The sequence below is a fragment of the Thermotoga sp. 2812B genome (assembly GCF_000789335.1).
GTDB classification, from domain to species: Bacteria; Thermotogota; Thermotogae; order Thermotogales; family Thermotogaceae; genus Thermotoga; species Thermotoga maritima.
This window is the reverse complement of sequence record NZ_CP003408.1, coordinates 457,998-515,668: the sequence shown is the minus strand read 5'-3', so window position 1 is coordinate 515,668 and position 57,671 is coordinate 457,998. Positions and strand designations below refer to the sequence as shown.

General features: G+C 46.0%; 46 protein-coding genes, 5 tRNA genes and 1 pseudogene (2 of these 52 cut by a window edge). 27 read left to right on the top strand and 25 right to left on the bottom strand.

Features of this window, described 5'->3' with window-relative positions; translation table 11 throughout:
• Nucleotides 1–532, bottom strand: the 5' end (the start) of a protein-coding gene (locus tag T2812B_RS02635) for an ABC transporter substrate-binding protein (protein ID WP_008192027.1). 740 nt of this gene lie to the left of the window's left edge; only the first 532 of its 1,272 coding nucleotides appear in the window; it begins with the start codon at nucleotides 530–532; its stop codon lies beyond the left edge, outside the window.
• A gap of 239 nt (nucleotides 533–771) precedes the next feature.
• Here T2812B_RS02635 and pelA point away from each other — a divergent pair, with 239 nt between their 5' ends.
• From pelA to T2812B_RS02610, 5 genes are all read left to right on the top strand, one after another.
• Complete coding sequence (pelA, locus tag T2812B_RS02630; RefSeq protein WP_081501857.1) at nucleotides 772–1,875, top strand: pectate trisaccharide-lyase; 1,104 nt, start codon at nucleotides 772–774, stop codon at nucleotides 1,873–1,875.
• Nucleotides 1,876–1,964: 89 nt separating this feature from the next.
• A complete protein-coding gene (gene aglA / locus T2812B_RS02625) occupies nucleotides 1,965–3,377 on the top strand; it encodes an alpha-glucosidase AglA (protein WP_008192030.1) in 1,413 nt (470 codons plus the stop codon).
• 1 nt (nucleotide 3,378) lies between these two features.
• Nucleotides 3,379–4,368 (top strand): acetylxylan esterase, encoded by a 990-nt coding sequence (locus tag T2812B_RS02620; RefSeq protein ID WP_008192031.1) that lies wholly within the window; start codon nucleotides 3,379–3,381, stop codon nucleotides 4,366–4,368.
• Nucleotides 4,365–5,441: a dienelactone hydrolase family protein gene (locus T2812B_RS02615; protein ID WP_008192033.1), complete on the top strand. Its 1,077-nt coding sequence runs from the start codon at nucleotides 4,365–4,367 to the stop codon at nucleotides 5,439–5,441. The genes T2812B_RS02620 and T2812B_RS02615 overlap by 4 nt, the downstream gene beginning before the upstream one ends.
• A 49-nt stretch (nucleotides 5,442–5,490) precedes the next feature.
• Nucleotides 5,491–7,797, top strand: a complete 2,307-nt coding sequence (locus tag T2812B_RS02610; protein WP_008192035.1) for a glycoside hydrolase family 3 N-terminal domain-containing protein — start codon at nucleotides 5,491–5,493, stop codon at nucleotides 7,795–7,797.
• Between the two features lie 60 nt (nucleotides 7,798–7,857).
• Here the strand turns inward: T2812B_RS02610 and T2812B_RS02605 are convergent, their stop codons facing one another.
• The 9 genes from T2812B_RS02605 to T2812B_RS02570 form a co-directional block, all read right to left on the bottom strand.
• Nucleotides 7,858–9,822: an ABC transporter substrate-binding protein gene (locus T2812B_RS02605; protein ID WP_008192036.1), complete on the bottom strand. Its 1,965-nt coding sequence runs from the start codon at nucleotides 9,820–9,822 to the stop codon at nucleotides 7,858–7,860.
• 51 nt (nucleotides 9,823–9,873) lie between these two features.
• Entirely contained in the window at nucleotides 9,874–10,971 is a 1,098-nt protein-coding gene (locus T2812B_RS02600) for a polysaccharide lyase family 1 protein (RefSeq protein WP_008192037.1), read from the bottom strand.
• Nucleotides 10,972–11,014: 43 nt separating this feature from the next.
• Nucleotides 11,015–12,031: an ABC transporter ATP-binding protein gene (locus tag T2812B_RS02595; protein WP_008192040.1), complete on the bottom strand. Its 1,017-nt coding sequence runs from the start codon at nucleotides 12,029–12,031 to the stop codon at nucleotides 11,015–11,017.
• The gene (locus T2812B_RS02590; protein ID WP_008192041.1) at nucleotides 12,018–13,016 is read right to left on the bottom strand and encodes an ABC transporter ATP-binding protein; all 999 of its coding nucleotides are present in this window, start codon (nucleotides 13,014–13,016) and stop codon (nucleotides 12,018–12,020) included. The genes T2812B_RS02595 and T2812B_RS02590 overlap by 14 nt, the downstream gene beginning before the upstream one ends.
• Before the next feature lie 11 nt (nucleotides 13,017–13,027).
• Entirely contained in the window at nucleotides 13,028–14,125 is a 1,098-nt protein-coding gene (locus T2812B_RS02585; RefSeq protein WP_051001661.1) for an ABC transporter permease, read from the bottom strand.
• 31 nt (nucleotides 14,126–14,156) lie between these two features.
• A complete protein-coding gene (locus T2812B_RS02580) occupies nucleotides 14,157–15,140 on the bottom strand; it encodes an ABC transporter permease (RefSeq protein WP_008192045.1) in 984 nt (327 codons plus the stop codon).
• Nucleotides 15,141–15,229: 89 nt separating this feature from the next.
• Nucleotides 15,230–17,197 carry an ABC transporter substrate-binding protein gene (locus T2812B_RS02575; RefSeq protein ID WP_038050680.1) on the bottom strand — a complete coding sequence of 656 codons (1,968 nt, stop codon included), beginning with the start codon at nucleotides 17,195–17,197 and terminating at the stop codon, nucleotides 15,230–15,232.
• Nucleotides 17,198–17,292: 95 nt separating this feature from the next.
• Nucleotides 17,293–17,697, bottom strand: coding sequence for a DUF5605 domain-containing protein (locus tag T2812B_RS09805; RefSeq protein ID WP_231556594.1), 405 nt, complete (start codon nucleotides 17,695–17,697; stop codon nucleotides 17,293–17,295).
• Between the two features lie 118 nt (nucleotides 17,698–17,815).
• Nucleotides 17,816–18,802 (bottom strand): DUF5060 domain-containing protein, encoded by a 987-nt coding sequence (locus T2812B_RS02570; RefSeq protein WP_231556593.1) that lies wholly within the window; start codon nucleotides 18,800–18,802, stop codon nucleotides 17,816–17,818.
• A 452-nt stretch (nucleotides 18,803–19,254) separates the two neighbouring features.
• Here T2812B_RS02570 and T2812B_RS02565 point away from each other — a divergent pair, with 452 nt between their 5' ends.
• The 8 genes from T2812B_RS02565 to T2812B_RS02530 are packed head-to-tail and all read left to right on the top strand — an operon-like array spanning nucleotide 19,255 to nucleotide 28,709.
• Entirely contained in the window at nucleotides 19,255–20,358 is a 1,104-nt protein-coding gene (locus T2812B_RS02565) for a zinc-binding dehydrogenase (RefSeq protein WP_038050746.1), read from the top strand.
• Nucleotides 20,355–21,701: an exopolygalacturonase PelB gene (gene pelB, locus T2812B_RS02560; RefSeq protein ID WP_081501860.1), complete on the top strand. Its 1,347-nt coding sequence runs from the start codon at nucleotides 20,355–20,357 to the stop codon at nucleotides 21,699–21,701. Before T2812B_RS02565 ends, pelB begins: the two co-directional genes overlap by 4 nt.
• 18 nt (nucleotides 21,702–21,719) lie before the next feature.
• Complete coding sequence (gene gndA, locus T2812B_RS02555; protein WP_008192055.1) at nucleotides 21,720–23,129, top strand: NADP-dependent phosphogluconate dehydrogenase; 1,410 nt, start codon at nucleotides 21,720–21,722, stop codon at nucleotides 23,127–23,129.
• Nucleotides 23,126–23,770, top strand: coding sequence for a GntR family transcriptional regulator (locus tag T2812B_RS02550; protein ID WP_008192061.1), 645 nt, complete (start codon nucleotides 23,126–23,128; stop codon nucleotides 23,768–23,770). Before gndA ends, T2812B_RS02550 begins: the two co-directional genes overlap by 4 nt.
• Nucleotides 23,771–23,776: 6 nt before the next feature.
• Nucleotides 23,777–25,222 carry a D-tagaturonate epimerase UxaE gene (gene uxaE, locus T2812B_RS02545; RefSeq protein WP_008192064.1) on the top strand — a complete coding sequence of 482 codons (1,446 nt, stop codon included), beginning with the start codon at nucleotides 23,777–23,779 and terminating at the stop codon, nucleotides 25,220–25,222.
• A 5-nt stretch (nucleotides 25,223–25,227) separates the two neighbouring features.
• On the top strand, nucleotides 25,228–25,986 hold the full coding sequence (locus T2812B_RS02540) for an SDR family oxidoreductase (RefSeq protein WP_008192065.1): 759 nt from the start codon (nucleotides 25,228–25,230) through the stop codon (nucleotides 25,984–25,986).
• A gap of 12 nt (nucleotides 25,987–25,998) precedes the next feature.
• Complete coding sequence (locus T2812B_RS02535) at nucleotides 25,999–27,282, top strand: lactate racemase domain-containing protein (protein WP_008192071.1); 1,284 nt, start codon at nucleotides 25,999–26,001, stop codon at nucleotides 27,280–27,282.
• Nucleotides 27,279–28,709 (top strand): gluconokinase, encoded by a 1,431-nt coding sequence (locus tag T2812B_RS02530; RefSeq protein WP_008192074.1) that lies wholly within the window; start codon nucleotides 27,279–27,281, stop codon nucleotides 28,707–28,709. The genes T2812B_RS02535 and T2812B_RS02530 overlap by 4 nt, the downstream gene beginning before the upstream one ends.
• Here the strand turns inward: T2812B_RS02530 and T2812B_RS02525 are convergent.
• The 7 genes from T2812B_RS02525 to T2812B_RS09675 all read right to left on the bottom strand — a co-directional run bounded on the left by T2812B_RS02525 (nucleotide 28,697) and on the right by T2812B_RS09675 (nucleotide 36,100).
• On the bottom strand, nucleotides 28,697–30,073 hold the full coding sequence (locus tag T2812B_RS02525; protein WP_008192077.1) for an aspartate ammonia-lyase: 1,377 nt from the start codon (nucleotides 30,071–30,073) through the stop codon (nucleotides 28,697–28,699). The two genes, T2812B_RS02530 and T2812B_RS02525, sit on opposite strands and share 13 nt — an antisense overlap.
• On the bottom strand, nucleotides 30,070–31,284 hold the full coding sequence (hydF, locus tag T2812B_RS02520; protein WP_008192079.1) for a [FeFe] hydrogenase H-cluster maturation GTPase HydF: 1,215 nt from the start codon (nucleotides 31,282–31,284) through the stop codon (nucleotides 30,070–30,072). Before hydF ends, T2812B_RS02525 begins: the two co-directional genes overlap by 4 nt.
• A 120-nt stretch (nucleotides 31,285–31,404) precedes the next feature.
• Nucleotides 31,405–31,920 (bottom strand): 5-(carboxyamino)imidazole ribonucleotide mutase, encoded by a 516-nt coding sequence (gene purE, locus T2812B_RS02515; protein ID WP_008192081.1) that lies wholly within the window; start codon nucleotides 31,918–31,920, stop codon nucleotides 31,405–31,407.
• Nucleotides 31,908–33,050 (bottom strand): 5-(carboxyamino)imidazole ribonucleotide synthase, encoded by a 1,143-nt coding sequence (gene purK, locus T2812B_RS02510; RefSeq protein ID WP_008192084.1) that lies wholly within the window; start codon nucleotides 33,048–33,050, stop codon nucleotides 31,908–31,910. The genes purE and purK overlap by 13 nt, the downstream gene beginning before the upstream one ends.
• Nucleotides 33,051–33,062: 12 nt before the next feature.
• Nucleotides 33,063–35,198 (bottom strand): outer membrane protein assembly factor, encoded by a 2,136-nt coding sequence (locus T2812B_RS02505; protein WP_008192085.1) that lies wholly within the window; start codon nucleotides 35,196–35,198, stop codon nucleotides 33,063–33,065.
• On the bottom strand, nucleotides 35,195–35,857 hold the full coding sequence (gene thyX, locus T2812B_RS02500) for an FAD-dependent thymidylate synthase (RefSeq protein ID WP_004081517.1): 663 nt from the start codon (nucleotides 35,855–35,857) through the stop codon (nucleotides 35,195–35,197). Before thyX ends, T2812B_RS02505 begins: the two co-directional genes overlap by 4 nt.
• Before the next feature lie 90 nt (nucleotides 35,858–35,947).
• Nucleotides 35,948–36,100, bottom strand: a complete 153-nt coding sequence (locus tag T2812B_RS09675) for a hypothetical protein (RefSeq protein WP_004081516.1) — start codon at nucleotides 36,098–36,100, stop codon at nucleotides 35,948–35,950.
• A gap of 56 nt (nucleotides 36,101–36,156) precedes the next feature.
• On the opposite strand from T2812B_RS09675, the gene T2812B_RS02495 reads away from it, so the two are divergent.
• The 14 genes from T2812B_RS02495 to rpoC all read left to right on the top strand — a co-directional run bounded on the left by T2812B_RS02495 (nucleotide 36,157) and on the right by rpoC (nucleotide 49,509).
• Nucleotides 36,157–36,232: transfer RNA gene (locus tag T2812B_RS02495), tRNA-Met, on the top strand.
• Nucleotides 36,233–36,338: 106 nt separating this feature from the next.
• A tRNA-Met gene (locus T2812B_RS02490) sits at nucleotides 36,339–36,411 on the top strand.
• 23 nt (nucleotides 36,412–36,434) lie between these two features.
• Nucleotides 36,435–36,510: transfer RNA gene (locus tag T2812B_RS02485), tRNA-Thr, on the top strand.
• A 9-nt stretch (nucleotides 36,511–36,519) separates the two neighbouring features.
• A tRNA-Tyr gene (locus tag T2812B_RS02480) sits at nucleotides 36,520–36,606 on the top strand.
• Between the two features lie 25 nt (nucleotides 36,607–36,631).
• Nucleotides 36,632–36,781, top strand: a complete 150-nt coding sequence (gene rpmG / locus T2812B_RS02475) for a 50S ribosomal protein L33 (RefSeq protein ID WP_004081515.1) — start codon at nucleotides 36,632–36,634, stop codon at nucleotides 36,779–36,781.
• Nucleotides 36,782–36,785: 4 nt separating this feature from the next.
• Nucleotides 36,786–36,861: transfer RNA gene (locus T2812B_RS02470), tRNA-Trp, on the top strand.
• Nucleotides 36,862–36,887: 26 nt separating this feature from the next.
• The gene (gene secE / locus T2812B_RS02465; RefSeq protein WP_004081514.1) at nucleotides 36,888–37,085 is read left to right on the top strand and encodes a preprotein translocase subunit SecE; all 198 of its coding nucleotides are present in this window, start codon (nucleotides 36,888–36,890) and stop codon (nucleotides 37,083–37,085) included.
• 11 nt (nucleotides 37,086–37,096) lie between these two features.
• Nucleotides 37,097–38,158 carry a transcription termination/antitermination protein NusG gene (gene nusG / locus T2812B_RS02460; RefSeq protein ID WP_004081513.1) on the top strand — a complete coding sequence of 354 codons (1,062 nt, stop codon included), beginning with the start codon at nucleotides 37,097–37,099 and terminating at the stop codon, nucleotides 38,156–38,158.
• 47 nt (nucleotides 38,159–38,205) lie between these two features.
• A complete protein-coding gene (gene rplK / locus T2812B_RS02455) occupies nucleotides 38,206–38,631 on the top strand; it encodes a 50S ribosomal protein L11 (protein ID WP_004081512.1) in 426 nt (141 codons plus the stop codon).
• A gap of 23 nt (nucleotides 38,632–38,654) precedes the next feature.
• A complete protein-coding gene (gene rplA / locus T2812B_RS02450; protein WP_004081511.1) occupies nucleotides 38,655–39,356 on the top strand; it encodes a 50S ribosomal protein L1 in 702 nt (233 codons plus the stop codon).
• Between the two features lie 140 nt (nucleotides 39,357–39,496).
• Nucleotides 39,497–40,036, top strand: a complete 540-nt coding sequence (gene rplJ / locus T2812B_RS02445; protein ID WP_004081510.1) for a 50S ribosomal protein L10 — start codon at nucleotides 39,497–39,499, stop codon at nucleotides 40,034–40,036.
• A gap of 15 nt (nucleotides 40,037–40,051) precedes the next feature.
• On the top strand, nucleotides 40,052–40,438 hold the full coding sequence (rplL, locus tag T2812B_RS02440) for a 50S ribosomal protein L7/L12 (protein WP_004081509.1): 387 nt from the start codon (nucleotides 40,052–40,054) through the stop codon (nucleotides 40,436–40,438).
• A gap of 190 nt (nucleotides 40,439–40,628) precedes the next feature.
• On the top strand, nucleotides 40,629–44,420 hold the full coding sequence (locus tag T2812B_RS02435; protein WP_008192102.1) for a DNA-directed RNA polymerase subunit beta: 3,792 nt from the start codon (nucleotides 40,629–40,631) through the stop codon (nucleotides 44,418–44,420).
• Between the two features lie 16 nt (nucleotides 44,421–44,436).
• A complete protein-coding gene (gene rpoC, locus T2812B_RS02430; RefSeq protein ID WP_004081507.1) occupies nucleotides 44,437–49,509 on the top strand; it encodes a DNA-directed RNA polymerase subunit beta' in 5,073 nt (1,690 codons plus the stop codon).
• Between the two features lie 50 nt (nucleotides 49,510–49,559).
• Here rpoC and T2812B_RS02425 read toward each other — a convergent pair.
• The 8 genes and pseudogenes from T2812B_RS02425 to T2812B_RS02395 form a co-directional block, all read right to left on the bottom strand.
• Nucleotides 49,560–51,417: pseudogene (locus T2812B_RS02425) on the bottom strand (ABC transporter substrate-binding protein).
• Between the two features lie 64 nt (nucleotides 51,418–51,481).
• On the bottom strand, nucleotides 51,482–54,010 hold the full coding sequence (locus T2812B_RS02420; protein WP_004081505.1) for a DNA polymerase III subunit alpha: 2,529 nt from the start codon (nucleotides 54,008–54,010) through the stop codon (nucleotides 51,482–51,484).
• Nucleotides 54,007–54,888, bottom strand: a complete 882-nt coding sequence (locus tag T2812B_RS02415; RefSeq protein WP_231556608.1) for an RluA family pseudouridine synthase — start codon at nucleotides 54,886–54,888, stop codon at nucleotides 54,007–54,009. The genes T2812B_RS02420 and T2812B_RS02415 overlap by 4 nt, the downstream gene beginning before the upstream one ends.
• Nucleotides 54,800–55,360: a signal peptidase II gene (lspA, locus tag T2812B_RS09800; protein ID WP_004081503.1), complete on the bottom strand. Its 561-nt coding sequence runs from the start codon at nucleotides 55,358–55,360 to the stop codon at nucleotides 54,800–54,802. The genes T2812B_RS02415 and lspA overlap by 89 nt, the downstream gene beginning before the upstream one ends.
• On the bottom strand, nucleotides 55,361–56,209 hold the full coding sequence (locus tag T2812B_RS02410; protein WP_004081502.1) for a protein-glutamate O-methyltransferase CheR: 849 nt from the start codon (nucleotides 56,207–56,209) through the stop codon (nucleotides 55,361–55,363). It lies immediately after the preceding gene.
• Nucleotides 56,151–56,867, bottom strand: coding sequence for a hypothetical protein (locus T2812B_RS02405; RefSeq protein WP_004081501.1), 717 nt, complete (start codon nucleotides 56,865–56,867; stop codon nucleotides 56,151–56,153). The genes T2812B_RS02410 and T2812B_RS02405 overlap by 59 nt, the downstream gene beginning before the upstream one ends.
• Before the next feature lie 8 nt (nucleotides 56,868–56,875).
• On the bottom strand, nucleotides 56,876–57,637 hold the full coding sequence (locus T2812B_RS02400) for a YebC/PmpR family DNA-binding transcriptional regulator (protein WP_004081500.1): 762 nt from the start codon (nucleotides 57,635–57,637) through the stop codon (nucleotides 56,876–56,878).
• A protein-coding gene (locus T2812B_RS02395; protein WP_008192110.1) for a PP2C family protein-serine/threonine phosphatase crosses the window boundary here: on the bottom strand, nucleotides 57,637–57,671 show its 3' end. It continues 1,303 nt past the right edge of the window; 35 of the gene's 1,338 nt are visible here — the last part of the coding sequence; its start codon lies beyond the right edge, outside the window — the gene reads right to left on this strand; it ends in the stop codon at nucleotides 57,637–57,639. The genes T2812B_RS02400 and T2812B_RS02395 overlap by 1 nt, the downstream gene beginning before the upstream one ends.

Sequence of the window (57,671 nt, the reverse complement as noted above, 5' to 3'; positions counted from 1 at the left end):
TTTTCAAAGCCAAAATGAATTCTTCCCATGTCCAGGGTTCTTCTCTTCCTCCAAAAGGTGGATAGGGGACGCCTGCTTTTTCGAAATAATCTTTGTTTACCCAGAGACATTGTGCTGTGAAATGCAAAGGAACATATTTGATTTCTCCATCGTTTGTGGTTATACGATTTCTTACAACATTGTAGAGAGATTTTAGGAAATCATCAGGTGTGATTCCGAGATACTTTTGAATGTAAGGCCTCAGATCGAGCATGTATTGCATGTATCCAGGTGCATATGGATATGTAATCGTCACAAGGTCCGGGAGATCACCACTCAGTATTCCTAATCTTATTTTCTGCTCATAAGAACTGTAAGGAACATCCACAAGTTCGATCTCGACATCTGGATTCAATTTCTTGTATTCGGCAACTACTGCTTCAAGACCCTTTCTTTCGGTACCTCCTCCACACCATATGGTGAGTTTCACGGCATTGGCCAGTACCGGTAAAAGTATCAAAGAGATCAAAAGAACAAGCTTGAGTTTCCGCATAACTCTCCCCTCCTGACATAGGATTTGATGTCTGATACTTCAAAGGGATTTTATCACTGAGTTTTCACCTGTGTCAAGTTCAATTAACTTGAAACACAATCGATTATGAGAGGTTAGGAACAATTATGCCTAATTATTGTATATGTTCTTATGAAACCAAAATATTGACTCGAGTTGAAAAAATGTGGTAACATCACTGACGTGAAAATTTGAAACATCAGATATCTCAGTAGGGAGGGATGCTCATGAGGTTTTCTCGTGTGGTTTCTTTAGTATTGCTTCTTATTTTCACAGCTGTTCTAACTGGTGCTGTAAAAGCTTCTCTCAATGACAAACCTGTGGGATTTGCATCCGTGCCGACGGCGGATTTACCGGAGGGTACAGTTGGTGGACTAGGTGGTGAGATCGTTTTTGTCAGAACAGCGGAAGAACTGGAGAAATACACAACAGCAGAAGGAAAGTACATAATAGTCGTTGATGGAACGATCGTTTTTGAACCAAAGAGAGAAATTAAAGTTCTTTCAAACAAAACGATCGTGGGAATAAACGATGCAAAGATAGTCGGTGGTGGCCTTGTGATAAAGGATGCCCAGAATGTGATCATAAGAAATATTCATTTTGAGGGTTTTTACATGGAGGACGATCCTCAAGGTAAGAAGTATGATTTCGACTATATCAATGCAGAAAATTCTCATCATATTTGGATCGACCACTGTACCTTTGTCAATGGCAACGATGGTGCAGTGGATATTACAAAATACTCAAACTATATCACTGTTTCATGGTGTAAATTTGTGGATCACGACAAAGTCTCCCTCGTTGGTTCCTCCGACAAAGAAGATCCTGAACAGGCAGGGCAGGCTTACAAGGTCACGTACCACCACAACTACTTCAAGAACTGTATTCAGAGAATGCCCAGAATTAGATTTGGAATGGCACACGTGTTCAACAACTTCTACAGCATGGGCCTGAGAACAGGTGTCTCTGGAAACGTCTTCCCCATTTACGGTGTTGCTTCAGCGATGGGAGCGAAAGTCCACGTTGAAGGAAACTACTTCATGGGATACGGTGCTGTGATGGCAGAGGCGGGAATTGCGTTCCTTCCCACCAGAATCATGGGTCCCGTGGAAGGTTATCTGACGCTCGGTGAAGGAGATGCAAAGAATGAATTTTACTACTGTAAAGAACCTGAAGTGCGTCCTGTTGAGGAAGGAAAACCCGCTCTCGATCCACGCGAGTACTACGATTACACGCTTGATCCAGTTCAAGATGTTCCAAAAATCGTCGTGGATGGAGCAGGAGCAGGGAAACTGATGTTTGAAGAACTAAATACGGCTCAGTAATTATCATCAACCAATCCGTTAACATTTGGAGGGGGGAGACCCCCTCTTTGTATTTGAACCATTACCCGGAATTTAGAGGAGGTGCACACATGCCTACCATAGTATTTGTAGGAGCGGGGAGTGTGAGGTACACGATCAAGCTGGTAGGGGACCTGGCGAAGACACCGGATTTGTATGGGTCAAGACTGGTACTGATGGACATCGACGAAGAAAGGTTGAAAGCAACGTACATTCTCGTCACAAAGTACCTCAGAGAACTGAATGCAGAGTACACAGTGGAACAGACGACAAGCCTTGAGGAGGCACTTGAAGGGGCAGAGTTTGTCATCAACACAGCACTCTACAGGGCACCTGGACATGAAGACGGGTACGTGCACTACGAGATCATGAGGGAAGTAGGGGAAAGACACGGTTACTACAGGGGAATAGACAGCCAGGAGCTGAACATGGTATCGGACTACTACACTTTGAGCAACTACAACCACCTGAAGATGAGCCTTGATATAGCAAAGGCAGTGGAGAAGATAGCACCGAATGCGTGGATACTGCAGACGGCCAATCCTGTTTTTGAGATCACACAACTTGTGAAGAGGCTTACGAAGGCGAAGATAGTGGGTTTCTGCCACGGGTATGCGCACGTGTTCCACCTTGCGAAAGTACTCGGTGTGGAGCCAGAGGAATTAGACTGGCAGGTGGCAGGGGTGAACCATGCGATATGGATGAACAGGTTTAGATGCAGAGGGGAAGATCTCTATCCGAAGCTGGACGAATGGATAGAGGAGAACGCATCGCGATGGGAGCCGAAGAATCCATGGGATGTGGACTTTTCACCTGCAGCGATAGACATGTACAGGTTCTACGGGATGTACCCGATAGGGGATACAGTGAGGAGTGGGACATGGAAATACCACTACGATCTTGAGACGAAGAAGAGATGGTACGGGAAGTTTGGAGGGATAGACAACGAAGTGGAAAGGCCGAAGTTCTACGAGAGTTTGAGGGAGCAGAGGAAGAGGCTGATGGAACTTGCGAAAGAAGTAGAGAAAGATCCGACGATAGAGCTGACGAAGGTGTGGCCTGAGGTGTTCACAACAGGCAGTGAGAGTGTAGAACAGCACATACCTTTCATCAACGCGCTTGTGAACGACAAGAAAGCGAGACTTGTATTGAACATAGAGAACAGAGGGGTGATAAAGGGAATACCGGACGATGTAGTGGTGGAGGTGCCGGTGGTAGTTGATAAAGAGGGGATACATACGGAGAAGATAGAGCCTGATCTTACAGACAGGATCAAGAAGTTCTATCTTCTTCCAAGGATACTCAGGATGGAGTGGGCACTTGAGGCGTTCATATCTGGTGACAGGAGGGTTCTTGAGGAGATCCTCGTCAGGGATCCAAGAACCAGATCCTACGAACAGGCCGTTGCTGTCATTGACGATATTCTCAACCTCCCCTTCAACGAGGAAATGAAGAAACATTACTCAAAAGGAGGAAAGAATTGATATGGCACTGTTTGACATGCCTCTGGAGAAATTAAGGTCTTACCTTCCTGAAAGATACGAAGAGGAGGATTTTGACCAGTTCTGGAGAGAAACTCTTGAGGAATCAAAGAGGTTTCCTCTGGATCCTGTTTTTGAAAGAGTAGATTATTTACTTGAGAACGTGGAAGTGTACGATGTCACCTTCTCTGGTTACAAGGGGCAAAGGATAAAGGCGTGGTTAATTTTACCAGTTGTCAGGAAAGAAAAGAAGCTTCCATGTATTGTTCAGTTCATTGGGTACAGGGGAGGAAGGGGATTCCCGTTCGACTGGCTCTTCTGGAGTAGTGCGGGATATGCCAATTTTGTTATGGATACACGAGGCCAGGGAACGAGTAGAACAAAAGGTGACACACCAGATTATTGCGAAGAACCATTGAATCCCCAATTCCCAGGTTTTATGACTCGTGGTATACTGGATCCTAAAACGTATTATTATAGAAGAGTTTTTACAGATGCCGTAAGGGCTGTTGAAGCTGCAGCCAGTTTTCCAGAGATTGATCCTGAAAGAATAGCTGTTGTAGGGACAAGCCAGGGTGGTGGAATAGCACTCGCAGTCGCGGGGCTTTCCAATATTCCAAGGGCTCTCATTACAAACGTTCCCTTTTTGTGTCATTTTAGAAGAGCAGTTCAGATAACAGACAACGCTCCTTATAGTGAAATAGTAAATTATTTGAAAGTCCATAGAGACAAAGAAGAAATTGTGTTCAGGACACTTTCCTACTTTGACGGTGTAAATTTTGCGGTAAGGGCAAAAATACCAGCTCTCTTTTCTGTTGGGCTTATGGATAAAACTTGCCCGCCTTCTACAGTTTTTGCCGCCTACAATCATTATGCCGGTCCTAAGGAAATAAGGATATATTCATTCAACGAACATGAGGGAGGAGAGTCGTTCCAGAGAATGGAAGAACTTCGATTTTTGAGGAAAATTCTAAAGGGAGAAGTTTTAGAATGAAAGAGAAGTTCCTTAAATTTGTTGGAAAACACTATTTGAATCCTAAAAATAGTTTACCAGATAGAGATTTCATCAGAAGAATTCTTAGCTTACTTCTTCCCATCAACTCAAAATCCTGTTTCGTAGAGAAGGAAAGAAAATCAACAGAAAAGGACTTTTATTTCGAGGAACACATAAAGGCCCAGCTTGGTTCAATAGAATCTGAAAGTGTTCTTCTAAAACCAAAAGATGTGAAACCTCCTTTTCCTGTTGTGATAGCTTTTCATGATCACGGAGGATACTACTTTCATGGGAAGGGGCGTCTCTACATGGACGCTCCTCCTGGTTCATTCATGTTTGAATATCGAAAAAAAGGATACCAGGAAAGAAGATGGGTTCTAGATCTTGTGAAGAATGGATTTGCTGTTTTTTGTCCGGATGCTTTTTATTTTGGGAGCAGACGATTAAAAATGGAAATAGTCAAAGAATTTGTAGAAGATGAAGTTTACCAAGAACTCATCTCTTTAGACGAAGAGTCAGATGAGTATGTGAGACTTTTCAACAAAATTTCATCGAAACTGGAACCAGTTATCTGGAAGAATATAAATCTTCTTGGAACCAACTGGCCTGCTGTTCTTTTGAACGAAGATATCGCATGGATAAATTATCTATTAACCAGAGAGGATATCGACAGGAATGGAATGGGGAGTGTTGGTTTTTCACTTGGAGGTTTCAGATCTTTTCTAACGTCGGCCTTGAAACCAGAAATCAAGGCCTGTGTTGTGGTTTGTTTCATGGGTGAATTTGACGAAAATATGCTGGGAAAGTGTGCAGCACACACGTTTATGGTTCACATACCATCGCTTTCAAGGTATATGTCCTTTCCCGATATAGCAGGTCTAATATTTCCAAGAGATCTTTTAATCATGGTGGGGGAATATGATCATCTGTTTCCGAAGGAAAGGATTCCTGCTATAAAAGAAAATATCGAGAAGATTTATAATCAGTTACCTGAAAAACTTTCCTTCAAAGTATTCACCGAAGGACATGTTTTTTCTGTGAAGATGCAAGAATACGCGATTAAATTTTTTTGAGAAGGCTCTTTAATTTTGCTTACAATCATTGAAACAAGGAGGGATTATCATGGGTGATTTAGAGAAAAAGGTGAGTTCCCTTCTCTCGCAGATGAGTCTTGAGGAAAAGATTGCACAACTTGGGTCTGTACAGGGAAAAGACCTGATCGATGAGGATGGGAATTTCCAAGTAGAAAGAGCAAAAGAACTTCTCAAACATGGTATAGGAGAAGTAACAAGACCGGGAGGATCAACAAATCTTCCGCCAGAGAAAGTTGCAGAACTCGTAAACGAGATACAGCGATTCCTCGTAGAAGAAACACGACTCGGGATACCCGCCATAATGCATGAGGAGTGCCTTGCAGGATATATGGGACCTGGAGGGACCAGCTTTCCTCAGGCGATAGCAATGGCGAGTACATGGGATCCAGATCTCATAGAGAAGATGGCCTCTACCATCAGGGAAGATTTAAGGAAGATGGGTGTCCATCAGGGACTTGCTCCCGTTCTGGATGTTGCAAGAGATCCAAGATGGGGAAGAACGGAAGAGACGTTCGGAGAATCTCCTTACCTTGTTGCAAAAATGGGAGTTTCCTATGTAAAAGGACTCCAGGGTGATATTAAACACGGTGTGGCTGCTACTCTTAAACACTTTGCAGGTCACGGAGTACCGGAAGGGGGCAGGAACTGTAATCCAACGAACATACCGGAGAGAGAATTCAGAGAAATTTTTCTGCTTCCTTTTGAAGCAGCTATAAGGGAAGCAGAGGCTTTATCTGTTATGAATTCTTACAGTGAAATAGACGGTGTACCCTGTGCGATGAATAGAAGTCTTCTCACAGACATTTTAAGAAAAGAATGGGGATTCAAAGGCATTGTAGTAGCAGATTATGGAGCTGTGATGAGGTTAAAAGACCATCACAAAGTGGCAAAAGATGAGAAAGAAGCTGCCATGCTCTCTTTCACAGCGGGATTAGATTTGGAACTACCCTCCGCCAAGTGTTATGCATATTTGAAAGAACTCGTAGAAGAAGGCATTTTGTCAGAGTCTCTTATAGACGTGGCTGTTGCCAGGGTGTTGAAACTAAAGTTCATGCTTGGGCTCTTCGAGAATCCCTACGTTGAGGTGGAAAAAGCAAAGATAGAAAGCCACAGAGACATCGCGCTCGAGATAGCAAGAAAATCTATCATACTCCTCAAAAATGATAACATTCTTCCTCTTCAGAAAAACAAAAAAGTCGCTTTGATAGGTCCACATGCTTCTGACCCAAGACTCTTTTTCGGTGATTATACCTTCCTTGGACATATGAGAATCACTTCGGAGGGAACCTGGGATTCTGCAGTGATACTTCCTAAGGTTCAGAAAGAAAAGATGAAGCGTATTTTTGAAAAAGAACTCTCAAAAATACCATCCATTGTTGATATTCTCAAAGAAGAAGGGATCGAATTCGAATACGCAAAGGGTTGTGATGTGACAGGGGAAGACAGAAGCGGTTTCGAAGAGGCGATAGAAGTTGCAAAGAAATCCGACGTTGCCATCGTTGTCGTAGGGGACAAATCTGGACTCACCCTTGACTGCACAACCGGTGAGTCAAGAGACATGGCTAACCTCAAGCTTCCAGGTGTCCAGGAAGAACTCATCCTCGAAGTCGCAAAGACAGGAAAACCCATTGTTCTTGTCCTCATCACGGGAAGACCCTACTCACTCAAAAACGTCGCTGACAAGGTGAACGCGATCCTTCAGGTGTGGCTTCCTGGAGAAGCGGGAGGAAGAGCGATCGTTGACATCATCTACGGAAGGGTGAATCCCTCTGGAAAACTCCCGATCAGTTTCCCAAGAAGCGCTGGTCAGATTCCTGTCTTCCACTACGTCAAACCATCCGGGGGAAGGTCTCACTGGCACGGAGACTACGTGGACGAGAGCACAAAGCCTCTCTTCCCGTTTGGGCACGGTTTGTCTTACACGAAGTTCGAGTACAGCAACCTCCGGATCGAGCCGAAGGAAGTACCACCGGCCGGTGAGGTGGTGATAAAGGTGGACGTGGAAAACACCGGAGACAGAGACGGAGACGAGGTGGTGCAGCTTTATATCGGCCGTGAGTTTGCGAGTGTCACAAGGCCTGTGAAAGAACTTAAGGGTTTCAAGAGGGTCTCTTTGAAGGCAAAAGAGAAGAAGACTGTTGTGTTCAGGCTTCACATGGATGTACTCGCTTACTACGACAGAGACATGAAACTCGTGGTGGAGCCCGGTGAGTTCAAAGTGATGGTAGGAAGCTCTTCTGAAGACATCAGACTCACTGGTTCCTTCACTGTGGTCGGTGAAAAAAGAGAGGTGGTGGGAATGAGGAAATTCTTCACGGAAGTGGATGAAAAGTGAGAAAACAAATAAATAAAAAGGGAGGGGGATTCCCTCCCTTCTAATCCACCTTTAATGGTATTACTCTTCGTAGTAGAACTGTTCGGGCCTGAAGTTTCTCGGGGTTTTGAAAAGGTTGAAGTTCCACAGACAGTGTCTTGGAACGTTTTGCATTTTTTCGTTCACAACACCAGGTATTGGGACCTGTCCAACTGCTCCTATGAACCACAGATTTTCCTTAAAGATGTTCACGATCTCTTTTATAAGCATTTCTCTCCGCTCAGGATCAACTTCTGTGGTCACCTGATCCCAGAGTTCGTATAGTCTCCAGTAAACAGATCCTTCTTCAGGAGCTACACCTCCCTTTTTCCCGCCTGCGTACCACTGATAATACAATGGAGCCCACTTTCCTCCCTTGAGATCGATACAAAGGAAGAATGGCCCTCCAAACACCCATGCCACAACTTGAGGTTGACCGGAATTAAGCCTCGCGAAGTAAAGAGAGCGTTCCCTTGGCTGAAGAAGTACCTTAACTCCCACTTTTTCGATGTGGGATTTCATAAGCTCCAGTTCTTTGTCTGTTCCAGGTGGTACAAATTCTATGACGATCTCCACTCTCTTTCCATCCGGTCTGAGTCTCCAGCCTTCGGAGTCACGCTTGTCAAGTCCTATCTCATCGAGAAGTTTGTTTGCTCTATCTGGATCGTACTCAGCGTATGCCTTTTCCCATTCTGGATCGTAACCCTGAAGTCCTTCAACAAGAGAAGCTTGCCTGGGTTTTCCGAATCCACTGTAAACGAGTTGCCAGATCTCTTCTCTGTTGATCGCGAGTGAGAGAGCTTGCCTGAATTTTACGTTCCTCAAAAGTTCCCTCATGTATTCATCGTCACCTTGGTAGTTCTGATTGAAGAACAGAGCTGTCTCTGCTCCTCTGGTTGTTTTCGTGAGCAGCACTTTGTAATGCCCTTTGTCCTCGTTGGCAGCCAGCACCGTATACCAGTCGAACTTGATTCCCCTGAGCTGGAAGTCAACTTCTCCAGATATCAGTTTCAACAGGAAAGTTTCATCGTAACTTTGCATACGGTATTCGTAAATTTTGTCGATGTACGGAAGCTGATTTCCTTCGGTATCAACCTTGAAATAATAAGGATTTCTCTCAAATATGGCGAGTTCATCAGTTGACTCTTTTGAAAGTTTCCACGGAAGAAGAACGGGAAGATCGGGATTTCTTACAAACGCTGTCACTCCAACGTAATAATCTACCAGATACTGCGTCCAGTCCGTATAACCAGCTTCCTTTGCAAGTTTCTGTATCTTCTCTTCACCAACGTATTTTGGAAGGAAATTCTTCACATAGTGAGCAGGAACCATGACGTTCGAGTATACAATGTCGGTTAGATACATTGGAAACAATGGATTTGGTTTTTCAAAAATAAATTTGAGGGTGTATTTGTCCACGATTTCGATTTTGCAACCGACCAGGGTGGGCGGAACAAGGGTTCCTATACCTGCTCCAACAAGCCCTTTGAGTGCTCCACCTAGCACAAGGTCTTCATACCAACATCTAAAATCCTCGGTAGTTACTTCCACTCCATCGGACCACTTCAGACCTTCTCTGATCTTTGCCACAAACACTTTGTTGTCTTCTGTTTGGAGACTTTCAAGGATACATGGAAGGTATGCCGCACCTGTGTTATCAGCGAGTACCAGTCCTTCCATCATAAGACGACCTATGTTCCAGAAATCGGAAGGCCCCAACCAGACTCTTCTCATGATGCCTCCGTATTTCCCTGGTTTTTCCCAAGGCACAAGAACAACCGGATTCTTCGGAAGCCTCTGCTCAACGGGTGGGAGTTTTCCCTGCTTCGCAAGTTCTGAGAGCATCGGCGATTCGTGAAACTCTGTGATCTTCTTACCAGTCAGTGCTTCATAATCCGTCAGGTTGTAGTACTCTCCTGGTTTCACTGCCTTCAAACCGATCAGTTCAGCACTAAGACCAACACTGAGAAGGCCGAGTACCACAAGAAGAACCAGTAGACGACTCATGGAAACACCCCTTTTTATCCCTCCCCCCTTTGGGGGAGGGAGATTTCAGAATTATTTAAGCTCCTTGAAAACAAGCTTTCCAGCTCCAGCTCCTTTTGCCACTATACCCGGTATATCGTTAGTTGGATCGAGTGTGTAATCATAGAACTCCCTGGGATCAAATACCGGCTTACCCTCCTCGATAGGCCTTGTCTGTATGTCTCTGCAGTAACTGTAAAAATTGGCTGCATCTCCTTCTCCTACACTCAAATATCCTTCTACTGGTTCATCATAAGCGAAAGGCACAAAGAAGGGACTTATCTTCCAGATTACGTTTTCCTCTATGAAGCCACCGTAACCTACGAAGTAACACCCCTCGACATGAACTTTAGCACCATCAGCTGAAGCTACCGCATAGAGGGGAAGTACACTCGGGTAGAATCCCTGTCTGGGCCCTAAGGAGTAGTAATTGTTGAACACATGGACCATAGCACGAGAGACCCTTGGCATCCTCTGAATGTTGTTTATGAAGTAGTTATGATGAACGGTGAATTTGTCGCCATCAAGCGCCATAACTTTGTCGTGATTTGCGAACACACACCAGGATATAGTTATATACTGGGTACCTTTCGTAAAGTCCGTCATACCATCGTTTCCTGTGATAAACGTACAGTGGTCAACCCATATGTGGTGCGATTTTCTCACACCTATGTAGTCGAAGTCGTACTTCTTTCCATGAGGATCGTCCGGCATGTAGAACCCTTCAAACTGTATGTTCCTGATAATGATGTTCTTTTGACCTGTGATGTGAAATCCTCCTCCCACTATCTTCGCATTGTTGATCCCTATGAACGTTTTGTCTGATGTGACCTCGAATTCTCTCTTTGGTTCGAACACAATCGTTCCATCAATAACTATGATGTACTTTCCTTCAGTCTTAGCCCATTTTTCGAGCTCCTCTGCTGTCCTGACATATACGATCTCCCCTCCAGCCCCACCTGTCGTGCCCTCTGGACAGTCCTCGGTTGGAAGAGAAGCGAAACCATCTGGTTTGTCATAAATAGATGCCTCAATCTCTGCGGGTAGCAGAATGTCGCTCAAATCCACAGTCGACGCAAAGACCGCCACTCCGCTTACCAGTAGTACCAGATACAGAAGCACCTTCCTCATAAAGCTATCCCCCCAGCAAAAAACATTGTAATTACCTTCTTGTTTAAACTCCCAAAAGATTCAGTTTCTCTGCGAAATGACACGCCACGAGATGAGGATTTTGATCAGTACCTACGTTTCTGAGGTCGGGATACACCTCCTTACAGATAGCTTTAGCGTAAGGACACCTGGGATGGAAATAACAACCAGACGGTGGATTCGAAGGATCCGGCACCTCACCTGTGAGCTGAGCTTTCTTTCTCTTCCTCTTTGGATCCGGTTTTGGAACAGCAGAAAGAAGTGCTTCCGTGTAAGGGTGCTTTGGAGAAGAGAAGAGTTCTTCAGTTTCAGCCAGTTCCACGATCCTTCCCACGTACATCACAGCCACCCTGTTTGTGATATGTTCCACCACCCCAAGATCGTGCGAGATGAACAGGTACGTGAGGTTGTATTCCTTTTGAAGATCCTTCAGAAGATTTATGATCTGAGCCTGAACGGACACATCCAGAGCGGAAGTGGGTTCATCGCAGAGCACAAGTTTTGGCTTCAGTGCGATCGCACGTGCGATGGCGATTCTCTGTCTCTGCCCCCCAGAGAAAGCGTGCGGGTATCTCTGCATGTACTCAGGCCTGAGACCGACTGCCCTCAAAAGATCAGAAACGATGGCGTCTATCTCCTCTTTTCCCTTTATAACACCGTTCACCACAAGAGGTTCCGCAATGATATCACGCACCGTCATCCTCGGATTCAAAGAAGAGTAAGGATCCTGGAAGATCATCTGAAGAAACCGCCTCACACCCTTCTCCCTGAGTTCCTTCTCAGACAACTTGGTAATATCGACCTTTTCTCCATCCATATTGAGAACAATCTCACCCTCTGTCGGTTCGATCCCTCTCATGATGAGCTTTGCCGTTGTGGTCTTTCCACAGCCGCTTTCTCCAACAAGTCCTAAGGTCTCTCCCTCTTCTATGTGGAAGGAGATACCATCCACCGCCTTCAGATACCCAACAACCTTCCTTCTAAAACCCCGCTTTATGATGGGAAAGTACTTCTTCAGATTCTTCACCTCAAGAAGCGCCATCTTTTTCCCCTCCATAGAGAAAACAACTGACTCTGTGTTCTGGTCCTACCTCAACCTCAACTGGCTCTTTCTCATCACAAAGACCCTTCATCCTGTAGGGGCACCTTGGATGGAACCTGCAACCTTTTGGCATGTTCCTTGGATCTGGCACATCCCCTTCTATCACCTCGAGCCTTTCTACCCTCTTTCCCACAACAGGAATGGACCTCAAAAGAAGCGATGTGTACGGATGCTTGGGATTGTAGAAGAGTTCTTCAACCGGAGCGCTCTCTACCACCCTCCCAAGGTACATCACCACCACATGATCCGCCATCTCCGCAACGACTCCCATGTTGTGTGTGATCATCATGATCGCCATTTTGTACTCTTCCTGAAGCTCCCTCAAAAGATCAAGAACCTGAGCCTGTATCGTCACATCGAGGGCCGTGGTCGGCTCGTCTGCGATCAAAAGGCGCGGATTACACGAAAGGGCCATCGCAATCATCGCACGCTGCCTCATACCACCCGAGTACTCGAACGGATAGGCGTCTATCATCTTCTCCGGCTTTGGAATACCAACTCTTCTCAGAAGTTCTACCGCGCGCTCTCTTGCCTCCTGCTTTGTGATTCCAAAGTGGTAGATCATACCCTCCGTGATCTGATCTCCAATCGTGTACACAGGAGAAAAGGCAGCCATGGGCTCCTGAAAGATCATCGCAATGTGCCTTCCTCTGACCTTTCTGATCTCTTCCTTTGAGAACTTCACAAGGTCCACCATCTGACCGTCCATGTTGTAGAGGATCTCCCCCGAGACGATCCGACCTGCTGTACTCAAAAGCTTGATGATGGATCTTGCCGTGACGCTCTTTCCACAACCACTCTCTCCCACAACACCCAATGTCCTTCCTTCCTCTATCTCAAAACTCACACCATCCACTGCCTTCACAACACCTTCGTCTGTAAAAAAGTACGTTCTCAAATTTTTTATCTGAAGCAATGTACTCATTTCTGTCCCTCCTACATGTTCGCGTATGGATCGGCTGCATCTCTCAACCCATCACCGACGAAATTAAAGCAGAGAACAGTTACTATTACAAACACAACAGGAAGCAAGAGCCATGGGTACATAGAAACAACCGTGAGATTCTGCGCTCCCTGCAAAAGAACCCCCCAGCTGATAGCAGGAGGCCTTATACCAAGCCCCAGAAAACTCAAACTCGTTTCACCGAGAATCATGTTCGGTATGGACAGAGTTATACTTGCAATAAGATAGCTTATAAACGAAGGCAACATGTGACGGAATATGATTCTGAAATTAGAAGCACCCATAAACTTCGCTGCCATGACGAAATCTTCTTCTCTCAAAGATAAGAACCTGCTTCTCACAACCCTTGCAAGGCCTGTCCAGCTTGTGAGAGAAAGAATTACTGTAACGGCAAAGTAAACCTTTACAGGTGACCAGTTGGGAGGTACTGCTGCACTCAAGGCCATCCAGAGAGGAATCGTTGGGATACTCCTTATGACTTCTATAGTCCTCTGAATGAAATTATCCACAACACCTCCCAAATAACCAGATATTCCGCCAATGACAATGCCAAGTGCAAAACTTAAAAACACACCTACCAAACCTATTGTTGTGGAAATTCTGGCTCCATAGAGAATTCTCGACAGCATATCTCGACCCAATGCATCGGTTCCGAGGAGGAACAGATATCCTCCTTTTTCTACTCCTATAAAATGCAAGTCTGATTCCCAAATACCCCAGAGTTTGTATTTATCTCCCCGAACAAAGAACTTTATTTTATATATCTGAGATTTATCGACCGTATAAACCCTCCTCAAAGTTTCAAGATCAATGCTTGATTTGTATCCGTAAACAAATGGCCCTATGAATTTTCCTTCGTGGAAAAAGTGAATCACCTGAGGAGGAGCATAAGGAAAGCGAGCGTTGTATCTATTGGGATCATACGGAGCAAAGAATTCACAGAAAATACCCAAGATGTACATTATCAACAGCACAACTCCACCTATAACCGCCATCCTATGTCTTTTAAAACGCCACCAAATTAATTGCCACTGTGATGCGTAATAAAACTGTTCTTCCTTGTTCTTCATCTCTTTTCTTCTTCTCACAGCTCTATCCCTCCTACTCGAACCTGATCCTTGGGTCTACCCAGGCAAGTAAAATATCAGAGATCAATGTTCCAAGTACGGTGAAAAAGCTCAGAAACATAACAAGACTTCCTGCCAGATACATATCTTGACTCATCAGGGCACCATATAGAAGAGGACCAACAGTCGGGAGATTTAACACGATGGCGGTTATAGTCTCTCCAGAAAAGACACGCGGAATGGTCCAACCAACCGTGCTGATGAACGGAATCATGGCTATCCTCATTGGGTATTTCCAGAAAACATACCTCTCTGGCAATCCCTTGGAAAGAGCAGCCTCCACGTATGGTTTATGAAGCTCATCCAGAAGGTTTGCCCTCAACGTCCTGATGAGGCCTGCCATCCCTGCTGTTCCCACAACAACCATTGGAACCCACAGATGTTTCAACATATCAACAAACTTAGCAAAGCTCCACGGAGCATTTATGTATTCTTGTGAAAACAATCCTCCAAGATTCACACCTGCCCAAGAGTAAGCTAACCACAGCAAAATCAATGCTAAAAGAAAATTTGGAGTCGCTAGTCCTATATATCCGAGGAGTGTTGCCAGATAATCTCCCAAAGAGTACTGGTGTGTAGCCGAATACATACCTATTACAAATCCTGTCACCCATGAAAAGACAATCGCTATTGTTGAAACCACGACAGACATTCCCAATCTACCCCACAACAACTGATTGACGGGTTTGTTCCAGTAAAATGAATAACCAAAATCACCGTGCAGAATTCCCCAGAGCCATTTGAAATATTGAGCGTAAACAGGAAGGTCCAAACCATATTGTTTCCTAAGAGCATCTATTGTGGCTTGATCAACCTCTTCTCCGGTAGACTGGAGATAAGCAATATAGGCAGTCAAAAAATCACCTGGTGGTAGCTGAATGATTGTAAATACTATCACCGAGATAACAAGTAGTGTGATAATCATGTTCACTAAACGTCGCATAATATACCCTAACATCTCATCACCTCTACCCAGCGATAGATTTGATCTCTATTCTTAATTGGTTATGGATAAGAGGGGTGGAGAAATTCCACCCCCTGATTGGTTCATTTGGCATAGTAGAACTGTTCGGGTCTGAAATTTTTGGGAGTCTTGAGCATATCGAAGGAGAACAGCAAATCTTCAGAGACATTTCTCAGATTCTTGTTGACAACGAACGGAACTGCTGTTTCTCCAACCCATCCTACAAACCAGAGGTTCTCTTTGAAGAGATCTACCAGCTCTTTTGCAAGTTGGTCTCTCTTGTTCGGATCAACCACTTTTGCTATTTGATCCCTCAGTTCATAGAACCTCCATAGTACGGAACCTTCCTCGGGTTTTATTCCAACTCCTTCTTTCTTTCCGCTGGTGTACCACTTATAAGAGAGAGGAGCGAACAAAGATCCGCTGTAATCTCCGTCGAACAGAAGGTTTGCTGCTCCAATACCCTGAACACCTATCTGTATTTTCCCAGATTCTAACCTCGCAAACCACAGAGATCTCTCTCTCTGCTGAAGAAGTACTTTCACCCCAACTGCTTCAATGTAGGACTTCACCATTTCTAATTCCGGTGTGTTAGCTGGGTCATAATATTCAATGATGATCTCCAGTCTCTTTCCATCCGGTCTGAGTCTCCAGCCTTCAGAGTCACGCTTGTCAAGTCCTATCTCATCGAGAAGTTTGTTTGCTCTATCTGGATCGTACTCAGCGTATGCCTTTTCCCATTCTGGATCATAGTAAGCTGCTCCTTTGACGAGTGAAGACTGCCGTGGTTTTCCTATTAATCCTCCATAACGGAGCATCCAGATTTCTTCTCTGTTAATCGCAAGTGAGATGGCTCTTCTGAAATTAACGTTCCTCAGGATATCAGCGATAACAGGATCATCCTGATATTCTTGGTTGAAGAATAAAGCTATAGAGGATGTGGTTCTAACAGGAAGAACTCTGTAACCACCTTTTTGTTCATTAGCTTTGAGAATCTGGAAAGTTTCCAGATTTGTTGAGAAGTGTCTGCCCTGAAAGTCGATCTCGCCGGAAATAGCCTTTAGAATGATCATCTGTTGCTCCGTCGCGTAAGCAAAATGAACCTCGTCGATATACGGGAGTTGATTGCCTTCAGGGTCAACTTTGAAGTAATAAGGATTTCTTTCAAGTACCAAGAGTTGTTCCGTTGAACGTTTGGAAACTTTCCACGGGAGCAGAACTGGAAGATCTGGATTCATCACCCAAACCTTTGCCGCGTCTCCAGATCCCAAACAGAAGTCTTTTACAAACTTATCCCAGGACGCGTAACCATGTTCCTTTGCTATCTCCTGAGCTTTTTCTTCTCCTATGTATCTCGGAAGGAACTTTTTTACATAGTGTGAAGGCACAAGAATTCCGGTGTAGAACTCATCTGCTAATCGAATTGGGAAAGTTGGGAAGGGTTCTTTGAAAACGAATCTAAAGGTGTAGTCATCGATTATCTCTATTTTAAAGTCTCTATCTCTGAGCCACCCAGGAATTGTATCGTTCAGTGCACCGTTCTTGACAACATCTTCGTACCAGAACTTGATATCTTCAGTTGTCACTGGAACACCATCGGACCATCTCAAACCTTTTCTAATTTTGGCTGTGAACACCTGACCTGTTTCATCTGAGGTAAGGCTTTCAAGAATGTTCGGGAGTGGTCTGGCTCCGGTTTTATCCATCATTAGCAGACCTTCAAACACTAATCTTCCTGCACACCACCAGTCCGCTATGCCTTTCCAAACTCTTCTGAGCACACCGCCGTACTTTCCTATACCTTCGTAAGGTACAACAACGAGAGGATTTTCCGGAAGCCTCTGCTCAACGGGTGGGAGTTTTCCCTGCTTCGCAAGTTCTGAGAGCATCGGCGATTCGTGAAACTCTGTGATCTTCTTACCAGTCAGTGCTTCATAATCCGTCAGGTTGTAGTACTCTCCTGGTTTCACTGCCTTCAAACCGATCAGTTCAGCACTAAGACCAACACTGAGAAGGCCGAGTACCACAAGAAGAACCAATAGACGCCTCATGGAAACACCCCCTCTAAAAAACTGATGTTCCACATATCAGTTTTCAGCTAGACTACAATATAATATTGTAATAAATTTCATTCTCCTGTGTCAAATCATTCCACTTTTTGAATCCTCAAGGCCATAAAGGATTTTCCGGGAAGCTTTAACTGAACTTTTCCTGAGAACACTCCGAGTTTTGTTATCTTCATCTCCCAGGTGTCTATAAGTTCTACTTTATATTTTTTACCCTCAGGCAGTTTCAGTTCTTCTTCTTCGGAAGGTTTGTAGAGATCGTAATAGAAAAGGATGTATTCATCGTCTTTTGCAAGGCAGTGGTTGTATCTTATTGAACTGATATATCTTGGGTCTCTATGATCGATTGGTTCCAGTGGGAATGGGGCTTCCTCAATGATTGATCTCAAAAATGCTATTCTTGTAGGGCTTTCTCCTTTGAGTTTTCCTCCTTTTGACCACCAGAGGACTTCGTCTTCAGAGTAGTAAGTTTCTCCATGTGTCACATAACCTCCAGAGGTAACACCTTCCCAAAAACGATTTACCATCTCCCACGCGGGCAGACTGCCCCATCGCCTTGGTATGTCCCCTTCATAACCACACTCGTCTACAACTATGGGTTTCTTATATTTCTCCCTCCACGTTGTTATTGGCCTTATGCCCGTATCGCCTCCTCCCCACGACATCAACGATCCTTGCCACTGGATGCTGGCATGTGTTGATGCCAGGGTTTTGTGTGGATCGTAGAATATGACCTCCATTGTGAATGGATGCGAAGATGATTGTACGGATGCCTTCTCCACTATCAACTGGAAGTATCCATCCCAATCTTTCTCCACGTTCTTGTGAGAGTATAGAAAATCCCATTCGTTCGCCATTGACCACCACACGGTTTCTGTAAGAAGAAATTCTCGCTATCAGATACCTCAAGTACGCTTTGTCCACTTCTTCCGGCATGCTGCAAAATCCCCATTTGTCATACGGATGGAACAGTATCACGTCCGCTTCTATCCCCATGTCCATAAGTTCCTTCACTAACCTCTCAAAGTGCTGGAAAAACTTCACATTGAACTCTACCTGATATCTCCCGTCTTCCTCTCTCCAGCTCATAGGAAGCATAGGAGGTTCTTCTCTATTGTAAGCGTAGTACTTCGGAAACACACACATCCTGACTTTGTTGAATGGAGAGTTCCTGAGTGATTCGAGTGTCTGCTGAATGAGTTCTTCTCTCTGGTGTACCCACGCATAGAGTGTTGTCCCAAACGGATGGTAAGGTGTCCCATCTTCATAGCAGAAATGATAAGTGTTGCACACTCGAACAGGTCCATGATTCCCTTCAGAAGGGTCAACACACAGAAACTCTCCTTTCATACCGTCAAGATCTTTGATGTCGCTTCTTACCTCGTACTTCCACAAACCAGTCCTGTTCGGCATGAACCTGATCTTGAAGGTATCTTCCCCATCATAAAAGCCTTCCACTTCAAAACTGTCACCAGCTTCGCTTGTAAACACTGCTTTGATTTCTACGTCTGTAAAAGGATTCCCCTCCGCTTTCCCTTTGAGTGTTATTTCGTATGTTCCCCAGCGTTCAACTTCCCGTATCTTCTCCATTTAGACAATACACCTCCTTTAGAAACTGGCTAATTGTTGCCTTCTTCAACTTCAATCAAATTCCAGAGTTCGGGTAATTTCTCTAAGAAGCAGACATCTTAACTAAAAAGAAACTCCTACTCCTCTCATTTTCCGATGCACGAAATGCATTGACTTTGAGAAATCAGCAATATGCCGGGACACTGCTGAGGTAGCTCCCCTGTTAGATCAAGTTTTCCTGCTATAGCTTTCGCCTTCACTGTTTCACTGTTCGCTACAATTTTAACAGACACACTCAATAAAAGTCAATAATCCGAAAGTGTCTTTTATAATATTTTAATTGCTGCAAAAAACGTTTTCGAAAACGTTTGCAAAATATGGATTTGCAAACAGTTGTGGTAATATTTAAGGTACAAGGTCATGAAACATCACATATCTTTCATAGGTGCAAAATAAGGATAAATCAGGAGGTGATAGGGTTGAAAGCTCACGCCATGGTGCTCGAAAAGTTCAATCAACCTCTTGTATATAAAGAATTCGAGATCTCAGACATTCCACGAGGATCTATTCTGGTTGAAATTCTCTCTGCAGGTGTTTGTGGTTCCGATGTTCACATGTTTCGCGGAGAAGATCCCAGAGTACCTCTTCCCATCATCCTGGGGCACGAGGGTGCAGGAAGAGTTGTCGAAGTGAACGGAGAAAAGAGAGATCTCAATGGAGAACTCCTTAAACCCGGTGATTTGATAGTCTGGAATAGGGGTATCACCTGTGGTGAATGTTACTGGTGTAAGGTGTCAAAAGAACCTTATCTCTGTCCAAATAGAAAGGTCTATGGAATAAACAGGGGATGTTCTGAGTATCCTCACCTCAGAGGATGCTACAGTTCTCACATTGTGCTGGACCCAGAAACAGACGTTTTAAAGGTATCGGAAAAAGACGATCTCGACGTTCTTGCTATGGCGATGTGTTCGGGAGCAACTGCATACCACGCGTTTGATGAGTATCCTGAATCCTTTGCTGGGAAGACCGTTGTTATACAGGGAGCGGGACCTTTGGGATTGTTTGGAGTTGTTATAGCAAGGAGTCTTGGTGCGGAGAATGTGATTGTAATAGCGGGTTCTCCGAACAGGCTGAAACTTGCCGAAGAAATAGGAGCAGATCTCACATTGAACAGAAGAGAAACGAGTGTTGAGGAGAGAAGAAAAGCAATAATGGACATCACACACGGTAGAGGAGCAGATTTTATCCTGGAAGCGACGGGGGACAGCAGAGCACTTCTCGAAGGATCTGAGTTACTGAGAAGAGGAGGATTTTACTCTGTTGCGGGGGTAGCTGTGCCACAGGATCTTGTACCTTTTAAAGTTTACGAATGGCTTGTTTTGAAGAACGCGACTTTCAAGGGAATCTGGGTCAGTGATACTTCACACTTTGTGAAGACGGTTTCAATCACGTCCAAGAATTATCAACTTCTTTCCAAGCTCATCACGCACAGACTTCCTTTGAAAGAGGCAAACAAAGCCCTGGAACTCATGGAATCGAGAGAGGCTTTGAAAGTAATCCTTTATCCGGAGGGATGATCATGGAAGAACTGGCAAAAAAGATTGAAGAAGAAATTTTGAATCACGTGAGAGAGCCTCAGATACCCGATCGGGAGGTTAACCTCCTTGATTTTGGAGCGAGAGGGGATAGAAGAACAGACTGTTCTGAGAGCTTCAAAAGGGCCATAGAAGAACTTTCAAAACAGGGCGGAGGAAGACTGATTGTTCCCGAAGGTGTGTTTCTAACGGGACCAATTCATTTGAAGAGCAATATCGAACTCCACGTGAAGGGAACCATAAAATTCATTCCTGATCCTGAGAGATACCTTCCCGTCGTTCTCACCAGGTTCGAGGGAATCGAACTGTACAATTATTCTCCCCTGGTTTACGCCTTAGATTGTGAGAACGTGGCTATCACCGGAAGTGGGGTTTTGGACGGTTCAGCAGACAACGAACACTGGTGGCCCTGGAAGGGAAAGAAAGATTTCGGATGGAAGGAAGGACTTCCCAACCAGCAGGAGGATGTAAAAAAACTGAAAGAAATGGCCGAGAGAGGAACACCAGTTGAAGAAAGGGTGTTCGGAAAAGGACATTATCTGAGACCGAGTTTTGTTCAGTTTTACAGATGCAGAAATGTTTTGGTAGAGGGTGTGAAGATCATCAACTCTCCTATGTGGTGTGTACATCCGGTTCTCTCTGAAAATGTGATCATAAGAAACATTGAAATTTCAAGCACGGGCCCAAACAATGATGGTATCGATCCTGAATCCTGCAAGTATATGCTCATTGAGAAATGCAGATTCGACACAGGTGATGATTCTGTGGTCATCAAATCGGGGAGAGACGCGGACGGAAGACGAATCGGAGTACCTTCTGAATACATTCTTGTGAGGGATAACCTGGTGATCAGTCAGGCGAGTCATGGTGGACTTGTGATTGGGAGTGAGATGTCTGGTGGTGTGAGAAACGTCGTTGCAAGGAACAACGTCTACATGAATGTGGAAAGGGCTCTCAGGTTGAAAACGAATTCCAGGCGTGGAGGATACATGGAGAACATCTTCTTTATAGACAACGTGGCTATGAACGTTTCAGAAGAGGTGATCAGAATAAATCTCAGATACGATAACGAAGAGGGAGAATATCTTCCTGTAGTCAGAAGCGTTTTTGTTAAGAACCTGAAGGCGACAGGTGGAAAATACGCTGTACGGATTGAGGGTCTGGAGAATGATTATGTAAAAGATATTCTGATATCTGATACTATAATTGAAGGAGCGAAGATCTCTGTTCTTCTTGAGTTCGGTCAGTTGGGGATGGAGAATGTTATCATGAATGGATCAAGATTCGAAAAGCTTTACATCGAAGGTAAAGCTCTGCTGAAATAAAATAGGGAGGTGACGCCGGTGAAATCTCATATTGGTCTCATCGGTCTTGCTGTGATGGGTCAGAATCTTGCACTGAACATTGCGAGGAAAGGCTACAAAGTTTCGGTTTACAACAGAACAGCACAGAGAACGGAGGAATTTGTGAAAAATCGTGTAACGAATGAAGAGATAGAACCTCATTACGATATCGAAAGCTTCGTGAAGTCTCTCGAAAGACCAAGAAAGATAATCTTAATGGTAAAGGCAGGAAAACCCGTGGATGATACGATTTCTCAGCTTCTTCCTCACCTCGAACCAGGTGATTTGATAATAGACGGTGGTAATTCCCATTACATGGATACCGAAAGACGCTTCAAGGAACTCTCTGAAAAGGGAATACTTTTCCTCGGTATGGGAGTTTCTGGTGGTGAGTACGGGGCTCTTCACGGGCCTTCTCTCATGCCTGGGGGAAGTAGAGAAGCGTACAACCTGGTTGAGGAGATTCTTTTGAAAATAGCAGCGAAAACAGAGGATGGACCGTGCTGTACATACGTTGGTGAAAGATCGGCGGGGCACTTTGTGAAGATGGTTCACAACGGAATAGAATACGCCATCATGCAGGCGATAGCGGAAGTTTATCACGTTATGAGAGATGTTTTGAGCCTATCACCTGAAGAAATGTCCAGTATCTTTGAAGAGTGGAACAGAGGGGAACTCAGCTCGTTCCTGGTGGAGATCACCTACAAGATTTTGAGAAAGAAAGATGAAGAAACAGGAAAACCGATGGTCGATGTGATCCTGGACAAGGCAGAACAGAAGGGAACTGGAAAGTGGACATCCCAAGCAGCCCTTGACCTCGGAATACCTACCCCTTCCATAAACCTGGCCGTGGTTGAAAGGGTGATCTCCCACTTCAAAGAGGAAAGAACAAAACTTTCGAAACTGTATAATAAGAGAAGAAGCGCTCTCCAGAAGAGTGAGGAGTTCTTGAAAGATCTCAGAGATTCACTCTTTTTTGCCATGTTCATGGCCTTTTCTCAGGGTATGTGGTTGATCTCAGAAGCGTCAAAGGAATTCAACTACAACGTGGATCTTTCTGAAGTACTCAGAATCTGGAAGGGAGGATGTATCATAAGAGCAAAGTTGATAGACACGCTGAGAAGATACATATCGGATGAAAATGCGCATTTGCTGGAGAGTGAGGAAGTAATTTTTCTTCTGAAGGAGCGAATTGGTTCTTTGAAGAATGTTTTGAAGGTGTCCATAGAAAACGAGATCCCCGTTCCTGTTTTGAGTTCTTCTTACAACTACTTCATGAGCCTCACTGAGGAAAGACTGCCGGCGAATCTCATACAGGCTCAAAGGGATTTCTTCGGAGCGCATACGTTTGAGAGAGTAGACAAAGAAGGTGTGTTCCACATCAACTGGGAGGAAGGAGAGGTAGAATGAAAAAAATCGAAGTGGACCTTGTGAGAACTACGGTCTACAATCTTCTCAAAGAAATGATACTGAACCACGAATTGAAGCTTGGGGAGAAACTAAACGTGAGGGAACTCTCCGAAAAACTCGGTATTAGCTTTACTCCAGTGCGGGATGCCCTTCTCCAACTTGCAACTGAAGGTCTTGTGAAGGTGGTTCCAAGGGTTGGATTTTTTGTAACCGACGTCGATGAGAAATTCATAAGAGAAACCATAGAGACGAGAATCATGATGGAAGTCTTCTGTCTTGAAAATTACTTCGAAAAAATCTCCCGTTCCAGCGAGCTTCTGGAAATAAAAAATGAAATCGAGGATGTAGAGAAAAGCGCAAAGAGAGAGATTTTCGACGATTCCGATGAAAGACTGCACAAACTCTTTATCAGAGCCTCGGGGAATGATCTCATTATCTCTTTGTATGAAAAGATATGGGATCGTATAGACCTCGTAAGGCATTTGAACGAAAGGTACATCGTTTCGAACAGGGAACACAAAGAACTCATAGAGAGAATCATCAGCGGCGATAAAGAAGGTGCCATAGAGAAGTTAAGAGAACACTTGAAAAATGTGGAGGCGGAGACCATAAAGAACCTGTACACGTATGAAAGGAGTTGAGAAAATATGGTCTTGAGAGTGTTCAAAGATCACTTTGGAAGGGGATACGAAGTTTACGAAAAGTCTTATAGAGAAAAGGATTCGCTCTCTTTCTTCTTGACAAAGGGGGAGGAAGGAAAAATTCTAGTGATTGCTGGAGAAAAGGCACCCAAAGGTCTGTCGTTTTTCAAAAAACAGCAGGCGGAGGGTGTTTCATTCTTTTTCTGTGAGAGAAATCATGAGAACCTGGAGGTTCTCAGAAAATACTTTCCAGATCTCAAACCAGTTCGAGCGGGATTGAGAGCGTCTTTTGGAACGGGTGACCGACTTGGTATCACCACACCGGCTCACGTGAAGGCGTTGAAAGATTCGGGGCTTTTTCCCATCTTTGCGCAGCAGTCGGTGAGGGAGAACGAGAGAACAGGAAGGACCTGGAGAGATGTGCTGGACGATGCCACATGGGGAGTTTTCCAAGAGGGATACAATGGGGGATTCGGAGCAGACGCCGATCACGTGAAGCAGCCGGAGGATCTTGTTTCAGCTGCGAGAGAAGGTTTCACCATGTTCACAATCGATCCTTCGGATCATGTGAGGAATCTTTCAAAACTCACCGAAAAGGAAAAAAATGAGAAGTTCGAAGAGATTCTGAGAAGGGAAAGAATCGACAGAATCTATCTCGGTAAGAAATACTTTGTTCTCGGTGAGAGGATCGAATTCGATGAAAAGAATCTCAGAGATGCGGCGCTCGTGTATTACGATGCGATTGCCCATGTAGATATGATGTATCAAATTTTGAAAGATGAAACCTCAGACTTCGATTTCGAAGTCTCGGTTGACGAAACGGAAACTCCCACGAGTCCACTTTTCCACATTTTCGTTGTGGAAGAACTTAGACGAAAAGGTGTGGAGTTCACCAATCTTGCCCTGAGATTCGTCGGTGAATGGGAAAAGGGAATAGACTACAAGGGGGATCTTGTACAGTTCGAGAGAGAAATCAAGATGCACGCTGAGATCTCGAGGATGTTAGAAGGGTACAAAATATCACTCCACTCTGGAAGCGACAAATTTTCCGCGTATCCTGCTTTTGCTTCTGCAACAGGAGGCCTTTTCCACGTGAAGACGGCCGGAACGAGTTATCTCGAGGCGGTAAAGGTCATATCTATGGTTAACCCCGATCTCTTCCGCGAGATCTACAGGTGTGCCCTTGATCGCTTTGAGGAAGACAAAAAGTCCTATCACATATCTGCGGATCTATCGAAAGTTCCGGATGTAGAAAAAATGAAAGATGAAGATCTTCCAACACTCTTTGAGGACATCAACGTGAGACAGTTGATCCACGTCACCTACGGCTCTGTTCTGAAAGATGCGTCTCTGAAAGAACGGCTGTTTAAGACGCTTGAACAAAACGAGGAGCTCTTCTACGAAACTGTGGCAAAACATATAAAAAGACACGTGGATCTGCTGAGGGGGTGAAAGAGGTGTTCGATCTGAAGGGGAGGGTTGCACTTGTAACCGGCGGCTCTCGTGGGTTGGGTTTTGGAATCGCTCAGGGGCTGGCAGAGGCTGGATGTTCAGTGGTCGTTGCAAGCAGAAGTCTGGGGGAAGCGTCAGAAGCGGCTCAAAGGTTGAAAGAAAAATACGGTGTTGAAACGATGGCTTTCCGATGTGATGTCTCAAACTACGAGGAAGTGAGAAAACTTTTGGAAACAGTGAGGGAGAGATTTGGAAGACTCGATACGGTGGTCAACGCTGCTGGAATAAACAGAAGACATCCAGCGGAAGAGTTTCCGCTCGATGAGTTCAGACAGGTGATAGAGGTGAACCTTTTTGGAACCTACTACGTGTGTAGGGAGGCCTTTTCACTCCTAAGAGAATCTGATAATCCCTCTATCATAAACATAGGATCTCTCACCATTGAGGAAGTCACCATGCCCAACATATCCGCGTACGCTGCTTCGAAAGGAGGCATTGCCTCTTTGACGAAAGCCCTGGCAAAGGAGTGGGGAAGGTACGGCATAAGGGTGAATGTGATAGCGCCAGGCTGGTACAGAACCAAGATGACAGAGGCTGTGTTCAGCGATCCAGAAAAACTGGACTACATGTTAAAGAGAATCCCTCTTGGAAGAACAGGTGTTCCAGAAGATCTTAAAGGAGTGGCCATTTTTCTTGCTTCCGAAAAGGCGCGGTATGTAACAGGGCAGATCATCTTCGTGGATGGTGGATGGACCGCAAATTGAAGGAGTGAAAGCATGACGGTGTATCTGGAAGGAGATCCTTTGACCGAAGAGAAGATAAAAGAAGGTCTTTCAGAACTGGTTGAAGATCTTGGAAGAGTGAAAAAAGTGCTGGTGGTGCACACGGATTACACTCGTGTAGATTTCACCCACTTAGTGGCAAAGAACCTCTACAGGTTTCTCCTTGAAAGAGGTCTGAAAGAGTTTCATACGCTCAACGCGAGTGGCACGCACAGGGCGATGAAGGTGGAAGAGTTCGAAAGAAAACTCGGTATCTCAAGGGACGAAAAAGGAGTGTTCTTCCACAACCACGAGTTCTTCAATCCAGAGGCCTTAACGCTTGTTGGAACGCTTCCTTCTGATTTTGTCTCCGAAATGACAGAAGGGGATCTGGAAGAGGAGATACCGATAAAGGTGAATAAACTGCTCTTTGGAGACTTCGATGCGATCTTTTTCATAAACGGTACCGTTCCTCATGAATCAACGGGCTTTTCGGGTGGGTTGAAGATCGTCATTCCTGGTGTTGCCAGCACGGAGGTGGTGGATACCTTCCACTGGGCCGCCGTACTCATGGGCATTCCAAAGCTCATAGGCACGGTGGACAATCCTGCGCGGAAGATCATAAACAGAGCATCGGAGATGATCTTTCGAAAGATCAAAGCAAGATCCTTCACCCTGAACATGGTGTACGAGGAAGAGGAAGAGGTGATTCCAAGGGCTCTCTACATAGACGAAGGATTCGAGGGCTTTCTGAAAGCGTACGAAAAGGCGTGTGAACTCAGTTCTCAACTCCATGTTAAGTACATAGACCGCCCCCTCAAAAGAGCTGTCCAGGTGATTGGAGAAGAATACGACGAGGTCTGGACCGCCGGAAAGGGTTCTTACAAACTCCAAAGGCCCGGTGTGATGGTAAAAGGTGGACAGATCATCATCTACGCACCTCATATAAAGAGATTTCACTCCAATCCTCAAATGGACAGATGGATCAGGGAGATAGGATACCACTGCAAAGACTACGTGAAGTGGTATCTGAAAAAGCATCCCGACTTCAACAAAAACGTTGCAGCGCATGTGATCAACGTGAGGGGAGCTGGAACGTTCGATCCAGAAACGGGAAAGGAAGAGTTCGAGTTCGACGTGATCTTGGCAACCTCCATTCCTGAAGACGAGTGCAGAGCGGTGAACCTGGGCTACATGGACCCCTCGAAGATAAGAAAGGAAGATTTCATGGACGAGGATTCCCTCTGGATAGTGCCGGGAGGAAAGTATCTCTACGATCTGAGGGAGAGGAGAAGATGATAGCGGCCATAGACATTGGAACAGAAAGCGCTCGTCTCATGTTCAAAAGTAACGGTGAGTGGAAGGTTCTGAAGAAGTCCTACAGGATCTTTTTCCCATCTCCAGAGGCAGTGGAGCAGGACCCAAAAGAGATTCTGTCGGCCGTTTACTACCTCTTGAAGCAGATTCCAAAGGAAGGAGACGTTCTCTACGTTGGAATGAGTTCTGTTTTTCACAGTGTGGTTGGGCTCGATGAAGATTTCAATCCGGTAACACCCCTTCTCAACTGGGTGGACAGAAGGTCCTATCGTGAAAAGGAAGAACTCGAAAAGAAATACGGAACCAGGTTCTTCTACGAAAGAACGGCCTGCCCGCTTCATCCGATGTACTGGCCTTCGAAGATTCTCTGGATGAAGAAGAACTCAGATTCAAAGAAGTTCTGTTCGATAAAAGCCTTCATAGTCAACAAACTGACAGGAGAGTTCGTAGAGGAGATTTCCCTTGCATCTGGAACCGGTATGATGAACATACATTCCCTTGAGTGGGACGATGAGATCCTCGGGATCGTGGGAGTGAAGAAAGAAAACCTGCCAGAACTCAAGTCACCTTACGCTCAGTTGAAAGCGAAAGAAGAAGTAGCGAAAGAACTTGGTTTCAGAGAGGTCTATCTGGTCCTCGGCGGTGGAGACGGGGTGATGACGAATGTTGGACTGAACGCTATGGATCCGGATTCTGCCACCGTAACGATCGGAACAAGTGGTGCGTTCCGTGTGGTTCTGGACAGACCCGTGATAGATCGGGAAGGTATCTCCACATGGTGCTATCTGATCGATGAGAAAAACTACGTTCTTGGTGGTGCGATAAACAACGGTGGAATCGTGCTGATGTGGCTGAAAGATGTTATGAAGTTCGACAGTTACGACGAGATCATAGAGGAGGCAAAGAAGTCTTCAATCGGGGCAAACGGTCTTGTTTTCCTTCCCTTCCTAAACGGTGAAAGGGCACCTCACTGGAGAGAAAGGTACAGGGGTGTTCTGGTGGGACTTGCTTCATCTCACAGAAGAAGCGATATCGCCAGGGCGGCGCTTGAAGGAATCTGTTTCAGAATAAAAGACATATACAACGCGGTAAAAAAAGTGGGGAATGTGGATCCTGTTCGGATCGTTGCAACGGGAGGCTTCACCAGTTCGCCTTACTGGGTTCAGCTCCTTGCGGATGTTCTGGGAAAAGATATCACGGTCACAAACGTGGAGAATCCTTCCGCCTTCGGTGCCTACGTGATGGCCCTGAAATCTCTAGGAGAGAGCGTAGAAGAATTCCTTGAAAAGGAAGTCCATGTGGAGCAGGTTTTTCGCTGCGATCCTGAAAGAAACGAAAAATACGAACAACTCTACGATGATTACAGATTTCTCTACGAAAAACTGGTGGACTATTTCTACAGGGAGTAACCAAGACCGGTCATCTTCTTCAGATCCAGTTTTTTTGCTATTTCGTCGATCGGAACGTTCTTTTCCCGAGAGAGAATTTCCAGAGTCTTTCCGATATCCCAGTTTGCCCTCTTCACCGCTTCTGAGACGGCCTCGTAACCGAACATCTTTATCAGCGGTGTGAGGTTCGACACAGAACGTGAGAGATGTTCCTCACACCGCTTTTCGTTTGCCTTTATGTTCACCACGTATTCCGTCAGGGAGCGACAGGCGTTTGTGAGAAGTGTGAGGGACTTGAGTGTGAGATGGACTATGAGTGGGGCGAACTGGTTGAGTTCGAGGTTTCCGAGTGCACATGTGTGGTTCAGTATCGTGTCGTGGCCAAAGACCATGTGGCAGAGCTGCATCACATACTCTGGAACAACCGGATTCACCTTTCCCGGCATGATGGAACTTCCAGCCTGAACCGCCGGCAAAATGAGTTCACCTATCGCCGTGTTTGGCCCACTTCCAAGGAGTCTGATATCGTTTGAGATCTTGTAGAGATTCACAGCAAGGGATTTTAAAAGACCGTGAACCTCCGCAAAGACATCCCAGTTTTGGGTTGCGTCTATGAGGTTTTCCGCCTTGGCGATCTTCACCTTCGTTACTTCTCTTACTTTTTCCACGATCTTCAAGATGTAATCTTTCGGTGCCCCAACTCCAGTTCCGATCGCTGTTCCCCCGATGTTCACGCTTCTTATTCTCTCTTCGACCTTGTGGAGCCTCCATCTGTCCCTTGCGAGGGCATCGGCGAAGGCACCGAACTCCTGTCCAAGCATGATCGGTGGACCATCCATGAGCTGGGTTCTTCCCGGCTTTCTGATGGAGTAGAACTCCTTCTCTTTCTCCTGGATCTTCTCCTGAAGATTTATCACCGCTTCTATGAGTTTTCTCAGTTTCACGATGGTGGCGATCTTCGCACTCGTTGGAAAGGTGTCGTTCGTTGACTGGTGCAAGTTCACGTGATCTATGGGATCGACGAGGTATTCTCCTTTCTTTCCACCGAGTATCTCTGTTGCCCTGTTTGCTATCACCTCGTTTATGTTCATGTTTATCGACGTTCCAGCTCCACCCGAGAGGGGATCCACCAGAACGTGTTCTTTCAACGTTTCCCATTCATCGCATGCCTTTACAATGGCGTTTCCTATTTGCTCGTCCAGGTATCCGAGTTCGGTGTTGAGAAGAGCGCAGGCTTTTTTCACCATGAAGTACGCCCAGATGAACGTTTCGTCGAGCCTTTCGCCAGTTGGTGGAAAGTTCATCAGGGCTCGCCTGGTGTGTATTCCATAGTAAGCGTCGTCTTCTATCTCCAGTTCTCCGAGATAGTCTCTTTCTTTTCTCAAACCCTCACTTCCTCCCTGAATGGACGAATCGCCCGCTCTAGCACACCGTGAAGGTAAGAGATGGTCACACCGTAGTTCGTCATCGGTATACCGAGTCTTTTTGCCATCCTTACCCTTCTCATCATCGCTGAGCGGTTCAGAACACATCCACCGCAGTGGATGATAAGTTTTGCGTTTTCTATTTCCTCAAGATCAGGAAAATCTTTTCCGGCTATGACCTTGAAGTTGAGCTGCGCTCCCGTGTGGTTCACGAGCCATCTTGGAATCTTCACCCTTCCGATGTCTTCGGTGAGGGGCCTGTGGGTGCAACCTTCCATGATCACGACCGTGTCGCCATCTCTCAACTCTTCTATCTTCTTCACACTCTCAACGAAGTAAGAAAGATCGCCACGGTAGCGTGATTCCACGATCGAGAAGGTGGTGAGTTCCACATCGTCGGGGATGTCGGAGACGACCTTCATCACGGCCTGAGAATCTGTGATCACAAGTTTCGGCTTCATTCCAATGTTCTCCATCACGTACCTGAGTTCTCTTTCCTTCACAACGAGTGCGATGGCTTCCCTGTCCAGAGTCTCTCTTATTGCGTGTACCTGTGGCATGATGAGCCTTCCCTTGGGTGCTCCAAGGTCTATGGGAACAACAAGAATCACAAGATCACCGCCATCTATCAGATCGCCAAGATAGGGAATTTCCTCGTCGTCCGGAAGGATCTCAGAGAGGACTTTCCCTATATCTTCAAAGCCTTCCTTTCGAAGTGCCGAGACAAGGAGCACCCTTGCTTCGTATCGATCCTCGTACAGTCTTTTCAGTTCCATGGCTTTTTCCTTCAGAACATCGATCTTGTTTATCACGACCACAAAAGGAATTTCCATCTCTTTGAAGAGATTTGCAACGTCGTCTTCGTAGGGAGTTGGTGCGCTGTCTGTCACGAGAATTCCACAGTCTGCTCTGTAGAACACCCTCCTTGCCTTCTCTACCCTCAGTCTTCCAAGTTCTCCCACGTCGTCGAGTCCGGGAGTATCCACGAGGGTGACGGGACCGATAGGATGAAGTTCCATGGATTTGTAGACGGGATCGGTCGTAGTTCCCGCATAATCGCTCACGATAGACACGTTCTGACCAACTAAGGCGTTCATGAAAGAGGATTTTCCAACGTTCCTTCTTCCCGCAACAACGATGTATCTTCTGAAACCGGCGTCCGGCAGTCTCACACTATCACCTCTACAAAGAAAAATCCCCTTCGCACAACCGAAGGGGTATTCTCCCCCCTCGGTGTCGGATACCCTCCACCTCAGGTGGGATTGGGCTTTCCAAGTTAATTTTATCACAAATTAACCCTTCTGTTCCAGATACTCCCTGTATCCCATCTCTTCAAGTTTTTTTGCCTTTTCCAGAACTTCCTGTTTCATTTTCTCCTTGTACTCTTTCACCTTCTTTGCGATCTCCGGATACTTGATCCCCAGAATGGACGCTGCGAGTATTCCCGCGTTCTTTGCGTTGTTTATGGCGACGGTGGCAACGGGAACTCCCCCCGGCATCTGAACGATGGATAAAAGAGAGTCAAGACCGTTCAGTGTGGAGGTCTTCACAGGAACACCGATAACGGGAAGATGTGTGATACTTGCCACCATTCCGGGAAGGTGCGCTGCTCCCCCTGCTCCTGCGATGATGACCTCTATACCCCGCTCTTCGGCACTCTTTGCGTACTCGAACATGCGATCCGGAGTTCTGTGGGCGGAAACGATCGTGATCTCGTAATCTATCCCAAACTCCTCGAGGATCTCCGCTGCCTGTTTCATCACAGGAAGGTCAGAATCACTTCCCATGATGATTCCTACCTTTGGCACATCGCTCCCTCCTCCGATACAACCTTCAGGATCTTTTTTGCCTTCAGTGCCTTCTCAAGTGCCCTTTCCACGCTGTCATCGACCACGGTGAAGTGTCCCATCTTCCTGTAAGGTCTTGTTTCTTTTTTTCCATAGAAGTGAAGGGAAAGGCCTTCTATGGCCAGAGCCTCTTCCAGACCCACAAGAACAGGTTTTCCGTAATGCCCTTCTTCACCGAGCAGGTTCACCATCACGGCGGGGATGAGAAGTTTTGTTGACCCAAGCGGCAGGTTCATGATGGCCCTTATGTGCTGTTCAAACTGGCTTGTTACACACGCTTCTATGGTGTAATGGCCGGAGTTGTGCGGGCGTGGTGCGATCTCGTTGACGAGGATCTCACCCTGTTTTGTGAGGAACATCTCGATGCCAAAGATTCCGATACCTTCAAGGGCTTCCACGACACTCACAGCGACATCTCTTGCGATCTTTGTCTCTTTCTCTTCTATTCTGGCGGGTGCTATCACCACATCGCATATGTTCGCATCTTCATCGAAGTACATCTCCACCACAGGATAGCACGCGATCTCTCCCTTTTCGTTTCTTGCCACCATGACAGCGAGTTCCTTTTCTATCTCAACGAATTCCTCGAGGTAGGTCTCACCACTCAAGGCGTTTTCGAGATCTTTTTCGTTTTTTATGATGAACACACCTCTGCCGTCGTATCCTCCTTTTCTCGCCTTTTGAACAACAGGGAAACCGAACTCCCTGACGTCGCTTTCCAGATCCTTCACCGGTTTGTATCTGGGAACTGGGATGCCGTTTTTCTTCAAAAATTCTTTTTGAATGAACTTATCCTGTATGATTTCCAGAGTGTACGGAGAGGGATGTATTTTGTAGCCCTCGTCGTAGAGTTTCTTCAATGTCTGAACGTCGATGTGTTCAAGATCGTAGGTGGTAACATCTGAACCTTTTACCAGATCTTCAATTCTTTCTGAGTCGAAAAAACCTGCGACTATCTGCTCATCCGCCACCTGTCCAGCGGGGCTCCCCGGAGTGGGATCGAGCACGGTCACATAAAACCCCATCTTCTTTGCTTCCAGGGTCATCATCTTTCCGAGTTGGCCACCGCCAATGATGCCGATCTTTTTCACCGACTTCCCTCCTCACCAGCCACCCATGAAGAAGTAGATTTGCCAGTTCTTTTCGTTGAATCTGTAGGCACCGCCAACTTCCACGCTTCCAAGAAGGGGAACGACGAGATCGAGTTTCACTCCTGCTGAGGAGAGAGTGTTCATATTTCCGTTCTCTTCTATTCCGCCGTAGTCGACGAACAGTCCAGTGACGACGGGTACGTTTTCTTTCTGGAGAATCCAGTTCAGATCGGCTGAGAGTTTGAACATCTTTTCAGTCTCGAAGTAGTTGTAACCACGTACCGCGTAAGGTCCGGAAACTTCCAAAAGTTCCGTTCCAATTTCGTTGCGGACCATTCCGCCTGTGCCTTTGAAGCTCCAGAAGAGACTTTCAAAGATCGGATAGTACGCTTCTCCCGAGAGGATGCCCTTCCAGTACTTTTGATCGTCCAGCCCGAAAAGACCCGCGCGCGTCAGGTCGAGCGAGAGGTAGTATCCTTCGGTTGGAAGGATTGCGGAGTTCTTGGTGTTGTATTTGTATCTCGTGAGAATTGCGAGAGTTCCCTTGCTTCCGTCGACCAATGTTTTTTCGTAGATGGGTCCGATACCGAAGGAATGCCCCTTGTACGGAAGAGAAGAGATCAAGCCTTTGAGGCTGATCGTATCGGTGCCGCTGGAGGTGGTGTAATCTGTGTATCCAATCCCCAGTTCAAGGTTCATTGGAACTTCGAATTTGACAGGGAGTTTTACACTTCCTTCAAAGCTCCTTTCGGTGAAACCGAGGTTGAGATTCACAGAGAAGGACTCTCCGTAGCCGAAAGTGTTCACTGCGGAGAACTGAACCATTCCGCTGAAGCCCTGCCACCACTCACCTTCTTTCGGCATGGTCCATCCAATTCCACCTATGAAATTCCTCGTTTTTTCCGCTTCTTTGAGGTCTATCACGACATCCACCTGAGTTGCGCTTGGAGAAAGCTGTGGATATATGTTCACAGAATCGAAGTACCTGCTGTTCTGCAGATAAGAGTAGGTGAGCATGATCTCTTCTTTGTTCAGAGGTTCTCCTTCTTTTATGGTGACCAGGTTCTCCACCACGTAGGGTTTTGTTTTCTTGAGTCCTTCGATTTTAACGGAGCGAACGTATTTCTCGTAGATATCGAACACGAGGCTGTCGTCTTCTACCTTTGCTTCCACCCACGTGTATGGGAAATTGTTCTTCTCGTAAAAATCAACTATTCTGTTCATCGCGAGAAGCACCTGAGAATTCGTGTAGGGCTGATCTGGAGACAACCCGGACGCTTTCAAAAGCTCCTGATCCGTGAAGATCGTGTTACCGTGGAAGAGAATCTCTTTGAAAGCTTTCTCTCCTTCAAACAGTCTTCTCTGCACTACATTGACCACCATGATTACGACGTTTTTTTCTTCGATGTCCTTCACCGTGGTTTTCTTGAAGTCAACCGTTGTTTCTTTCGAGAAGAACGGGTAGGAATTTATAACTGAGATGAGGTTGTTTATATCGGAGTACTTTGGATAGAAATCTTTCTTGCTCATGGTGAAAAACCTCACCAGTGGAGAGGAAGAATAGAAGTCTCTCAGGGTTTTTATCTTCGCTTTCGAAAGGATGGAAACGAAATCAAGGCCATCCACTTCTCCGTTGAAAACGATATCCCAAAGAGCGTATTCTTTCACAACGATTTTATAAGTACCGTCTTCAAAGTTTCCGTTTATCTCCACAAGAAAGTATCCCGCTTCCTGATACTTGTTTCTCATAGCTTCGAACGTTTCTTTCAAAAGGTTCACGTTCAACGGCATGCCTTTCTCGATTTTAACGAGCTCTTCGAGTTCTTTTTTGTCCACCAGACCAGGGCCCTCTATTTCCAGTTTCCAATCTTTGACAACTGGATTTTCCTCCAGTGAGACGACAAGTCTGTAGCCCACATCAGCTGGTTCCAGAGAGGGTGTTAGAGAGGAGAAATATCCAAGGTTGAAGACTTTTTTCAGATACTCCTGAATTTCATCGGATGATACCTCTCCGAAGAGTTTTCCGACTTTTTGAACTATGAATTCGGAATTGAGTGTGTTCAATCCCTTGAAATCGACTTCTGAGATGTAAATTGCCATCGCGGAAACAGCCAGCAGAACCATCAGAAGAACCAGTTCTTTCTTCATACCTGTACCTCCTTCAGGATATCTCCTTTATAAGCATACTTGAGAAATGCCTCAAAAGTCCAGGGACACTTCTCTTTGAAAATTCTCGCGATTGCCAGAGCGTACTGTTGAATTTCCCACTGAGCGTGAGAATCTGCCCTCAGGTTCAAAAAGTTCATGAGACTTCTTGCGTTCACAGTCCAGAAAAACCTCGTGTACAGATTCAAAGGGAGCACTATCCTTGCCACTTCTCGAGGAACACCGCTTTCTATCAACTCCAGATACGTTCGATACGCTTTATCGACTATTTCTGAGATCTTCTCCGTCACCCGTTCGGGAGGGATGGTCGTTTTGTACCCTTCCAGGCGTTCGGGAGAGGGAATGTAGAATTCGTAGGAGAGCTTCGAGTATCTGCCGCTCAGTTCGTTGTAAGAAGCGATCCTGTGTCTGAACCACTGCCTCGCCACGAATATAGGGGCTTTCACGTGGAAAGTGAAGACAATATGTTCGAAAGGTGTCTCGTGACCGTGTTTCATGAGATATTCGATGAGATGTCTATCCCTTTCTTCGTCTTTCAAACCCATATCGAAAGAAACGCGGGCAGCCCGTACAGCGGAGAGGTCGTTTCCCATCACATCCACAAGTTCAACGAATCCTTTGTCCAAGATATCGATCTTCATCGATATCCTCCCTTCCGGAGAGTGCTCGTTGTTGGAGGGTGCCGGTCTTTTATAACAATACTAACATATAAGCTTAGAGGGCTGAAGTTTTCAGCCCTCCTTTTTGGTCATGATCTTGACAATCGTTTTTTCGATCCGTTCTCGGTCTATCTTATTTCCGTCCTTTAAAATCTTCAGAGCGGCTTTTATCACGAGAATTCTCGGATATTTTACGAGCATTTCCTTGATGGGATCTTTCTTCATGCTGATCACACTCCTTGACAACGGGGTTTTGTTAGAATATAATCTGATAGCGGTGTGGGCTCGTAGCTCAGTTGGCAGAGCGCCCGGCTCATAACCGGGTGGTCGGGGGTTCGAATCCTCCCGAGCCCACCAGTTCCTGAAGGAGAGCACGGCTCTCCTTATTATTTTAACACATCGTTCAAAGATGTTCGAGGTTGACAAAGAAAAGCTCTGATAGTAAAATTAATGAACGGTCTTGGGCGGCGTAGCTCAGCGGCGAGAGCGGGTGATTCATAATCACCGTGTCGTGGGTTCGAGTCCCACCGCCGCCATAGGTCATCGGAAAGGAAATAGGGCCAGCGTAGCTCAACCGGTAGAGCGACTGATTTGTAATCAGTAGGTTGTGGGTTCGAGTCCCACCGCTGGCTCCAAAAGTATGTGGTGGGGTGCCCGAGTGGCCAAAGGGGGCGGACTGTAAATCCGCTGGCAGAATGCCTTCGGAGGTTCAAATCCTCCCCCCACCACCAGATTTTTTGAGAAAGGGTGGAAGATATGCGAGTGAAAGTGGCTCTGAAATGTTCTCAGTGCGGTAACAAGAACTACTACACCACAAGGAACAAGGACAAAAGAGCAAAGCTCGAACTGAGAAAGTACTGCCCAAAGTGCAACGCCCACACGATTCATACCGAAACGAAAGCGTAATCGCAGGGCCGTAGCTCAACTGGTAGAGCGCCGGTCTCCAAAACCGGTGGTTGCGGGTTCGAGTCCTGCCGGCCCTGCCATTTTTTGATCTGAGGGGGCATCGAGAATGGAGAAACTCCGAAAGTTCTTCAGGGAAGTCATCGCCGAAGCAAAGAAAATTTCCTGGCCCTCCCGAAAGGAGTTGCTCACTTCTTTTGGTGTTGTTCTCGTGATACTCGCTGTTACAAGTGTTTATTTTTTTGTGCTTGATTTCATCTTCTCGGGAGTTGTGAGTGCGATTTTCAAAGCGCTGGGAATAGGATAAGGTGATAGGTGATGAAGAAAAAGTGGTACATAGTCCTTACTATGTCCGGTTACGAGGAAAAGGTTAAAGAAAATATCGAAAAGAAAGTCGAAGCCACCGGGATAAAAAATCTGGTGGGCCGTATTGTTATTCCTGAAGAGGTAGTTTTGGACGCCACCAGCCCTTCCGAGAGGCTCATACTTTCTCCGAAGGCCAAATTACACGTGAACAATGGAAAAGATGTTAACAAAGGGGATTTGATAGCTGAAGAACCTCCTATTTATGCTCGAAGAAGCGGTGTGATCGTTGACGTGAAGAACGTCAGAAAGATTGTTGTGGAAACCATCGATAGGAAGTATACGAAGACGTATTACATTCCCGAGTCTGCGGGAATCGAGCCGGGTTTGAGGGTTGGAACGAAAGTGAAGCAGGGACTGCCGCTTTCGAAAAACGAAGAGTACATCTGTGAACTGGATGGAAAGATCGTTGAGATAGAACGAATGAAAAAAGTGGTCGTTCAGACACCCGATGGTGAGCAGGACGTTTATTACATTCCTTTGGATGTTTTCGACAGGGATAGGATAAAAAAAGGAAAAGAAGTGAAACAGGGGGAAATGCTTGCGGAAGCCAGGAAGTTCTTCGCCAAGGTTTCGGGAAGAGTCGAAGTGGTGGATTATTCAACAAGAAAAGAGATCAGAATCTACAAGACGAAAAGAAGAAAACTCTTCCCGGGTTATGTGTTCGTGGAAATGATCATGAACGATGAGGCCTACAATTTCGTTCGTTCCGTGCCATACGTTATGGGGTTTGTCAGTTCGGGAGGACAACCCGTTCCCGTAAAAGACAGAGAAATGAGACCTATTTTGAGACTCGCGGGCCTCGAAGAGTACGAAGAGAAGAAGAAACCTGTGAAGGTCGAACTCGGTTTCAAGGTTGGAGACATGGTGAAGATAATAAGCGGTCCCTTCGAAGATTTTGCGGGTGTTATAAAGGAAATCGATCCAGAGAGACAGGAATTGAAAGTAAACGTAACTATATTCGGACGTGAAACTCCTGTTGTTCTTCATGTTTCTGAAGTGGAGAAAATCGAGTGAGAAAACGTGGGAGGAGGAATCCGCACCACGCATAGGGAGGTTCGAACATGGCGAAGAAAGTAGCGGCTCAGATTAAATTACAACTGCCTGCCGGAAAAGCCACGCCGGCTCCACCCGTTGGACCCGCCTTGGGTCAGCACGGTGTTAACATCATGGAGTTTTGTAAAAGGTTCAATGCCGAAACAGCGGATAAAGCAGGCATGATACTTCCTGTTGTTATCACAGTGTACGAAGACAAGTCGTTCACTTTCATCATCAAAACACCACCTGCTTCCTTCCTTCTCAAGAAAGCAGCGGGTATAGAGAAGGGTTCTTCCGAGCCAAAAAGAAAGATAGTTGGAAAAGTTACCAGAAAACAGATTGAAGAAATAGCGAAAACAAAGATGCCAGATTTGAACGCAAACAGCTTGGAAGCAGCCATGAAGATCATTGAAGGAACCGCTAAGAGTATGGGAATAGAAGTAGTGGACTGATGTAACGGAAAGGAGGAGGCGCAATGCCGAAGCACTCCAAGAGGTATCTTGAAGCAAGGAAACTGGTGGACAGAACAAAGTACTACGATCTTGACGAAGCCATAGAACTCGTTAAAAAAACTGCCACGGCGAAATTCGATGAAACGATAGAACTCCACATTCAAACTGGAATAGACTACAGGAAACCTGAACAGCACATCAGAGGAACGATCGTGCTTCCACACGGGACAGGTAAGGAAGTCAAGGTTCTGGTGTTTGCCAAAGGTGAAAAGGCAAAAGAGGCTTTGGAAGCGGGCGCGGATTACGTAGGAGCTGAGGATCTTGTAGAAAAAATAGAAAAAGAAGGTTTTCTCGATTTCGATGTTGCAATAGCCACACCTGATATGATGAGAATAATCGGAAGGCTCGGAAAGATTCTGGGACCAAGAGGTTTGATGCCATCGCCCAAATCTGGAACGGTGACTCAGGAAGTAGCAGAAGCGGTTAAAGAGTTTAAAAAAGGAAGAATCGAGGTCAGAACGGACAAAACTGGGAACATCCACATACCCGTTGGTAAGAGGAGCTTTGATAACGAGAAACTGAAGGAAAACATAATCGCGGCAATAAAACAGATCATGCAGATGAAACCCGCAGGTGTGAAAGGACAGTTCATAAAAAAAGTGGTTTTGGCTTCTACAATGGGACCCGGTATAAAATTGAATCTTCAGAGTTTGTTGAAAGAGTAAAGCAATCGAAAACTCAATAAGACGCCGTAGATGGCAGGGCCCGTGGGGTTAAAGATCCTGCCGGAGGCGTCCCAGAAAGGTTCTATGACCTTTTTGTGGACCCTCCGGGGTCCACAAAATTTTTTTGGGAGGTGAATCCTTTGCTGACCAGGCAACAGAAAGAACTCATAGTTAAAGAAATGAGTGAAATATTCAAAAAGACATCGCTGATACTCTTTGCCGATTTCCTGGGTTTCACGGTAGCTGATCTCACCGAGCTTCGTTCTAGATTGAGAGAAAAGTACGGAGATGGAGCAAGGTTCAGGGTTGTGAAGAACACTCTCTTGAATCTCGCTCTCAAGAACGCTGAGTACGAAGGTTACGAAGAATTTCTCAAGGGACCCACAGCTGTACTCTACGTCACTGAAGGAGACCCTGTAGAAGCTGTCAAGATAATTTACAACTTTTACAAGGATAAGAAAGCAGATCTTTCGAGGCTCAAGGGTGGTTTCCTCGAAGGAAAGAAATTCACGGCAGAAGAAGTGGAAAACATTGCGAAACTCCCATCCAAAGAAGAGCTCTACGCTATGCTCGTTGGTCGCGTGAAAGCTCCGATTACCGGTCTTGTGTTTGCATTGAGTGGTATTTTGAGGAATCTCGTGTATGTGCTCAATGCTATTAAAGAGAAAAAATCTGAATGATGGAGGTGTTTGAAGATGACGATTGATGAAATCATCGAAGCGATTGAGAAACTCACAGTTTCAGAGCTTGCAGAACTCGTGAAGAAGCTCGAAGACAAATTTGGAGTGACTGCTGCTGCACCTGTGGCTGTCGCTGCTGCCCCAGTTGCTGGAGCAGCTGCCGGTGCCGCTCAGGAAGAAAAGACAGAGTTTGACGTCGTTTTGAAGAGCTTCGGCCAGAACAAGATTCAGGTCATCAAAGTTGTCAGGGAAATCACCGGACTCGGTCTCAAGGAAGCCAAAGACCTCGTCGAAAAAGCCGGTTCACCCGATGCAGTCATTAAGAGCGGTGTTTCCAAAGAAGAGGCAGAAGAGATCAAGAAGAAACTCGAAGAAGCTGGTGCTGAAGTGGAACTGAAGTAAATTTTCGTTTGTGAAAAAAGAATGTTGCAACCCTGTACCGCCTCTTGCCGGTACAGGGTTTTTGTGTTTTAATAAATAGAGTGTGGTACAAACGTTCTTCCTCACCATGTTGTTTCCTTTCCGTTCGATCCAAGCAAAACCCGGGAGAGAAATCCTGGGAGTTTCTTATTCCACATTGAGAGGTGAGAAAATGAAAGAGATCTCTTGCGGTAGGAGGACGAGGGTTTCTTTCGGCAAGAGCCGAGAGCCCCTGCCAATTCCAGACCTCGTGGAGATCCAGAAGAGTTCCTACCGAAGATTCCTCGAAGAAGGTTTGCTTGAAGTCCTCAAGAAATTTTCTCCCATTTATTCGCAGGCGACCCGCTCAGATTTGAGAAAATCAGACAGAGGATTTGCTCTCGAGTTTGTTTCAACCAGAACAGGAGAACCTGCCATCGATCCCCTTGAATGTAAAGCGAAGGGTCTAACCTACAGTGTTCCGATATATGCGACGGCTCGTCTCACCGATATGAAAAGCGGTGAGATGAAGGAAGAAGAAGTGTTCCTTGGCTACATTCCCTACATGACGGATCGTGGAACGTTCATAATAAACGGAGCAGAAAGGGTTGTAGTCAATCAGATAGTGGTTTCCCCAGGGCTTTACTTCTCGTCTGAGTACATAGACAGAGAAGAATACGGCGGGTACTTTCTCCCTTCTCGAGGTGCATGGCTCGAAGTCATCCTCGATCCCTACGATGGAGTTCTTTACGCGGGCCTTGACGGAAAGAAGGTCAACCTTTTCCTCTTTCTGAAAACGATCGGTTACGAAAAAGATGAGGATATCCTCTCCCTTTATCCCACCTATCTGGATGCCGACGATGAAGATAGTCTCCTGCTCCACGTGGGCTCCATTCTGCTCGAAGACATCTACGATGGTGACAGGAAGATCGCTGAAAAATGGGATATCCTGACCAAAGATCTCGCGGAAAGGATTCTGATGATAGATGACATAAATCAGATAAAAATAGTTCATCCAATAGCTCAAAATACATTTGAAAAGATGCTGGAAGTGGTGTCTTCCTCGAGCGAAGAGGGAGAGGAAGAAGAGGAAAAGACAAAGATTTACGGTTTAAACGAGGTCACCGTTGTGGACGCATATCTGGAAATTTTCAGGAGATTGCGACCCGAAGAACTTCCAAGAATAAACGCGGCAAAAAGGTATCTGCACGACCTCTTCTTCAATCCAGAAAGGTACGATCTTTCCGAGGTGGGAAGATACAAAGTCAACGAAAGACTCAGAAACGCTTACATCAGGTACCTCATAGAGGTTGAAGGGGAAGATCCCGAAGAGGCGAGGAAGAAGGTTTACAACGAAACTTCTCTCGTTCTGAAACCACTTGATATAGTCCTCGCTTCCAGAATTCTCTTCGACTACTTTGAGAGAAGATACGTCAACGATTTTGAAATAGATTCCTACGAGTTGAAGAATCTGATCAGAATCTTCAAGGAAGAATACTTGGAAAAGAGAAAAACGGCTCCCTACGATCTCAGAAAACTTGTATCTGTGTTCCGGAGAAATTACGGAGTAACATCTGATCTCGGTGTGTTTGCTGCTATCAGGTATGTTTCCAACATAAACAAAGAGCTTCCTTCGATACCTTTCGATACGAAGGATCACCTCGGGAACAAACGTGTTAGAACCGTTGGAGAACTCGTTCAGAGAGAGTTCGAGAGATTGTTCGCAAGGGCGCAGAAGGCCATTCAGGAAAGACTCACACTCATAAACTCTTTGAGTAAGGTTTCCATTCAGAGCCTTATAAACATAAAATCCATCATATCAACGGTCAACCAGTTCTTCGCGATGAACCAGCTTTCTCAGTTCATGGATCAGGTGAATCCTCTGTCGGAACTCACTCACAAAAGAAGGGTTTCTGCTGTCGGACCCGGTGGATTGAGAAGAGAATCCAAAGTCTTCGAAGCAAGAAACGTGCACTACTCTCAGTACGGAAGGCTGTGTCCCATTGAAACACCCGAAGGCGCGAACATAGGATTCATAACATCTCTGGCTATATACGCTAAAATCGATGAATACGGATTTCTCATGACTCCTTATAGAAAGGTAGTCAATGGAAAAGTAACGGATGAAGTGGTCTATCTGAGGGCCAACGAAGAAGAAGAGTACAAAATCATACCTGCCACCACACCCGTGGATGAAGAGGGCAACATAATACCAGAGAGAGTAGTGGCTCGAATGGGTGAAGATATCAGGCTTGTTCCCAAAGAAGAAGTAGATTTCATGGATGTATCGACGAAGCAACCCTTCAGTGTCTCGGCTTCACTCATTCCGTTCCTCGAACACGACGACGCCAGCCGAGCCCTCATGGGTTCGAACATGCAGAGGCAGGCCGTCCCACTTCTGAAAACAGAAGCACCCCTCGTTGGAACTGGAATGGAATGGGAAGCAGCGAAAAATTCTGGTTATGTTATTCTCGCAGAACACGATGGAATAGTGAAAGAGGTCGACGCTGCCAGAGTTGTTGTTCACAGAACGGACGAGAATGGAAATCTCATGTACGACGATAAAGGCAATCCAGTGGTTGATGAATACAGACTTCTAAAGTTTGTGAGATCCAACCAGGATACGATGATAAATCAAAAACCCATCGTGAACGAAGGCGATTTTGTGAAGAAGGGTGATCCCATAGCCGACGGTCCGGCAACCGACATGGGAGAACTGGCACTTGGAAGGAACATCCTCGTTGCCTTCATGCCATGGGAAGGTTACAACTACGAGGACGCCATCCTTGTGAGTCAGGAGCTTCTCGAAGAAGACGTCTTCACATCGATCCACATAGAAGTTTATGAAACTCAAGCAAGAGAAACGAGGCTCGGTCCTGAAGAGATCACCGCTGATATACCGAACGTGAGCAAAGAACTTCTGAAAAATCTCGATGAGAACGGAATCATCAGAGTTGGAGCGTACGTTGTGAGTGACTATGGAGTGGGTTCTCAGGCGATACTGGTTGGAAAAGTGACGCCGAAAGGCGAAGGAGACACAACACCCGAAGAAAAGATCATCAGATCCGTTTTTGGTGAACGCGGAAGAGACGTGAAGGATACATCTCTCAGGCTGCCTCACGGGGTTGAGGGAAGAGTTATAAGGGTCGATGTTTACGATCAAAACGATATAGCAGAACTGGGAGCGGGAGTTTTGAAACTCGTCAGGGTGTACGTTGCCTCAAGAAAGACGCTCGACATCGGAGACAAACTCGCAGGACGCCACGGAAACAAAGGAGTCGTTTCAAACATACTTCCAAAAGAAGACATGCCGTTCCTACCCGATGGAACACCGGTTCAGATGGTACTGAACCCGCTGGGAATACCTTCACGTATGAACGTCGGTCAGATTCTGGAAACGCACCTTGGATGGCTCGCCAAACTAACTGGAAAATGGTTCGCAACTCCTGTGTTCGAAGGGGCGAAAGAAGACGAAATTCTCAGACCGCTCTACGAAGAAAGGAAGAAGAGAGGCCTTCACCTTGGAGACGACGAAAACAATCCGAATGGAAAAGTGGTTCTCAGAGATGGAAGAACGGGAGAACCCTTCGACAATCCTGTGGTGGTTGGTTACATGTACATGCTGAAACTCATCCATATAGCCAAAGAAAAGATTCACGCAAGGTCCACAGGACCGTACTCTCTCATTCACCAGCAGCCTCTCGGTGGAAAGTCTCACTTCGGTGGACAGAGGCTTGGAGAAATGGAGGTCTGGGCTCTGGAGGCCTATGGAGCTGCTCATACTCTTGCGGAGATGCTCACCATAAAATCCGACGACATAAAAGGAAGAAACGAAGCCTATAAAGCCATACTGAAGAACATGAATATACCTGAACCTGGTGTTCCCGAAAGCTTTAGGGTTCTCATCAAAGAACTCAGAGGTCTCGCGCTCGATGTGAGACTCTACGATGAGAACGGTAACGAGATAGATATCGACAAGTACTGATTGGGAGGTTGGTAGAATGCCAATGTCCTCTTTCAAGAGGAAGATAAAGGCAATTCAGATAAAGATAGCCTCTCCGGAAGTGATAAGAAGCTGGTCTGGAGGAGAGGTCAAGAAACCAGAAACGATCAACTACAGGACATTCAAGCCCGAGAGAGACGGCCTTTTCTGTGAGAGGATTTTTGGTCCTGTGAAGGACTACGAATGTGCCTGTGGTAAGTACAAGGGGAAGAAATACGAAGGTACCGTCTGTGAAAGGTGTGGAGTCAGGGTCGAATCCAGAGAAGCCAGAAGAAAAAGAATGGGACACATAGAACTGGCAGCACCCGCTGTGCACATCTGGTATCTCGAGAGCATACCGAGTGTTCTCGGAACACTCTTGAACATGAGCACTTCAGACCTGGAAAACATCATCTACTACGGCAGTCGCCGTGTCATAGAAAGAGCTTTTATTGTGACTGATCCCAAAGATACTCCGTTCTCCCAGGGGGATGTGATCTACGAGACCGAGTACAGGATATACAGAAAAAAGTGGGATTTCGATGTTGAACAGGCGTTTGTGGTGAAGAATCCAAAATCTCCTGTTCTTTCCGATATCGATGGAGAAGTGACTTTGAAGACAGAAAAGTCCATCACAGGAAGGGAAATCACCTGGATCATTGTGAAGAACATCACCAGAGCCACACACACGGTGCTCCCTGGAATGATTCTCGTTGTGAAAGATGGCCAAGAAGTGGAAAAAGGACAGGATCTGACAAAAGAAATGACAATCGACCCTGTTTACGCTCCGTTTGACGGTCACGTGGAAATAGATGAACTTTCGAATACTATTACGTTGAAACCTCTCACAACCAGTAAGGATCAGCCGGTTGTTTTCACGATTCCTTATGGAGCGAAGATTCTTGTTTCGAACGGCCAGAAGGTGAAAAAAGGTGATCAGATCACGACTTCTACCAGCCTCCCAGCCGTCAAAGCGAGCATATCTGGTACAGTGAGATTTGGTTCCAACCTCAACATAAGAGCACTTGAAGACGGAAACTTCGAAGTCCTTTCCACCGGTGAAGTCTATGTAGAACAGGTTATAGAGGAGAGAAAATATCCTGTCTTTGAAGGAGCGCTTGTCTACGTTAACAACGGCGACCAGGTGAAGAAAGGAGATCACCTGGCTGACAGATTCCTCTTCGAGGAAGAATACCTCTCTGCCACCGAGTACAAAATCTTCGAGTCGCACTATCCAACCATGTTCGATGTTGAAGAGAGAACGGAAAACGACAGACCGATTGTGGTCATAACGGATATAGATCCCGAGGTTTCCAAAGAAACGGGTTTGAAGGTTGGCGATATAGTCACAGAAAACGAGTACGAAGCATACCTTCAGATCTATCCAGAAAAGATAGTGGCTGATGCCGGGGCACAGGCGATAAAGAAACTGCTTCAGAATCTGGATCTGGAAGCGCTTCAGGCAGAAATTGAAGCGGAACTCAAAAAGTTACCTTCTTCCAGCTCGAAGGCGATAAAGCTCAGAAGAAGGTTGAAGATGGTAAAGGATTTCCTGAAATCTGGTAACAAACCCGAATGGATGGTTCTTGAGGTTGTTCCTGTGATTCCACCCGACCTCAGGCCGATGATACAGATCGAGGGAGGAAGGTTCGCCACAACAGACCTCAACGAACTTTACAGAAGACTCATAAACAGAAACAACAGACTCAAAAAGCTTCTGGAGCTCGGGGCACCTGAGATCATTCTGAGAAACGAGAAAAGAATGCTTCAAGAAGCGGTTGACGCTCTCATTCACAACGGTTCTGATTCGGAAGGAAAGAGAAGCAGAAGAGCCGTTTTGAAAGATAGAAACGGTAGGCCTCTGAAATCGCTCACCGATCTACTGAAAGGAAAGAAAGGAAGATTCAGAAGGAACCTGCTTGGAAAGCGTGTGGATTACTCTGGAAGAGCGGTTATTGTCGTGGGCCCAAATCTGAAGATACACCAGTGCGGTATTCCAAAGAAAATGGCAATGGAGCTCTTCAAACCGTTTGTTCTGGCGAAACTCCTTGGAGAGGGTTCTTCCAGCAAAACCATGAGAAAGGTCAAGAAAGCGATCATAGAAAAAGAGATGCCGGAAGCCTGGGAAGTGCTTGAAGAAGTGATAAAGGGAAGCGTCGTTCTTTTGAACAGAGCTCCCACACTCCACAGGATGTCAATTCAGGCGTTTGAACCAAAACTCGTTGAAGGAAACGCCATACAGCTCCATCCTGTCGTGTGTCCACCATTCAACGCGGATTTTGACGGTGACCAGATGGCGGTTCATGTACCGCTTTCGGCCGCGGCGCAGGCAGAGGCAAGATTTCTCATGCTTTCGAGATACAACATCATCTCCCCAGCACACGGGAAGCCGATTTCGCTGCCGACGCAGGATATCATCATAGGTTCTTACTACCTCACAACAGTTGGTAAAGAATTCGACTCACTGAAAGAAGAAGATGTGAAATGGAAGTTCTCTTCGCCCGAAGAGGCGATGCTGGCTTACCACCTTGGATTCATAAAACTTCACACTCCGATTCTGATAAAGGTTGCTGTCAACGGCGAGGAAAAACGAATAAAGACGACTCTGGGAAGAGTGATCTTCAACGGCATTCTCCCGGAAGATTTGAGGGATTACAATAGAATTTTCGACAAAAAACAGATAAACGCTCTCGTCTATGAAACGTTCAAGAGACACGGTATAGACAGAGCTGCGGATCTCTTGGATGACATAAAAGACATCGGTTTCCACTACGCAACCGTTTCCGGTCTGACTCTCTCGTTGAAAGATCTGAAGATACCACCAGAGAGAGATGAGATTCTCAGGAAGACCTGGGAGAAGGTCAGAATAATCGAAGAGAATTACGAAAAGGGCTTCCTGACGGAGGAACAGAGAAAGAGTGAAATCATACGACTCTGGATGAGTGTGACGGAGGAGATCACAAAACTCACATCCAAAACGCTCGCAGAGGATCCGTTCAACCCCATATACATGATGGTGAACTCTGGTGCTAGAGGTAACATAGATCAGGTGAAACAGCTCGCCGGTATCAGAGGTTTGATGATCAAGGCGTACGACCCAAGATCCAGGGAAATAAAGTCCAAGATCTTCAAGGGTCAGGCGATCCACGAAGCACTCACATTCGATTACCCGGTCGATAAGAACCTCAGAGAAGGTGTTGACATCCTGCAGTTCTTCATTTCCACCTACGGTGCCAGAAAAGGACAGGTTGACACAGCAATGAACACATCCTTTGCGGGATATCTGACGAGGCGTCTTGTGGATGTAGCCCAGAGCGTTACAGTGGCGGAACCCGACTGTGGAACACATGAGGGAATCAGAGCCATGGATCTGATAAAAGAAGGAACAGTCGTGGAAAAGATGAACGAGTTCCTCTTCGGTAGAGTGCTCGCAAGGGACGTGCTTGATCCAGAAACAAAAGAAGTTTTAAAGAATCCAGAAACGGGCAAGGAATACACGAGAAACACCATGCTCACAGACGACGATGCGAACTTCCTGGCTTCTTACAAGAAAATGGTTGACGTTGTGAGGTACGAAGAGATAGACATAACAGAACTCTCACTCCCCAACATGTACGCCGAGATAGCAGAACCCGTTGGAGAGTACGAAGAAGGAACGGAACTCACCTGGGATGTGATAAAAGCTGCTAAGAACGAAGGGAAATACCGCATAAAGGTGAAGGTCTATCCTGTCGTTGGAACTGTTTACGCGGAAGAGGAACCTTTGTACGATAAAAAAGGTGAAAGACAGCTTCTCGTGTACCAGGAAGTGATAAACGAGATCGTGGCGAAGATGCTCGAAGAAAATGGAATAGAAAAAGTTTCCGTGAGACCCGATATCATTGTGAGATCGCCTCTCACCTGTGAGTCCGAGTACGGCGTCTGCGCTGCCTGTTACGGTATGGATCTTTCCAACCACAAGATAGTGAACGTCGGAGAAGCGGTGGGAGTTGTGGCCGCTCAGTCCATAGGAGAGCCCGGCACACAGCTCACGATGAGAACATTCCACGTTGGAGGAGTCATGGGTGCGAGCGACATCGTCAGCGGTCTCACAACTGTGGAGAAGACGTTCGAACCGTACGCGTTCTTGAGAGAAGAAAAGAGCGGTGGAAAGAAAGAAATCAGAAAATACTATGGATCCGAAGCCATTCTGTGTGAGGTCGATGGTTTCGTTAAAGACATAGCAACCGATGAAAGTGGTAGAACGGTGATTTACATCGAGGATTACGCCGGTAACATCCACGCTTACAAAGTACCGAAGAGAGCGAAAGTAAGGGTAGAAAAAGGCCAGAAAGTCCTGAGAGGAGAAACCCTCACCAGCGGCGCCATTGTGTGGTGGAAACTCCTGGAGCTCGAATCAGAAAAAGGTGTAATGACGGCGATGAATCTGCTGAAGATCATAAAGAACGCCTACGTCCAGCAGGGTGTGAGTATACACGACAAGCACTTCGAGATCATATTCAAACAGATGCTAAGCATGGCAACGATCGTCGATCCTGGAGACAGCGATTACTTGCCGGATCAACTTGTGCCGCTTGTGGATATAAAGAGATTCAACAGGGAAATCCTCGAAGGAAATGCGAAAGTGGAAGAGAACAGGAAGTGGGTCATAGGAAAGACGCTCGCGAAGAGGATCATCACGGAAACAGAAGAGGGAGAACTCGTGGAACTCGCGCAAAAAGGCGATGAAGTGACCGAGGAACTTTTGAAGAAGATCATAGAAGCGGGAATAAAAGAGATCGACGTCTTCGAAAAAGATAAAGTTGTGACGTACCAGATTCTCCCGAAGGAACCTATCAAGTACAAGAGAAGACTCCTGTCGCTCAAGAAAGCGGCTCTTAACTACCCCGGCTGGCTCAGCGCGGCTGCGTTCGAAGAAACTGCGTGGGTGTTGACCGCAGCGGCGATCGAAGGAAAGGTCGATCCGCTCATTGGATTGAAGGAAAACGTGATCGTTGGTCAGCTGATACCCGCAGGAACCGGTCTCGATGTCTTCGCGGGAATCCAGGTGGAAGAAACCCCAAGGGCTGCAGTGGAAGAAGAACTCGCGTGAGAAACAAAAAGAAAAAAAGAAGGGGCTCCTTTCGGAGCCCCTTTTATTTTTTACTCTTCTGCTTTCCAGAGCACGTAGTAGTCGTCGCCAGGTCTCATTGGATTGTGGTACCATCCTTTGACCCAGCTTCTCTGGACTCTCACACCGAGCGGCTGATAGAGAGGCATACCGAGGGCGTGCTTCATTGCGAACCTCTGGATCTCTTCGTAGAGTGCCTGTCTTTCTGCAGGATCGGTCTTCGCGATCGCTTCTTCTATGAGTTCGTCGAGACTTCTGCCACCAAGGTCGGGATGTGGTGTGGAAACAAACTTTCTGAAGTTTTCACCCTGTCTTCCAGAGTAAACTCCTGCACTGTGGTAGTATGTGAAGATGAAGTTGTGAGGATCCGGATAATCTGCGAGCCATCCTATGATGAAGGCAGGCACTTCTCCTCTCTTGGTTGCGTCGAGATACGTAGGCCACTGAACGCCTCTCACTTCAACTTTAAACTTCGGATTGATCATCTCGATGTATGCCTTCAGCATTTCTGCGGCTTGTCTTCTCACTTCATTTCCGGTGTTGTAAAGCAACGTGATCTTGAATCCTTTCTTCCAGACTTCACCGTTCCATGCCTTCTTGAAGTACTCCGTTGCTTTCACAATATCGAAGTGTGGAGCGTCGGGATCGTTCAGCAGCTCTTCGTTGAATCCGAGGAGTCCTTCTGGAAGGTCTGTTGGTATCTTTCTACCAAGACCTTTGAGCACTTCGTTTATGAATGTGTCGTAGTCGAACGCGTAGATGAAGGCTTTTCTCACATTCTCATCGCTGAAGAAATCGGGTGGTATTCCGTTTCCGTCGAGTTTTCCAGAGCCTATGTACTTGCTGTCTTCGGGAACGTTCCACGCGAAGTGAAGGGATGTTACCGCAAGTTCAGGAAGTCCCTTTACAACGGTGACACCGGGTTTTCCTTCCACCTGCTCGAGGTACTGGGTTGGGACAGCACAGATATCGGCGTCTCCCTGAAGGAACATCGCCCTTCTTGTGCTCCACTCGTCGATTCCCCAGATAATGACTCTTTTGATCTTCGCGGGTTCTCTCCAGTAGTTGTCGTTTCGCTCGAGGATGACTTTCTGCTGAGCTCTGTCCCATTCGACGAATTTGAAGGGTCCAGTTCCGTTCATTCTCGCGTAGAGAGGAGAATCTTCTTTTCTGATATCGTGGTACTTCCACCAGGTATCGGCTCTTCCGTCCCAGCATCCTATCTCTATACACCACTCTTTGTCGAGGACAGCACTCCAGCTGGCGCTCTGGGCGAGTATGTACATGAACGGTGCGAAGGGTCTCACAAGGTGGAACACAACGGCGTCACCTTCAACTTCGATGGCGGGATCGATGTAATCCGTGTAGATCTTTATGAGAGCGTCTCTGTACTCTGGAAGCGGCTCACCGTTTTCGTCGAAGAGTTCGCTATAAGGCTTGCCGATCTTTTCCTCGACGAAAGTTTCCAGTGAATCCACACCGAACAGGGCTTCCCAGAGCATCCACATGGGACCCGCTGTTGGATCGAAGATGAGACCTCTTTCAAAGCTGTATTCCACGTCTTCTGGTGTGAGATCTCCTCCTTCGTGGAACTTCACGCCTTTCCTGATGTAGAACTTGTAAGTTTTCCCGTCGTCCAGAATTTCCCATCTTTCCGCAAGGCGTGGTTCGAATTCTGTGAGGCTCTCTCCTTTGTAAGCGATCAGGTTCTCGTACACGTTGTAGATAACTTCACCACTCGCCGTGTCATAAGCGAAGTGTGGGTCGAGAGTGTCGGGTTCTCCAATGGTGGCGTCGATTATGGTGTCAGGGTTCTTCACTAGGGTTCTTCACTTCGGCCAGTACCAGAACTGATAGGACTGCCAGGAACAGCACAAACAGTTTCTTCATAGCGAAACCCCCTTTCCAAAAATGTGATGACTCCTTACTATATTTGAATTATAGCATACTGTGCCTATCGGGGAACGACTCTGTAGCGATATTCATCCGTTAGAGGTCTGTATCCTTCATACCTTACGACAGCCCCGTTTTTAAGGACTTCCGTTATCTCGTTTTGACCAGCCTTTTCCAGTGTCGCGGTAAAATCCACTCTGTACACGAACCTGGTGTTTTCGTTGAAGGGCCAGATTTTTATGATCTTCTGGAGGGGAGAAAGGAGTACAAGGTGAACACCATCGGGAACGTCTGTTCTCACACGGCAAACGGAAAGACCATCCGTCACGATGTTTCTCGAAACTCTTTTGACAAGCACAGGAAGGATCCTACCATACGTGAAGACATCGTCTATACGGGCAAAGAGTCCTGTGGGAACTTCATGAACGGGTGTCAACGGGAATCCCATGCTCTTTTCCTCGAGCTCGGTGATGTCTCCTATTTTGATGTTTGAACTTTCCTGCTCTACCTTTTCTCCGAAGAGGCTTCGAATCTCCAGAATATCTTTTTCCACCCTTTTGTTCAGTTCCTCTAGTGCTAGTTTTCTGTTTTCATAAAGTTTGTCGAAGGCGCCTGCTGTGATCAAGCTTTCCACAACGTTTCTCGGAACTCCGGTTACCCTCTCCTGAAGTTCCCTCACACTGCTGACCGGCCTGATTTTTTCGATCTGTTCAACCAGGGTCACGCCCACTCCTTTCACAACCGTCAGGGGAAGGTAAACGTCTTTACCGTGAAAGACCAGATCTTTCCCAGAGATGTTGATATCTGGAGGATGCACCCTGTATCCTTCATTTCTCAGTTCCTGAACGGCAAGGAAGATCTTTCCAGCGTCGGAAGAATTGTACGCAAAGTAGAGTTTGAAAAATTCTTCAAGATGATGGGCTTTCAAATATGCCGTCTGGTATGTGATGTGGGCGTACGCGACGCTGTGGGATTTGTTGAAGGCATAAGAGGAAAAGTTCAGGAGGATCTCGAGAATCTGTTCTGCGTTTTCCATGCCTTTTTCAAGAAGGCCTTTTTTCATCTTTTCAAGGAGAGGTTCCATTTTTTCTCTTTCTTTCTTTGCAATGGCCCTTCTCAAAATATCCGCTTCGGTGCCTGAGAGGCCCGCGAACATGGCGAGTCGCATGATCTGTTCCTGATAGATCAGAACCCCTCTTGTCTCTGGAAACATCTTCCTGAAAAACGCGGGAACGTTCTTCGAATTCGAAAACATAACGTCCAAGCCAGACCTCAATGGACCAGGTCTGTTGAGGGCAAGGAGAATGGAGAGTTCGTCCATGTTTCTGGGAGAGATTCTTCTGCATAGTTTTCTTGCCTGGAGACCTTCGAGCTGAAACACACCGAGAGTTTTTCCCTTGGAGATGAGATGATACGTTTTTTCATCCGAGTAATCGAAAATTTCTTTTTTGAAATCCTTTATGAACGAGAGTGTTTTAAGACCCAGTATATCGATCTTCACAACACCTATTTCTTGAAGATCGTACATGTCGTAGTCCGTTATCGGGATATCTTCTTCTGTTCTTGTAGGTAGTGGCAGAGGGTTTTCTGAGATCACGACTCCCGCGGCGTGAACACTGGGGTGGTGCGGCAGTCCGTAAACGGTTTTGTAGATTTCGTTTTTCTCTTCAAGAGACGCATCTGGAAGAACGGAGTTTATGAGGTTTTTCAGAGATTTCTCTGTGAGGTTTCCGAAGGTTGAAACTTGATAGACTTGAAAAGACTTTGATAATTCCTTTATCAGGTCTTTTCTTCTCCTGTCTTCCACATCCACATCTATATCGGGTGGTTCCTGCCTTTCTTCGTTCAAGAAGCGTTCGAAGAGAAGGTCGTATTTTATTGGATCTACCTCTGTTATTCCGCACAGGTATGCAACGAGAGAACCAACCGCACTTCCTCTTCCAGGACCGACTTTTATGCCCATTTTCTTTGCGATCTCTACCACTTTTTCCACCGTGTAGATGTACGGGGTGAAACCCTTTCTTTTTATCACCTCGAGTTCTCTTTTCAGACGGCTAATGTACTCTTCACCCAATGGTTCTGCCTTTTTTATTAGTAATTCGTTCCAATTTTTAGGAGGAGTGGGAAATCTGTGATTCACTCTGAGATCGTAGGCTTCTGCGTTCAGAATGTCGGCCACATCTTCACATTTTTCTGGAAAACCCTGAACGTCTTCGTCGAGTCCGAAGATCTTTCTCATGAAGATGCTGGCCTTTTTTTCAGAGGCATCGAGATATCTCACAGGTGTTAGTTCGCTTTCTTGGAAAACAGGTATGTCTTCGATTTCATGTGTTTCTCCGTTGTAGTACCTGACCAGGCTGTCGAATTCCTCTCTGTTTCTCGCGACGAAGATTCTGCCGTCTTTCCAGAGACCGTGAACCGGTATCAGGCCGTGTTTCCTCATGATCGTGTTGAACTTCACGGCGGCGTGGAAGTTTCTGTCGGCGAGGATGACTGATTTCAGTCCCTTTCTTTTCAAGAGAAGGGCCAGTTTTTCGAATCGAACGACTGAGCCATCGAAAGAATAGGGAGATATCACCCATGGAATCATGATCTTTCCCTCACGTATTCATGGATCCTTCTGATGGCTTCTTTGAAGTCCTCCGGCAGAGGTGAGACGAACTCCATCCATTCGCCCGTTCGAGGGTGGAAGAAACCGAGTTTCAGGGCGTGAAGCATCTGCCTTTTTATTCCGAAGATCTCATCCTCTTTCGGCTTCCCGTAGATTTTGTCTCCCATAATCGGATGACCGAGGCTTTTCATGTGCACCCTGATCTGGTGTGTTCTACCTGTTTTGGGAAAGGCGAGAACGAGTGTAGCGACATCATCGAACCTTTTCAGAACTCTGTACTCTGTGATCGCTTCTTTCCCTGTTTCAACGACAGCCATTTTTATCCTCAGAACAGGGTGCCTTGCGAGAGGAAGGTCGATAACTCCTTCATCATTTTTCATTTTGCCCTTCACCAGGAGTATGTAAGTCTTCTTCACCTTTCGATCTTTGAACTGCTTCGAGAGGCTCTGATGGGCGAAGTCGTTCTTGGCTACCACTATAACACCGGAGGTTTCTTTGTCGAGTCTGTGAACTATTCCCGGACGGAGCTTTCCCCCAACTCCCTGAAGATCTTTGCAGTGATGAAGAAGGGCGTTCACAAGAGTTCCGCTGAGTTTGGAGGGAACAGGATGAACGATCATGTCTCCGGGTTTGTCGATAACTATGATGTCTCTATCTTCATAAAGAACTTTCAATTCTATCTCTTCGGGTTGAACGGTCGCTTCCTGCGGCTTTTCAGGGAGGTCAACCTCTACTATTTCACCCTCTTTCAACTTGTAACTTGGTTTTTTAATCTGACCGTTGACCTTCACTTTGCCCTCTTTTATCGCTTTTTGAATCATTGATCTCGAGATCCATGATGGTGTCTTCTCCTTCAAAAACTGATCCAGTCTCCAGCCCTCTTCTCTTTTTTCGACTCTCCAAACTTTCATTGTCTCCACCTCTGAAAACTCCCAGTATCATAAGCGCTCCTCCGACTATGATGAACACATCCGCTAGGTTGAATATCGTTGGGAGAAAGGTCAAGTTCAGAAAATCAAGAACGTATCCGAATCTGATTCTGTCGAGAAGGTTGCCGAGAGCTCCCCCAAGAATGAAGCCCATGGCTATTCTTTCCAGCCTGCTGAACTTGAAAATATAAGGAAGCAGGGAGAGAAAAACAACAACGAACATCACGGTCCAGAGAAGCTGTTCGGAAAGATTTTTAAACAACCCGAGTGCGATTCCTCGGTTGGTTGCCTTCACGAATCTCAAAAAACCCGGAACTATGAAAAAAGTTCCGTGTATCTCGCTTGCTATCCGCTTTGTAAGCTGATCCAGAACAATTGTGAGAACCATCACAAACGCCATCTATTTCACCTTTCTGTAGATGAACGGTTTGTATATCTCGAATCCCAGTTCTTTGTAGTTGAAAATTCTTTCGGTGTTTCCGACGAAGAGGAACCCTCCCGGTTTCAGAGATTCAGCGAACTTTCGGTAAAGCTCATTTTTCGCTTCTGGTTCGAAGTAAATAACCACGTTTCGACACACTATCAGGTCGAAGTTCTTTTCGAACGGATCCTTCAAAAGATCGTGCCTTTTGAATTCCACGATTTTCTTCACAGAATCTTTTATCCTGTACCTTCCATCCGGTAGTTTCTCGAAATATTTTTCCAGGTATTCCTTTGGAGTACTGACGAAGGCCCTTTCTTCGTAAATCCCTTCCTGGGCCCTTCTTAGCACGCCGATGTCGATGTCCGTTGCCAGAATACGAGTTTTATAGGAAAGATTGAGTTCGTGAACCAGGATGGCCAGAGAATACGGTTCTTCTCCAGAGGAGCAGCCCGCACTCCAGAACTTCATTCTCAGAGAATTTTTTGCAATCAAAGGAATGATCTCATCTCTCAGTTCCCACCACTTTTCCGGATTTCTGAAGAACTCTGTCACGTTTATCGTCATCTTATCCATGAATTCATCGAGGTACTTCTTGTCCTTTATGAGCATGTTCAAATACTCTCTGTATCCCACGTTGTACTTTCTGAGAAGAAGTTCTGTTCTGCGCTTTACCCTCTGTGGTTTGTAAGAAGAGAGGTTCAGTCCGAACCTCTTTTCAACCTCTTTCACGAACCATTCGAATTCTTCCTGAGGGAATTCCTTCCACTCAAAATTCGACTGAAATTTGAAAGGCCCAATTTTCTTTTCCGATCTTTCCTCCTGCATGAAATCTACCCACCTTCCAGCTTCCTTCTACGTAGTCACTGTTGATGAAGATCCAGCCGTTTTCCTCCAGCAATGCCAAACCGGGTTTGAATTCTCCATCGTAAAGAAAACGAACCACCGTTTTTTTGTGTTCAAAGATCAAACCAATCCAGTTCGAAACACCAACTTTTAAACTCCCAAGTTCTAACCAGACACCGGGCTTTTCGTTTTCAACGAAGAGTTCAAGACCTGTATCGAACACTTTGAAGTTCAGCCCAATGTGGTAGTTATCATCGTTCGACAAAACGAGAAACACGGGTTTCTCCGTGAAAAAGAAAACATTTTCTCCGTTCCAGATTCCACCCATGAAACCAAGTCTCACATTCCAGCTCTTTTTGAACGGCACAAAGGTCGCTTTCAAAACTGCCGGTGCGTGATATTCGAACGAAAAATCATCGATTCCGAATCGGAAATAAACAGGATTGTCATAAATGAAAGGAAGGAGAGAGGGCTCCCCTTCCGAAAAACTTGCAAAGAAATCGAATCTGAACTTTCCTTCTATGAAATCTGTTTTGAGTTCAGGAGACAGTACAAAACCCACTATGGGAGTTTCATCATAAACTCCTGCTCCCACTTCGATGAAACCAGCGTATGCAGGAACAGTTGCCAGAATAAACAAAATCAGGATTATCCTTCCAGTCTGGAAAGTATCTCCTCCATCTCTTTGTCGTCCATTTCAAAGTTCGAATACACTTCCTGCACGTCGTCCATATCTTCCAGTGCGTTGAGGAATTCGAGGACTTTTTCGGCATCTTTACCCGTGACTTTCACCGTGTTTTTCGGAATGAATGTTACCTTCGCTTCCACTTCGTAACCGGCTTCTTCCAGCTTGCTCTTCACTTCTGAAAGATTCTCAGGTGCTGTGATTATCTGTATCGGATCTTCTGCGTCTTTTATGTCTTCCGCTCCCGCGTCTATAGCAATCATCATGAGCTCTTCCAGGTCTTTCACCTTGTCTCTCGAGATTTCGATAACTCCTTTTCTCTCGAATATCCAGCTCACCGAACCGCTTTCTGCAAGACTGCCACCGTATTTGTTGAACAGATGCCTGAGTTCCTGAGCAGTTCTGTTCTTGTTGTCTGTGAGCGCTCTGATGTACACAGCGACTCCTCCGGGTGCGTACCCTTCGTAGATCACTTCCTGGTAGTCTACACCTTCGAGTTCTCCCGTTCCTCTTTTTATGGCTCTTTCAATGTTTTCTTTGGGCATGTTTTCCGCCCTTGCTCTTTCAACTGCTGCTCTCAATCGCGGGTTTGTTTCTATGTTTCCTCCTCCTTCCCTTGCTGCAACGATGATTTCTCTGATCAGTTTTGTGAAGATCTTGGATTTCTTCGCATCCTGGGCCATCTTCCTGTGTTTAATATTGGCCCACTTGTTGTGACCTGACATCATTCCACCTCCTGCTGTCCTTTATATTTTAACA

Bases quoted from the DNA above. Each gene is read 5' to 3' on its own strand.
- pelA (WP_081501857.1), top strand. From the start codon at position 772: ATGCTCATGAGGTTTTCTCGTGTGGTTTCTTTAGTATTGCTTCTTATT.
- aglA (WP_008192030.1), top strand. From the start codon at position 1,965: ATGCCTACCATAGTATTTGTAGGAGCGGGGAGTGTGAGGTACACGATC.
- T2812B_RS02620 (WP_008192031.1), top strand. From the start codon at position 3,379: ATGGCACTGTTTGACATGCCTCTGGAGAAATTAAGGTCTTACCTTCCT.
- T2812B_RS02615 (WP_008192033.1), top strand. From the start codon at position 4,365: ATGAAAGAGAAGTTCCTTAAATTTGTTGGAAAACACTATTTGAATCCT.
- T2812B_RS02610 (WP_008192035.1), top strand. From the start codon at position 5,491: ATGGGTGATTTAGAGAAAAAGGTGAGTTCCCTTCTCTCGCAGATGAGT.
- T2812B_RS02605 (WP_008192036.1), bottom strand. From the start codon at position 9,822: ATGAGTCGTCTACTGGTTCTTCTTGTGGTACTCGGCCTTCTCAGTGTT.
- T2812B_RS02600 (WP_008192037.1), bottom strand. From the start codon at position 10,971: ATGAGGAAGGTGCTTCTGTATCTGGTACTACTGGTAAGCGGAGTGGCG.
- T2812B_RS02595 (WP_008192040.1), bottom strand. From the start codon at position 12,031: ATGGCGCTTCTTGAGGTGAAGAATCTGAAGAAGTACTTTCCCATCATA.
- T2812B_RS02590 (WP_008192041.1), bottom strand. From the start codon at position 13,016: ATGAGTACATTGCTTCAGATAAAAAATTTGAGAACGTACTTTTTTACA.
- T2812B_RS02585 (WP_051001661.1), bottom strand. From the start codon at position 14,125: ATGAAGAACAAGGAAGAACAGTTTTATTACGCATCACAGTGGCAATTA.
- T2812B_RS02580 (WP_008192045.1), bottom strand. From the start codon at position 15,140: ATGTTAGGGTATATTATGCGACGTTTAGTGAACATGATTATCACACTA.
- T2812B_RS02575 (WP_038050680.1), bottom strand. From the start codon at position 17,197: ATGAGGCGTCTATTGGTTCTTCTTGTGGTACTCGGCCTTCTCAGTGTT.
- T2812B_RS02570 (WP_231556593.1), bottom strand. From the start codon at position 18,802: ATGGAGAAGATACGGGAAGTTGAACGCTGGGGAACATACGAAATAACA.
- pelB (WP_081501860.1), top strand. From the start codon at position 20,355: ATGATCATGGAAGAACTGGCAAAAAAGATTGAAGAAGAAATTTTGAAT.
- T2812B_RS02550 (WP_008192061.1), top strand. From the start codon at position 23,126: ATGAAAAAAATCGAAGTGGACCTTGTGAGAACTACGGTCTACAATCTT.
- uxaE (WP_008192064.1), top strand. From the start codon at position 23,777: ATGGTCTTGAGAGTGTTCAAAGATCACTTTGGAAGGGGATACGAAGTT.
- T2812B_RS02535 (WP_008192071.1), top strand. From the start codon at position 25,999: ATGACGGTGTATCTGGAAGGAGATCCTTTGACCGAAGAGAAGATAAAA.
- T2812B_RS02530 (WP_008192074.1), top strand. From the start codon at position 27,279: ATGATAGCGGCCATAGACATTGGAACAGAAAGCGCTCGTCTCATGTTC.
- T2812B_RS02505 (WP_008192085.1), bottom strand. From the start codon at position 35,198: ATGAAGAAAGAACTGGTTCTTCTGATGGTTCTGCTGGCTGTTTCCGCG.
- thyX (WP_004081517.1), bottom strand. From the start codon at position 35,857: ATGAAGATCGATATCTTGGACAAAGGATTCGTTGAACTTGTGGATGTG.
- T2812B_RS09675 (WP_004081516.1), bottom strand. From the start codon at position 36,100: ATGAAGAAAGATCCCATCAAGGAAATGCTCGTAAAATATCCGAGAATT.
- rpmG (WP_004081515.1), top strand. From the start codon at position 36,632: ATGCGAGTGAAAGTGGCTCTGAAATGTTCTCAGTGCGGTAACAAGAAC.
- secE (WP_004081514.1), top strand. From the start codon at position 36,888: ATGGAGAAACTCCGAAAGTTCTTCAGGGAAGTCATCGCCGAAGCAAAG.
- nusG (WP_004081513.1), top strand. From the start codon at position 37,097: ATGAAGAAAAAGTGGTACATAGTCCTTACTATGTCCGGTTACGAGGAA.
- rplK (WP_004081512.1), top strand. From the start codon at position 38,206: ATGGCGAAGAAAGTAGCGGCTCAGATTAAATTACAACTGCCTGCCGGA.
- rplA (WP_004081511.1), top strand. From the start codon at position 38,655: ATGCCGAAGCACTCCAAGAGGTATCTTGAAGCAAGGAAACTGGTGGAC.
- rplL (WP_004081509.1), top strand. From the start codon at position 40,052: ATGACGATTGATGAAATCATCGAAGCGATTGAGAAACTCACAGTTTCA.
- T2812B_RS02435 (WP_008192102.1), top strand. From the start codon at position 40,629: ATGAAAGAGATCTCTTGCGGTAGGAGGACGAGGGTTTCTTTCGGCAAG.
- rpoC (WP_004081507.1), top strand. From the start codon at position 44,437: ATGCCAATGTCCTCTTTCAAGAGGAAGATAAAGGCAATTCAGATAAAG.
- T2812B_RS02420 (WP_004081505.1), bottom strand. From the start codon at position 54,010: ATGATTCCATGGGTGATATCTCCCTATTCTTTCGATGGCTCAGTCGTT.
- lspA (WP_004081503.1), bottom strand. From the start codon at position 55,360: ATGGCGTTTGTGATGGTTCTCACAATTGTTCTGGATCAGCTTACAAAG.
- T2812B_RS02410 (WP_004081502.1), bottom strand. From the start codon at position 56,209: ATGCAGGAGGAAAGATCGGAAAAGAAAATTGGGCCTTTCAAATTTCAG.
- T2812B_RS02400 (WP_004081500.1), bottom strand. From the start codon at position 57,637: ATGTCAGGTCACAACAAGTGGGCCAATATTAAACACAGGAAGATGGCC.